Below are 57,473 nucleotides of genomic sequence, written 5' to 3' on the forward strand. Positions count from 1 at the left end.
ATATCGTGGCTCATCTCGTCAACATGACCAAGCGCGGCGCCGACCAGATCGGCGGTGCCGACTACACCTTCGACTGCACCGGCAACACGAAAGTCATGCGGCAAGCGCTTGAATCGTCCCACCGCGGCTGGGGCAAGTCGGTCGTCATCGGCGTTGCCGGCGCCGGCCAGGAGATCTCGACGCGGCCGTTCCAACTGGTCACCGGCCGCACCTGGATGGGCACCGCCTTCGGCGGCGCGCGCGGCCGCACCGACGTGCCGAAGATCGTCGACTGGTACATGGACGGCAAGATCGAGATCGATCCGATGATCACCCACACGCTGAAGCTCGAGGACATCAACAAGGGTTTCGACCTGATGCATGAGGGCAAGTCGATCCGCAGCGTCGTCGTTTACTGAGGAGAAGAAAGCCGCCGACCGAAGGGCCAGCGACTGAAGTTGCTTGAGGTTCAACAAGGGAGGAATGAAATGCCGGAAAAACTGCATCCGAAAATCGACAATGGACTGCCCAGGGTAAAGGCGGATTTTGCCGGTGGGACGCTGGTCTGCGCCTGCACCAGCAACCCGGTCAAGGTCAAGGTCAAGGGCCAGATCGCCCACAACCACGCCTGCGGCTGCACCAAATGCTGGAAACCGGAAGGCGCACTGTTCTCGGTCGTAGCGGTTGCCGGTACGGGCGACGTGACGGTGACCGAAAACGGCGACAAGCTGAAGGTGGTCGATCCGGGCGCGCTGATCCTGCGCCATGCCTGCACCGGCTGCGGCGTCCACATGCACGGCCCGGTCGAGCGCGACCACGCGTTCAAGGGGCTGTCCTTCATTCATCCGGAGCGCTTCCAGGAAGACGGCTGGTCGCCTCCGGGCTTCACCGCCTTTGTCTCGTCGATCATCGAATCCGGCATCGATCCGAGCCGCATGGACGGCATCCGTTCGCAGCTGAAGTCGATCGGCCTCGAACCCTATGACTGCCTCAATCCCGGCCTGATGGACTACATCGCCACCTGGACGGCGAAGAAGTCCGGCGCGTTGCCGGTTTAGCGACTGATCAGACACTATCCTTTGGGGCCGGACGAAATCGCCCGGCCCCATGCGTTGGAACGAACGCAGGCGAGCGCGTAGACGGAGCACGCTTCGTAAGTCATTGCCGACGTGTTGTCAGCCTCCCGGGGGCGTTGGGCTCAACGGGAATACGCTGACGGTTGCCCTTTTGAGCATGGCGCTGGTGATTAGAGCGCCTGTGGCGAAAGCCGCCAGCGGGAACCAGTAGTCGCCGTGACGGCGATAGCCGCGATGGTAGTCACGAGAGCCGCGATGGCCATTCCAGTAGGTGCCATCATTGCGCGAAAAATTGCGATTGCGGTTGACGCTCCGGTGTTTCAGCCACGGCTTGTGGTCGACCGCCTGCACATCGGAAGCGGAAGATAGGGCTAAGCTGGCATACTGAAGGACGATCGCAGGATTTTCGCCTCAAGTGAGCCCGTGCCGGACAAGATGGCGAACGACCGGGGAAAACATCTGCTGGCCGATATAAGATCCGGTGTTCGCATTCTCGAAAATCGTTTCGGCGATCGCATCGTCAACTATGGGAATACCTGCCTGGCGCGCTTGAGCCATTATATCGTCGGCCGCGCGGCCCTGACCCTTGCCGACAACCGTCGGCACAGGCGTTTCGCCCTTGACGTAGCGCAACGCCACGGCGCAGTCGCCGGACACGAAGACGATGACCGCATTTTTCACACCCAGCTTTGCAGGTTGGATCACTGCTTCGCGCCGCTGTCGCTGTTGTTCACGTCGGATCAATGGGTCACCTTCGAGATCTTTGTGTTCGCGCTTGTATTCGGTTGTCGTCATGCGCATGTCGCGAAGGAACAGCCAGCGCTGAACAGGAACATCGATCAAGCCGATGACCACAAAGGCCAGGGCGGCGGCAATTCCGAGGGGTGTTAGCACCGCCTTGATGATCGGCTCCAGGCATGTCTGACCACAGCCTGGCGCATCGAAGAGCGGCTGTAGCCAGGCGATCAGGATGAATACGAAAAGGCTTGCCAGCAACACCACCTTGACGAGGCCCTTGGCGAACTCGATGACGTTGCGGAGCGAGAGGATCTTCTGAAGGCCCTTCGCCGGGTTTATGTGATCGAATTGCGGCTTGAGCGGCTCGAACGAGAAGACCGGCCCGAACGTGCCCAGCATGCCGAAGGCTACGGTGAGAACCACAACGATCCCGACTAGCGGGAATGTGGCAAGCATCAGCAACGAGAACGAGTGGCGGATGGCCCGCAGGCTGACCTCCTCGAACGAGCCGCCGGGCACCGTCACCGTCTGCACGAGTTCCGAAAGATGCTTGAAGAGCAGCGGCCAGGAAAAATAGAGATACGCGAGCGCTGCGAAAAGAGTGAAGCCGGAGACCAGATCGCGGCTTTGCGAAACCTGGCCCTTGCGGCGGGCGTCACGAAGCTTCTTGTCGGACGCCGGTAATTTCTTTTCCTCAGCTTCTTCGGCCATGTTGCAATCTTACCGCACTATCGTGGTTCCAGTCGGCCGATGCCCTGTGTAAGGTGTGGCGGGCTTGAATACGGAGAGGTGGATTTGCGGTTGCATGTCGTATTCTTGCCAGTCGTCATCACACTGGCGCTGAGCGGTTGCCAGACGACCAAAACTGGCTCCGTGCAGGCCAAGGCGCCGGGCCCATCGTCCCAATCCGAGCGCCTGATCAAGCTTGCCGACGATATTGATGCGCGTGGAGAAAGTGATACCGCCATCGCGCTCTACCAGCGCGCCGCAGCAATGCCGGACGCCAAGGCGAGCGCGTTCGTCAAGACGGGCGACGCTTACATGCGGGCGGGCTATCCCGCCGACGCCGCCAAAGCCTATCAGGCCGCGCTCGCCAAAGCTCCCAATGACGGGGGAGCAATGCTCGGGCTTGGCGCGGCGATGATAGAGGCAGGCGATATCGATGCAGGCATGCGCGCGCTTGCTCAGGCAGCGCCGCTGGTCAACACCAGCAGCGCCTACAATCGGTTGGGCGTTGCGCAGACATTCGCCGGCCAGACAGGGCAGGCGCAGGCGACTTTCGCCCAGGCGTTGAAACTTGCGCCGGGCGATCTTGACGTCGAGACCAACATGGCATTGGCGGCAGCCCTCGAAGACAATTCCGCCACGGCGCTGCCGCTGGTGCAGAAGATTGCCGCTGCCCCCAACGCGCAATTGCACCACAAGCGCAATATCGTGGTGGTGTACGGGCTTCTTGGCCAGGCCGATCAGGTCAAGGCCTCGCCGCCAATCGGCCTGACGACCAAGGAGGTGGCCACCCTGCTTGCCCGCGCAAGAACCATCCGGCTGAAGGGCAGCACTCAGGCCAAAGCGAAAGCGCTCGGTTCCATCCTCGGCTAGCGCATCGGACCGGAAGGCCTGAAGCGGCTTTCCGCCAGGCGTGACGCGTAGAGTGGTGCTACGCGGGCGAATACCGCGCCGGCTCACTCGACTGGGAGCGTCGTTTGCGGCGCCGACGGCGCGCTGTTGGCGCCGCCTATCGGAGCCTCCTCGCCATCGAGGTAGCGACGGGCCGCGCGCGCAGTCGGTGCGGCGGCCGCCGGGCCTATGCGGCGGCCCTCTACGAGGTCACGCTGGCTTTCGGACATACGTTGAAGATTGAAGGCGTTGGCGCAGCCGGGCGGCAGGTGAGAGCCGACGCCGGAGACGATCGTCAGGTTCGTCTTGGCGGCAGAGTTGTCATCGTCGGCTGGCTCGGCCAGACAGGCATCGGGAGCAAGGACAGAGCCGCCGACACCCTTCTCGGAGCCGCCCGCATCTGTCGAAACATAGCTGTAGCCGGGCGAATAATCCTGCCGCTGTTGCGGGCCGTTCACGCAGCCGGCCAGAACCAGCGCTGGAATAACGCAGCAGAATGCGATGGGCGATGTCATATCCGGTCCTCGTTACTTGATGATCAGACCCGTCGCCGACGCGTCATTGGCGTGCTTGCGGCTGCGGTGCTTGGCTGCCGGACGGTCAAGCGGCGTGGCGAGGCTGTCGCGCACCGGTTCCACCAGATAGGGCGTGATCAAAATAACCAGTTCGGTCTCTTCGTGCTGGAAACGCTGCGATTGAAAAAGCGGGCCAAGCACGGGTACATCGCCGAGCACCGGAAACTTTTCCAGATTGCGCGAGGTCCGCTGCTGGAAAAGGCCCGCGATCGCAAATGTCTGACCGCTCGCCACTTCGACCGTGGTGTCGGCCTTGCGCACGACGAAACTCGGCATGGCGAAGCCGTTGGCGCTTACGGATCCGGTCTCCGACAAGGAACTGACTTCCGGCTGGACATGGAGCGCGATGCGGTTGCGCCCGATCAGCGTCGGGGTGAAGCCGAGGGACACGCCGAAGGGCTTGTATTGGACGGTGACGACATCGGTTCCTTGCGGGATCGGAACCGGAATTTCGCCACCCGCGAGAAAGCTTGCCGTTTGACCGGTCATGGCCGTCAGGTTCGGTTCGGCCAATATCTTGACGATGCCGTTGCGTTGCAGGGCTTCGATCAGAATGTCGAAGTTGAAGCCATGCGCCTGGTCCATGTTCAAACCGAAATTGCCGTTGCCAGAGGGCACGCCATTGTCCTGGAACATGTTGAATTCGAAGCCGCCGCTCCTGTAACCGACAGACCAGTCGACGCCGTATGACTGCAGCTCCGTGCGCGAGACTTCGGCGAAGCGAACCCGGATGTTGACTTGCTGTGAGCCCTGCACGGTCATGTTGTTCAGCGGCGGCTGTTCCGGCGGCGAGAAGGTCCGGGCGACATTGTCCAGATCCGTTGCCTCATCGACGCCTCGCGCCTCGCCTGTGGCAACGATGCGGGTTCCAAAAATGTGGAGATTTGTCGCCGAGCTCGGCTGCATTGCTTGCTTGGCTTCGGTAGCAGGCGTGACATCGGGGGTGACGCGGAACTGGGCTGTTGCCTCGATCCGCTCATCGGCCGTGACTGCAATGAGGTTGGTCAGGCCGGGTTTGAGGCCGAACACATAGACCATGCTCGGCGACACGACCTGAAGGTCCGCGATCGTGGTATCGGCGATCAGCACGGATTCGACCGGGTCATTGAATCGCAACAGGCGTCCTTGCCCGACCGGCAAGCCGATCGTTGGTTTGCTCGGCAAGGGCGATATGTTCTGTGCCGTCGCGTCGGCCCCTGTGAGCAATAACGCCAGCAGGACGCCAATCGTCGCGATAGCGAGCCGGCCTAAATCTGCCCGCCTGGCGAAAGCGGCTGATCCAACGCCTGCCGCGGTATTGTGGAATGTCATGCCGTTCCTCTCCTGAATCCCCGATGTCCCCGTCCGTCCGGCTGGCGTCAGGAGGGTGCCTCCTGCGCGGCTTTCGCCTGAGCCGACGGGAGCGACTGGGAGACGATGCGCGCGCTGGCTTTGCCGGAGCGGCCGGCGATCGTGGCCAGCGGCTGGACATTGAATTCCTGTGCGAGCTCCTGGAAGGACAGAACCGGAAGCTCGATGGCATTGTGTGTGAGCAGGCTGCGCATGTGACGGCGCACATCCATCGCGGCGAGGACGACCGGCGAGACGTCGGTGGCGTTCTGCGACAGGGCTCGCTCGATTTCGGTGACCAAAGCCTGCGCATCATCGTCCGAAAGGTTCAGGAAGGTGCCGGTCGATGTGCTTTGCACTGCGTTTCGCAGGATATCCTCGGCCGACCGCTGCAGCACATAGGCGGCGATGATGTTGTTGCGACCGGCGCAGCGGAAGCTGATCTGACGCTTCAAGGATGTGCGGACATATTCCGTCAGCAGGACGACGTCCTGTTCGCGTTGGCCCCATTCGATCAGGGCCTCGAGGATAAGGCGCAGATTGCGGATCGGCACGTTTTCGCCGACGAGCCGGCGAAGCACTTCCGCGATCTTCTGGAGCGGCACGATCTCCTGCGCCTGCCTGACCAGATCGGCATAGTCCGGTTCCATGTCCGAGAGCAGCCTGCGTGTCTCCTGAATCCCGACGAAATGGCCGGCATACAGACGAAGTGCATTGCCGGTCCATTTGGCCGCTGTTTGCACCGGCGTTGAGAAGACGAAGCCGGCCTGCTTCAGTGTCGACAGGTGGCTGTCATCGGCCCATACGAATTTGCGCTGGCCGGTAATCGGAGGACCTTTTTCGTAGGGTATTTCGAGCAGATCGAGATGCGTCGTGTCCGCTTCGACAAGAACACGGTTGGCAGGAATTTCGGCATCCAGGATGGGCGCACCTTCCAGATCGACGCGGACGCTTCGTGGCGAAAGCATCTCGTCGACCTGCATGCCGATGGCCGGAACGTCGACACCGAGATCACCGAAGAGGTCGCGGCGCACGCCGTCGGCGAGCGCGGCAAATTCGAGCTCCGGGACCAAGCGTCCGAGCTCGGTTCCGAAGCGCACGACGACGCGGTAGGTCGGAGACAGTGTTGCGGTGGAGATTGCCGAAAGCGACATGGAATTCCCCCGCTGTGCAGGCGCGGCGGTATGGCCGATGTCTTGAGGCTCGGACTCCTGGACGGTGCGGCGATTGATTGCATAGGCGCCGGCTCCGCAGCAGGCACCAAGGACCAGGAAGGCGATGGAGGGGAAGCCTGGCACCATGGCAAGGCCGACCATGATCACCGCGGCGAGCGCGAGCGCGCGGGAGTCGCGCAGCAGTTGGCTGGTTATTTGCCGGCCAAGATCGCCCGATCCGTCCGCGCTGCCGACGCGCGTCACCATTGTGCCGGCGGCCACAGCGACGAGCAGTGCAGGTATCTGCGCCACCAGGCCGTCGCCCACGGTGAGCAGCGTGTAGGTCGCAGCCGCGTCGCCGATCGACATATCGTGCTGCAGCGTACCGACTGCGAAACCACCGATCAGGTTGACCAGAATGATCACAATGCCTGCGATCACGTCCCCCTTGACGAATTTCATGGCGCCATCCATTGCGCCAAACAGCTGGCTCTCGCGCTCCAGCTGCTGGCGCAGGTGGCGTGCCTCCGCCTGATCGATGTCGCCGTTGCGCAACTCGGCATCGATGCTCATCTGCTTGCCGGGCAGCGCATCGAGCGTGAAGCGCGCGGCCACCTCGGCGACGCGTTCCGCACCCCGCGCAACAACGATGAACTGCGCAACAGTGATGATCAGGAAGATGACGAGGCCGACCGCAATGCTGCCACCGACGACGAAGGTGCCGAAGGCGGTAATGATCTCGCCTGCGTCGGCTTGGAGCAGGATGAGTCGCGTGGTCGTGATCGTGATCGCCAGCCGGAACAAAGTGGCGATGAGGATGACGGACGGCAGTGACGAAAACTGGAGTGGATGAGAAACGTAGAACGAGGCCAGCAGGATAAGCACGCTGATGGCGATGTTTGCGGTGATGAGAATGTCGACGAGAAACGTCGGCAATGGAATGAGCATCATCACCACCGCGACGAGCATCAGGATGGCAATGACCAGATCGCTGCGGCGTGACAGCCTGGCAAGGAATTGCATCAGTCGTTCCGAGACGGTCATCCGACGCCTCGTTGCGACAGGAAGCTAAGCAAGGCACTGCGCGCCTCCGTCTTGCGCCCGGCCACGAGCAAGGCGCGGCTCTTCAGCAATGTAAGCACGGGGTGATCCATTCCTTCCAAGGTCTCCAGCCTGGCAATCGTGGCAAGCGCCTTTTCCGCCTCGCCATCGAGTATGAGAAGGTGCGCCAACGTTCTGAGGACGCCGGCATTTCCCGGCGAGAGCTGTGCAGCAATAAGCAGGTAGGCCGCGCCCCGCTTTGCCTGCCCGTGACACCCGTAGAGATAGCCCAGGACATGCAAAAGATGCACGGTGTCACGCGGCTCGGTCAGAGTTCTATCCTTCCTGCATGCGACCAAGCAGATCGCGATGACGCTCGATTTCCTCCTCGATCAGCGTTCTGGCGAGGGTCTTGAGTTGCTCCCCGCCCTCCAGGCCTGGGACCAGGTGCGTTACAAGATGCTGGAGAATAGACACGGAGCGACGCAGGATGGCTGGTTCGGGAATATTGGGCATGACGAAATTGGCGAGTATCTCGTCGAGCGACTCGCCGGCCGCACCTTGAGAAGCCTGGAATTCCGCAGTTTCCGGCCTTTCTGCACCGGCGGCTGATTTCGTCCCCTGAGCACGGTTTGCTGCTTTGTCGACCCCATTCATCCGCCGCCGGCTGATGGCCTGGCCCCGCACACTTTCCGCCTGCCGCCCCTCGCGGCCCGCCGTGTCAACCCGTGCCGTGTCGAATCGTGCCGCTTCAAGCCGCCGGTTCACGGATATTTCAGCGCGACCGTGGCGCCGCCCTTGGTCAGGAGAAGTTCGGTTTCGCCGATGTGTTTGACGGCCCAGCCGTCGTCGGTGAATGCACCTTCGTGATAGCGCGCACCATCGGCTGCGATGACGTAGGGCCGCTCGCCATACCAGATCGCCTGCAGCCTCAGGCGCGGGGCCTGCTGCGCATTGCCAACCATGACGTTTGAGATGAGGGGAAGGTGAGCGCCGAACGACTGATCGAACCAGGATTGCGTTTGTGCCCAGACATCACTCTTGTCATTCGGGATCATACCCGAGACCACGAGGCGTCCCTCTGATTGCAGAACCGTTAATGTGCTTATGCCGGATCGCTCGAGGCGCAGCTTGAGCTGGCTTTCCGCTTCGGCGGCAGTGTGGATTTGCGCTGGCGATGAATCGTCCAGGATTTTTTCCCCTGCCTGGCCGGCGAAAGCCACTCTGACTGGTTGCCCGTCTTGAGAGGACGCCTTTGCGCCAATCTCTTGCTTGGCGAAAGAGAACCCGTTCGCGGCGACGGAAATTGCGAGAACCGCACAGAGAACGCTGCTCGCGACCAGCAGCGGGCGATTGGCAAAGGGCCATCGATTGGGTACGCGTTGCAGGCTGACCAGCTTGATGCGCGCCTCGCCAACACTTATGGTGAGCGGCAGCCTGCAGCGGCTGCCATGTCCCTCATGGATGGTCTCGCCCGTGGCCAACGTGACATCGCCGCCGACGGCTTCGATTTCAACTTGGCTGCCCTTGCGCCGCAGCCTTGCGTGAATCGGTGCGATGCCGGCATCGCGCAGGACAATGTCCGACTCAGTGCTGGAGCCGATCGTATATTGTGGCTCGACCAGACTGACTTCGGCGCCGGCGTGAAATCCGTGGGTCACGCTCAGCGCAATGGAATGTCCGGTGTCCGGGGAGGGGGCGATGATCGATCGGAGTCGGCGCGCCGGCGCTGCTGGTTCCAGATGTTTGCTGATAGGACGAGCGGTCATGCCACTTCATCTCCCGCCGATGACCATTTCAAATGCAGCCTGATGACGGCGCTGAAAAAATTGCGCCGTGCAAAGTACGCCGCCGGGTGCTTGCGGCGGCGCATGGTTCGGGAATCCGCCGCCTTAGGCCTTTTCAGCCGACTGGCCGAGCGTCCTGGCGGTGCTCATCAGCATGTCATGCTGGGATTTCGCGATCTCTTTCGTGATCTCCAGGCCAAACATGCGCTCCTGGTGCTTGATCATCTTGTCCAGGTTCTGTTCCGGCGACCCTGCAGAGCCGGAGGTAATGGGAGGGGTAGCAGCCATCATTGTCTCCTTGAGGGACTATCCAAGTTGCAAACTCCGGACTCACATCGCTGCAGTCCGGAGGATTGCGAAGGCAGCTTAAGGCAGCATGGCCGAAAATGAAAGTCCAGTTGGAATATTTGAGACACTTCGGTTCCAACTGTTGCGTCGCCTGCGTTCAAGGAGTACCTTGGCAGGTGGGTGAATGGGGTATTTCAGAATGGAAAAAGGTCCTTTGGCCGAGCTTTTGGTCGAACGGTTCGAGACTATGCCACCGCAGTTGCGGGTCGCCGCACGTTTCGTGCTGGATCATCCCAAGGATGTCGCACTGATGTCGATGCGCGAGCAGGCGCACCAGGCCGGCGTTTCGCACAGCACGATGATGCGGCTGGCGCGATGGATTGGCCTTGAAGGCTACGAAGATATGCGCAGCCTTTATGCGCGCGCGCTGCGCGAGACCATCGCGGGCGAGCCGGCGCGACAGGGTATCGGACAGCATGGCGATCCGGGATATTCGACTGCCGGCGTCGTTGCCGACACGCTCGCCGCCCAGATCTCAAGCCTTGGCGAATACGGCAACGCCATGCAGTTCATTGCGGCAGCCGGTCTGCTCGCCCGGTCACGCGATCTGTTCGCTGTCGGCTCGCGCGCCGCCTATCCGGTCGCGAGCCACTTCGTTCACATCATGTCCTTGCTGGCTGGCGGTGACTGCAAGGTGACGCTTGTCGGCGAGATGGCCGGACCGGGCCTGGATGCCCTCCAGCACGCGGGACGCGGCGCGGTGCTTCTTGCGGTGGGCATATCGCCCTACGAGCGCACGACGATCGACGTTGCGCGCCAGTCGGCTCGGCAGGGCATCGGCGTGGTGGCGATCACCGACAGCAGCGTGTCGCCGCTGACACAGATCGCGCGGGAAACAATTATCGTTACGTCAAATTCGCAGTCCTTCTTCCGAAGCATGGCGCCGGCGTTCGCCGCCGTCGAGATTCTGGCGGCACTGGCGGCAGCGCAGTCTGAAACGAACGCCGCAGAACGGGTAAAACAGTCGGAAGAGCAGCTTGCTGCTTTCGGCATTTATTGGAAGCCCCCTCGATAACATCCGAAAGGTTGCGATCGGGCGGGGCGTGACGGCAGCCAGGCTGCCGGCAACGTTAATTTCCGGAGGTCGTCCTCATGGTTCGCCCGATAACGCCCACCAAGCCGCCGGTCCAGCCGCAAAAGGTCAATGCCAAGGCAAACGCCGCGCAGATAGCGCGGCTGGAGGCCCAGGCTGCCAAGTTGCGGGAGCAGATCAGGCTTGCCAACAGGATGGGCGAGCGTGATTGGGCGGCACAGGCCCGCCAGGAACTGGCCCGTGTGAGCACGCAACTGGATTCGCTTCAGTCGCCGCCGGTTGCGGCTTCGGCAGCGCCGAGTGTCAACGTCGTCAACGCCAGCAACGGCACATCCGTCAATGGCAGGACGGTGACGCCGGCTCTCTACACGCAGACCAATCTCGCGGCACTGGCGGCGACACCGGTGAAACTGGATGGCAGCACGCCCGAAGACAACGCCGCCGAAGCGACGGCTGCGCGCAACATTGTCAGCGACGTTACCGGCGGCAAAAGCATCGACCAGATTGCATCTGCCCGGGGCATGACGCGCGAACAGGTTATCGCCGCGCTCAGGTCCGGCGGGATGACCGTTTCGACCGCTGACCCGAGCGGCAATGGCGACGTGCTGACGACGAAAATCACGGATGCCAGCGGCCGCACCGTCACGCAATATTACGACTACCAGCACGACAGCTATTACACGAGCGTGGAGCAACCGAACGGCACGGCAACCACCACGCCGATCCGGGATGGGCTCGGGCGCAAGGAAACCAGCAGCTATAATCCCGATACCGGTGCCATCACGACGCGTTATGAAGACGATCTGGGCACTGGAACCGTCACCGAGCGGACCACCTTGCCGAACGGCGCTTCGGTGGAAACCGTTACACCCGGGAACGGGCCGGCATTGCCGGTCACCACCGTCAACGGTCCAGATGGTCGCAAGACCGTCCTCGCCGCATCTCAGGATCCGGGCGGGGCAACCACCCAGGGCATCAAGGATGATCTCGCGGACGGCAAGAGCATCGAGCAAATCGCGCAGGAAAGGGGTCTGACCAACGAGCAGGTGATCGCCGAGCTGAACGCCGCCGGCTATCAGGTCACGACGCGCGAACCGACGAGCGACAATGGTGACGTGCAGTCGGTTGAAGTCGTCGATCCGCACACCGGCGTCAAGACCGTCTACTATCACGACTACCAGCATGATGAGCGCACCGTCGTGACGACGTCTGACGGCAAGGAAACGACGGTGTCAGAGGACGGGAACGGCAGGACGCGCAACAGCGTTCGCAACACCGAAACGGGCGAGACCACAACCACAATCGTCGATCCGAAGGCCGGAACGGAAACCACGATCGTCACCGACAAGGACGGTCGGGTGACGACAACGACCACCGAGGAGATCAATGGCGGCGAGCCCGTCGAGTACGAGGTCAAGCCAGGCGACAATCTGACCCTGATTGCGCAGCAATATGGCGTGTCGCTGGACGATCTGAGGAGGACGAACCCCGAGCTCTTCAATTCGTCTCGTGACCCCGACATCATTCACCCGGGCGAAAAGGTTACCATCGAAAACGGTACCCGCACGACCGTGGAAGTCACCTTCAACGGTTATACGCTGACCACGAGCCCTGATGGCAGCATGACGCTGCACAACAACACCACCGGGACCGACCTGAAGATCGAAGCAGGAAGTACGCAGGAGGCGTTGGCCAGGACGCTGTTGGCGGTGAACCCCAACAGCAGTGATGCCACGGAGGCAAAAGAGGGCGAGGTCGTAAAGACCCTCGTCGAAGGGCTGCTGGCGGGTGAAACCTTGCCCAGTCTCATCGACGCGGCAGAAGAAGCCGGACAAAACAAACAGGACCTGATCGAAAGATATGGTCTAGGTACCGTCGCCACGCCCAAGCTGGACGGCGAGAACAGGGTTGTCGATCCATTCGGCGATCCGCCGCAGGGTAATGCACCCTCCGGCGGAAAGTGGACGCCGATGAAGATCGATGGCGTCTGGACCTGGATCGATCCCGAGGTGGCCCGGGCCATCATTGCTGAGAACATCGCGCTGTCCCAAATTACAGAGACGCGAGCTCTGGCCGGTCAGCGGCAGGAACAGTTCAACGTCTATATGCTCGACCCCGCCTACAAGGATGCTGTTGATGGGGCGCAGACAGTTATAAACGAGGCGTTGGCACCCCATGGTCTGCAATGGACCCCGCAGAAACCGGAAGGCACGCTTGCCGATGCGCAGGAGCGGCTTACCAAGGCCAACACCTTGCTGCAGAACGCGCAGGATGCCCGTGGCGAATATGAGACTGCCGGGCGCATTCTCGCCGACGCCATCGCCCAGCAGAGCGAACTTGCGCCGCTGATTGATCCCAATGCAGACGTTGCATCCGCGCAAGGGCAGCCAGGTCCCAATCGGCAAACGCAGTACGCGCAAGGCCTCGCGGATCATGCGGCTGTCGATCAGCTGTTCTCCGAAGTCGGCCTGCATCTGAGCAAGGGCGACAAGCTCACCATCGACTTCCTGGTGGGGCAAGCCGAGCTTGACGGCATTCCGACCGACTCGAAGGAATATCAGGACCTCAAGGCGCTGCAGACGACAGCAGGCAATCAGCTCGAATTGGCGGAAGCCTATCAAAACTACTTCAACGCCCATGCCGACGCCACGCAAGTGGGTGCGCAGCAGACGGACCTCGAGCAGAGACTGCTCGCCGAATATAATAGCGAGCACCAGTTTCTGTTCGAACAGGGAAAGAAACATCAAAGGGTCAGTGGCGATTATCTGGGTCTCTTCCAATCGCAAAAACTTGAGGTCCGCGACGGCCAGCTGTGGGTGGTCAACCAGTTCGAAGAGGGCACGACCGAGCAGCAGCTCACCTACAATCTGAGCGAAACGAACGTCAGGGATGAGTACCGCGATCGGCAACTCAACAAGGACTGGCAGCAGCTTTTGGGCGGCAGCAGTTCCACCGGGCCGGTGTGCACGGCAAATGGGCTGCAAGCAGTGAGGGCCAGCGAGGCGCAGGCGGCGCAGAATCTCAATGATGTCCTGGATCGGCAGCTCGGCAACAGCATTGAAGACCTGAACTCCGAGCTATCGACGCTGCAGACCAACTTCAACAATGCGTTGACGGAGCACGGGCCAGGAACAGTCGATGCTCCTGAAGGCACGCTGCCCAATGGCGTGCAGCCTGTCGAGATCAACGTCGGCGGACAGACAATCAAGGTGGCGCCGGAGGTTGCGCAGACATACTACGAGATAGGGATCGATGCGTTGACCCAGAGCGGGAAGGCAGTCTGGATCGACCTGGACACAAAAGATGACGATGCCAGTGGACGCTGGGTTGATCCCGAACTGGCGGTCGCCAAACTCAAGCTGGACGCGACAACGCTTCAGATAGCGCAGGCCGAGGAACTGCGCGGCCTGGTGCAAGGCTTCAGCGACTATCATGAGCTTCGGTCCAGCGATCCCTCGTTGCTGGTTGACCGCAACAGCACGGTGGATAAGGCCTATCTAGACGAGCATGAGCAGCAGACGCTTGACGGCATCTATCAGCCGAAGTTCCAGCAACTGCTCGACAGCGGCTACGACAACGAGTTCCGTGAACAGCGCGGTACGGCCCTTGAGGAGACGGTCGCCAGAACGCTCGGCATAGATCGTTCGACCGAGGAAGGTCGCGAGGCGATCGAGAATGTGACGGAAGAGATCCGCGATATCGGCGGCGACAATCCTTACGTGCGCAGCGTGCCGATTTTCTATGTTGACGACGAGGTCGGGACACAGCAGGTCGCACTGTTTGCTGTGCGTGACGGAGACGGCAACACTCGCTATGTCGACGTGACCGGCAAAAAGTTCGACGACCTCCCAGATTTCCAGGACAACAACAACCAGTTCGGCGAAGACGGCAAGCTCGTCGTCCCCAAGGGTCTGGAGATGAAGGCCGGCGATGACGGCAGGATCGAACTGGAAGTCGTCAAGTCGCGCAATGTTTCTGCTTGGGACAAGGTCGTCGATCCGCTGGTTGGCATCGGGACGGGTATAGCCACCATTCTGTCGTTCACGCCGGCCGCGCCGATTGCAGCACCCTTGGCCTATACGGGCGCGGCCTATCTCGGCACCCGAGCGGTCATAAACCAGGTCAACCATCTGGAACATGGCGGCGAGTGGGACGATACCGAGTCGCTGATGAATGTCGCCAGCGTGGCAACCACGGTTCTGCCCATGGCTTCCAGCGGTCTGCGCACCATTGGATTAGCAGGAAGGGAAATGACGGCCGCCGGATTGGCGGGAAAGGAAATGACGGCCCTGCAGGCCTTCCGTGGCAGCATAGGCGCAACACGGTCCAGCTCGCCCCTGGCGCTCGAAACCCGAACCTACATGCAGTCGACCGCTGGCCTGAACAAGGCGGCGTGGGGAGCGGATGTCGGCTCCGTAATTGTCGGTGCACCTTTGCTGGCGACATCGGCCTACGATCTTGCTGTCAACGGGGACCAGATGAACGGTCTTCAGCTTGCCAACGCGCTTACGGGCCTTGGCACCGGTATTGCCGGCACGGGCCTCGGCATTCACGGTCTGCGGACACTGCGACCTGGAACGGGCACGCAGGCAAGCGCCAATGGTCCCGGCGCCAACCAGCCACCGAGCAGCGGCGGACCGCACCAGCCGCCGCCATGGTCCGCCGGCAAAGGACCACGGCAGCCGCCTCCGGCGCTGGAACCCGGCCCCTCCGGACGTCCGATGAATGTCTATGAAATTGGCGCCGACGGTGTCTACAGGCCGACCGGGGAGCAGGTATTTCAAGATCCTAACCATCCTGTGATACCCGGAGAAGTGATCAAGACCAGCGATGCCAGCGGTGACGGTCCGACGATGCTGCCGGGCCGCGATCCGCATGAATCGACCGGGCGCAATTCAGGGCATCCCGCTGATAGCGATCCCATCATTGTGCCGAACAAGCCGGCAGGAAAAGACGACTCGATGCGCCTCGTCTGGGATCCGGAGACGCGCAGCTTCACCGGCATGCCGGAACCCGACACAAGCGGGTACATCTACACCAGTGGCAAGGATGCCAAGACTCCCTCAGCCTATCTTGACGGGCTGAGCGTCGAGCAGCTTGTAGCGCGATACGAGGCAGAAAAGAGCTATTATTCGAACCGCGAGTTGGCCGAGCGCTACGGCCCGGATGGCGTTCAGATACCGCGCACGCCGCTCCGCGACATACTGCCCGACTTCCGCATCGGCGTCACATTCCGGACGCGCTTGAATACGGGCCAGGCCTTCGACATCGGCTCGCCGACGGTGGCGGCCGTCGGCTTCGGTGTTGGGACCAAGACCGATTTCGGCATGATCGGGTGGTCGATCGTCGACAGCATCAGCCAGCGCAGCCTGACACCATTCACGGATGCGCTCGGCACTCAAGGCGTCGTATCCTACCGGGCACGGGAATACAGGAACATCACCGGCCTTCAGGCCGGCGTCTGGCCGGTGTCAAATCAGACGGCTTTCCCGGTTCGCAGCAGCGATCTTTCGGTGGCGGCAACCAGGGCGATATTCAGCGATGCGACTGGCTACAACGCCAAGCCGCTGGATGCTGCCATCGTCGGTATGACGCCAGACGGCGAAGGCACCGTGATCGAGATGACCTATACGCCTTCGCTCAAGGGCGAGGAGGTCACGATCGCCCCCGGCCAGCACGATTTCTTTGGCGTGCCCGTGGAAAACAGCGCTGGTCACGTCAAGCTGGAAGGCGCGCTTCCCTTCGACCGTGTCATGACCGAAACAAAGGTCGGACTGCGGCTGCCGATCGTGGCCAATCATGTCGGGGCGGTCGACCAGATGCCGCGCGTCGGCTTCGAGAAGCGCCCGGAAGTGCCCGTCAAGGACACGCTCCAGCCGGGTGACATCGTGTCGAAGCAGACCTACGACCAGATCCAGTCCGCTCTCGGCTCGACAAGCCTGAAGATCCAGTTCGCGGTCAAGGATCCGGCGAAGGCGTCCGAACTCATCGCAGCGATCGGACAAGGTGATGGCATCCGGTCGATCCATGACCTCGTCAAGTCTGGTCAGATCGATCCGTCGAACACAGTTTCGTTTGTTGATGAACCGACGCTAAGCGGATTACGGCTTTCAGCGGTACCCGGCAAGGCGCCCACGGCAGACATCGTTTTGCTGACCGGTGAGAGGGTACGCGTCGTCAATCCCGAGGCGATGCTGGTCGACATCATCTTCAACGACCGCAACAGGCTTCCCGGTGTGCTGGGCTTCAATCCCGACCGGACGGTAACTTCCGCGGCCTACAAGGTGAAATCGACGGTACAGTCGTGGCTGCCGGCGCGCTTCAGTCCCGACGGGACGCCGCAGCCCCGTTATATGCCGAGCGCCGGCAACATCTATCAGAACCTGTATGGCGCTCATGGCACTCCGGCGACACGTTACACACTTTCGATGTCGACACCTCCTCTGCCAGCAGGGGCGGCGGCTTTCAGTGCTGAAGTGAGAATCCAGTACAAGTCCAAGGCTGCCAAGGTCGCTCCTTCAATCGCCAAGGATGAAACAGCGACGCTGACCTTCGATCGAGCCGATGGACAGAATGAAACGCTGACGGTCCCGGCCTGGCTTGCTCATGCCTTAGAAACCTCGCGTGACGGCGCGGCGACAGCCATTCCGAAGGGTGGCAAGGCCTCCCTGGAGCAGGTCCTCGGCGAACTGGAAAAGAAGGCGAGACCCGACCAGCGCGCGGCGATAGAGAAATTCCGGACGGAATTCGGCCCGTCGATCGTCGATGGCGGCTTCGTGCGCCAGAACGTTGCCGACGGCGTGCTGACGTTCCTCTCCTCGCAGGTGGGCAGCCGCCGAAGCGGACCGATCCAGATAAGGGACGAGAACGGGCAGTCCGTGACGGCAACCCGTTACGGACCGCTGCCAAAGAGCCCGCAGAATGTCTATGTGCCGCCGGCGGATGCTCCGACAGCGCGCGGCGACGAACTGGAGTTGATGCACAAGTCACATATCCTGTTCCGGGATCCGGAAACCGGAGAGCCCTATGTTCTACCCTGGATACGTGGTGCTTCTGACGACCATGTGCCGGGGAGTCTTGGGTATCCCGAGGAGGGCAATCAGCCTGTCGAAGGCGCGGGCGATCCTACAAGACCCTTGCGCGGCAATGTCGGCCCGTTTGTGTTCCGGGCCGATACCCGCTCGCCAACCGAGATTAGGGACGCGGGAGGCTTCTCGCCACCGCCCCCGACAGGAATCTGGGTGGACAATCCGCAAGGCATCGCCCTGAGCAGCTATGTCATGGGCAATACCCATGGCCGTTTCGTTGGCACGAGCCAGTCGATCTCGGGAGCCAAGGCTTTCGTTTCGCAAGAGTCACGAGCCGCGCGGCAGCAAGGTTACACTTATCTCTACACGCTGAATCCGAGCAGACCGCGCCTCCACGTCCCGACCGAATTCGAGGCAATGGGCCGACCCGTCGGCGACAGGATGGCCCGCGTCGACGAGACCGCAGTCGACGGCAGCATACCATGGAGCGAGGTCTATGGCTGGCGGATGATGGATCCGGACGGGAATTTCGTCGGTGAGTTCACGCGCAATGAGGATGCCGTCGCGCCCGGCACATCGACACAAAAACGCCCACAGGTCATCTTGCGGCCGGCCGACGAGTTCTGGGATGTCAATACGCCAGCACAGACCGAAGCGCCGCCGCCCCCAGTGGCCGAGGTGGTCAGCAACGAAGCCCCAGCTGTGACTGGCGAAACGCCGCAGGCGGTGAATATTGCTGCCGAAACGCCGACAGCCGCCACATGGCCGCCGGCGCCCGACCGGGGCAGGGCGGTTTTTGACCCTGCCAGCGGAAAGATCGTCAGCCTTGAGCTTCCGGTGAGCTCCGCCGCGGAACCAGGATATGCGGAACCGGTGCGGGCGCCGACCGGGCCGGAGGTCAGGGCGCTTTCAGCCGATCAGATTTCCGAACTGACCGGCACGCAATTGCACGCCATCAAGCCGGAGCACATCGCCAAGCTGGCGCCTGAGCAGGTTGCTGCACTGAGCCCCGAGCAGATCGGGCAGCTGACGTTTGATCAACTTGCGGCGCTTCGACCGAAGCAGTTGCGGGCGCTGAGTGCCGAACAGCTCCAGGCGATCAGGCCAAGCAGATTGCAGGCCGTTGCCCCTGGCCGTATCAGCGGTTTGCGACCGGATCAGGTCGCTGCCTTTTCACCCGAGCAGCTTGCTGCCTTGACCATTGAGCAAGTGCGCAAGCTGACACCCGACCAGATTGCCAAGCTCAGTGATGAGCAGCGCAATGCGCTTACGTCGGAACAAGTCGCCGCCATGAGACCTGCCCAATTCAGCCATCTCGATGCGACCCAGTTCGCGGCGTTGGACCCTGATCTCGTCGCAGCACGCGATCCCGCGACAACGGCAAAGCTGTCGCCGGACCACATCTCGGCGCTTACGCGGGAGCAGCTTGGCGCTCTGACCATTCATCAGATCGAGGCGCTGACGAAGCAACAGATAGCGGCGCTGACGCCGAAGCAGCTTGCCGAGTTGAGCCCCGGCCAGTTGCGCAAGTTCACGCCCAAGCAGTTTGCCTGGATGTCGACAGAGCAAACGAACGCGCTTTCCGTGCTGCAACTGACGACCTATCGGGCAACGCATAAAAAGGCGATGACGCCGGATCAGGCCACCAGCGTCGATCTGGCCCTCAGCCATGCCAGGATGCGGGAAAACGCTCAGGCGCTCGCCACCTTTGGCGGCATGTCGACCACCTCCTACATGTTGTGGAGTTCATTGCCGCCAACCTGGACCGCCACCGCCGGATCGGTGGCATTTGGCGTGCGAGGCATCATTTTCGGCGCGCAGGCGCTCTTCCCCAACGCAACCGCAGGTCACAAGCCGTTCGGGCGATTCCTCAACGCGCTCGGCGGAGCCACATTCATTGCCGCAGCACCAGGTGCCGCGACCGGGATGATCCAGGGTAAGGATCTTGTCGTCAACAGCACGTTCACGCTCGGCAACATCGTCTATGGCACGAAGTCGATGCTGCAGTCGTTCACCGGCAGACCGGTGATCCGAAACCTGGCCGAACATCTGGCTGGACCCGGCTATGTGCTTGGCTGCGCCGTCTATACGCTGCACTCCTGGCCGGCGCCGATCGCCACAGTCGCCGGCACCATGTTCACCTTCGGTTGCGCGGAATTCTGGGCGTCGGCCATAAGGACGGACCGGATGAATTGCGGTTCAGTGCCGCGAACCGATGCTGATATCGCGGCGGCGGAAAAGGCCGACAAGAGATGGGCCGCATGGGATCGGTGGACTCTGGGCATCACCTTCGGCGTTGGAATGCTTCTCTTCTCTTTGGACGCCCTGCTCGCGGAGCCTTGGGAGGGCGCGAAGACGCCCCCTCCACCCGATCCGAAAAAACCGGATGGCGATGCCTCGTCCCAGCAACCCGATGAGCCTTCGGATGGTCCAGGCGGACCGCAGATCCCGGGAGAGGATTTCCCGCAACTTGTCGTGGTCGCCGATGACGGCCTGAATTTGCGGACCCAGCCTGACGGGGATTCGACCGTGGGAACGGTTCTGCAACCCGGCACATTCGTCGAACAGACCGCGAAGCCATCGACCGATCCGTCAGGGGAGACCTGGATACCTGTCGAAGGTTTCGCACCGGATGGCGAAATGCATAGCGGCTGGGTTTCCGGCGACTATGTCGAGGCTCATGCCGAGGGCAGCAGCAACCCTGAGGGCCGCACGAACCCAACGCTGGAGAAAGACGGCTATCAGTGGGTCGAGGTCAAGGACGGCGACAGCATTCGCCTGATCGCCAAGACCCATTCTGCGGATGTGGCGGACACGGTTGTGCTCAACATGGATCATATCCTGAGCCCGGACCTGATCTTCTCAGGCGACCGTATCTATCTGCCGGTCACCTCGACCGGCTGAGAAACCGCGGGGCCAAGCCTGTCGTCCGTTGACTCCTGCGCCTTGCCGGTTCTCGCGGCATATGCGTTTGCAACGGAGGCGGCCAGCTTTGCCGCCCCTTCCGCTATCGGATTGGATGGTTCGGAAGAATAGCAAGCGGTAAACTGCAAGTCGGACGGGTGCCATTCGCATTCGACGATGCGCAGTTTACCGCTTGCGACATAGTCTTGGACGACTCCCTCAGGCAGGGAGGCAATTCCGATTCCGTTGAGTGCCATTTTGATGGAAGCGGCCAGCGAATTGGCCGGAAATATGCGCGGCGTCTCTTCGAATTCACCGGTGAGCTTGCGGTAGAGTTCGCTATAGGGGCGCGTGGTTCGCGCGTAGCTGATGATCGGAAACTGCATCAAGTCGTTCAGCGTCACCTTGCGTCGATTGGGCAATTCCAATTGCGGCGAGCAGACCCAAACAAGCGGAAAGGACGGCATCCCGATATTCTCGATGCTGTACTCCAGGACAGGGCCCATCAGCACCGCAAGATCGAGCCGGTGTGACATGAGTTCATTGCGAAGGGTCGTCGTCGCATCGACGACGATATCCGTCTCGACAAGCGGATAGTTTGCCTTCAGGGCCTTGAGGAAATCCGGGAGCCAGGTGTGCACGATCGTTTCGGCAACCCCAAGCCTCAGCACCCTCGTCGTCTCTGAAGTCTCTGAAAGAGAGCTGGCCATCAGTTGCAGCCGCTCCGCTACGCGCAGAACCCGTTGGGCAGGTGGTAGCAGCCGTTGTCCTTCGGCGGTCAGCCTGACTGTGCTGCTCTGCCGCTCGAACAGCTTGGCACCCAGCGCTTCCTCCAACCCGGCAATTCGTGTGGATACCGCCGGCTGCGTGGTATTCAGGCGTTCCGCCGCCTTTCGAAAGCTTCCGAAAGTCGCCACCAGGAGAAAGGTTTCGAGCTGCTTGATGTTGAAAGGTATCATTACGGTCGATCGCTCATCTGCGGCTTTCGGGGGGGCGTCGAACCATCAATGCCGTACAATAATCTGGGTGCCGATCTTCACTCGGTCGTAAAGATCGATGACATCTTCGTTGGTCATGCGAATGCAACCGGAGGAGTTGGCCTGTCCGACGGTCCATGGCTGGTTGGTGCCGTGGACGCGATAAAGCGTGTTGCCGATATATAATGCGCGCGCGCCCAATGGATTGTTCGGTCCTCCCTCGATATGCGCGGGCAGGAAGCGGCCCTTTGAGGCTTCTCTGGATCGCATTTCGGCCGGCGGCCGCCAATCTGGCCAGTCCTTCTTTCTCGAAATCGTGTCGCGACCGGACCACTCCAGCCCCTCCTTGCCAACCCCCACCGCGTATCGCAGCGCTTTGCCGCCCCCCAGGATGTAATAGAGGCGCCGCTCCGTGGTGTTGATCACGATCGACCCCTTCGGCTGAGCCTCGTTGAATGTCACGACCTGCCTGGGAATCACTGACCGCCCGGGCACGATTTCTCCGTCCGACGTCAGGCCGGAAGCGCTGGGGGAGACCAGTACATTTCTCGCCCGATCGTATGTCCAGCTTCTAGGGTCATAACCGCTGTTCGATTGGGCCTGCGCCGACGCGATGGCGGCAAGCGACGCCACGGCAACCAGAACCGATGCACTCAATCCCTCGACAAGACGCGTTGCCACAAACCTCTTGCTTCTAGGAACGCCTGCGGGCACATCCAAGTTCGCGAGCAGGCTGTTGTTTGCCGTCACCGAGACCACTCCCTTCCACATTGAACCGACGACCCCGAACCCGGTGGTAACCGATTCCAACGCGGCACCATATCGCGTTGCGGATCGTTCGCAACATTTGGCACAGATCGTTGATATGTAATCCAATTGGACTTCCTATTTTCGAGTGTGCGCGATAAGATGACATCGGCGGACAGGCTATGAAGTAAGCGAGGCGGGTCATCACTCGTGGGTCGCTTGCGATAGGACCAATGTGACGGGACGCGGTATCTACCATGCGGATCGGTTGTCGGGAGGCAGGGCTACCGTTGTCGCCTGCGGCCTTGCCGTCATCCTGGCGCTCGGCTTTGACTCGCAGCGTGCGTCCGCGGCCGAACCGCGCTGGCCCCCTGGCCCTTACAAATACATCACGATCGATCAGTCCGTGACAGACGCGCTGGTTGAGCTCGGCCGCAACATGCGGGTGCCCATGCGTGTCAGCAAGCTGGTAAAGGGGCGCCTGAGCGCCGGCATGCCGGTTGGAACGGCCCGCGAGTTCCTCGAAGAGATATGCAATCGATACGGGCTGGTCTGGCATTTCGACGGTATCGTCATGAACGTCGCGACCGAAGCGGAAGTCCAAACGGAAATGATCCCGCTTGATGCCAACATGGCTGCTGGCGCCGAAGACAGGCTTTCACGGCTGGGCGTCAGCGACCCGAAGTTTCCAATAAAGGTTTCCAAGCAAGACGATGTCATCTCGGTATCGGGGCCGCCATCCTACATCGAACTTGTCAGGAAAACGCTCGGGGTTCCTGCCACGGCGAGCACGAAGCAGGAAGCCGGCAAAGCTGTGTCGGTCCGCGTTTTCCGGGGAAAGCAGGCGGAGGCGCAGACTGTCCCCTCCGGCAAACCGAACTAAGAACTGGAGGGCACATTCATGCAAATCGCGCCGATTGGAGCCCTAGAGGCTACGCTTGCAAACTTGACCACCAGCATAAGTTCGCAACAGCAAATCACCGCCGGCGCGGCAGCGCAGCCCGGTAACCGAATGGTGGGCGCCAAGCAAGAAAAGCACGATGCCGCGAAGGTCAATATGCCTGAGCGCAGTGATGTCGCGATGCCGGCTGGTCAGCAGGTGGCGCAGACGCCCGGCGCCAATCCGGCAATCGGCGGACAGACTTCCAAACCGGAGAAGACCGAGCCGATCGTCGAACACAAACTCTTCGACTACATGGCCGAGACGGAGAAGGCTGCAGGTGGGGTGTTCACGGAACCATCGGCCCTTTTGGGTTCTGCCGTTGAGTCGCTGGAAGGAACCATGCAGCAGGTCCAGAAGGCTCTTGGCCAGGCTAACGCTTCCCCAAGTGCTGAAACGGCCGCCACGCAGGATGGCGCCGACAAGACGGCCCCGTCCGGCAAGGAAGGCGAAGACTCGCCAGCCAAGAACGCAGAGCAACTCCTGGAACGATCGATTTCGGTGATGTGGGCAGCCGCCAATCTCGAGGTGGTTACGAGCAGCGTGACGGCCGTCACGTCGTCCACCAGCACGCTGATCAAACAACAGTAAGCGCCGCGGAGTGTTCGTGCCCATGCCAACCTCGCTGCGGCGCTCAACGCGATTGAATCAATGCCGCATCCGGTGTCGCGTTGCGCTCGTTGTCATGGGTATGCTTGTGCTCCAGGCGTGTTCGGTGGAGTTGTATTCCAACCTCAACCAGCGGCAAGCCAACGAGATCGTGGCCACGCTCATGCGTCACGGGATCCCGGCCCAACGCGAGGTCGGCAAGGACGGCAAGATGACGGTTTCCGTACAGAAGGGCCGCTTCGCCGAAGCTATGGCCATTCTCGACGAGAGCGGCTTGCCCAAACAGGAATTCCAGACGCTCGGCGAGGTGTTCAAGAGGGATGGGCTTGTGTCCTCGCCGGTGGAAGAGCGGGCAACGATGATCTATGGCCTGAGCCAGGAGCTGTCGCAGACGATTTCGGACATCGACGGCGTACTTTCGGCGCGCGTTCATCTCGTACTGCCCGAAAACGATCCGCTGAGACAGCAACTGGTACCGTCCTCCGCCTCCGTGTTCATCCGGCATCGCGCATCCGTTCCGATGAATGAGCTCATCCCGCAGGTCAAGATGCTGGTGGCCAAGGGCATCGCCGGACTGACCTATGACAATGTTTCCGTCACCCTCATTCCGGTTGCAGCGACAGCCCCCGAGCAGGAAACCGGCGAGGCCGGGTTCACTAGCTTCCTCGGCCTGTGGCTACATCCCGACAGCGTCGCCGCCGCGATGTCGCTGTTTTACGGCATGGCGGCGGCGATACTCGCGCTGGCTGGTCGGTTGGCCTACATGCAGTGGTATCGACGGCCCGGCATCTATGCGCTCGATGCTTCCGCAATGCCGGTGAAGAAAACATGACCCAGCCCGGCTCGGAGCAAACTGCCAGCCCGGAATGGCAGGCATTCATGTCCAACCCCGCATCCTATGTGGATGCGGCTTGGCTCGCGGAGTGCTTTGACGGCGCCATCGGCGAGGCAGCCTGCGCGCGCATGCTGCGGTCGCAACGCCTGCAGGAGCGACTGTCGAAGCTTCTGCTCGACCGGCATAGGCTCTCTCCAGCAGTCGAAGAGCCGGCCGATGCGGTGGATCGAGCGATCGCCTTGTCGTCTGGCGAAGAGTTGGAGGAACTTGCGCTTCGCTCAGGCGCGATCTACTGGGCCGGGAGTCTGGCCGCTGTCATTGTTGGGCGCGAAGCGGCCGCGTTGCAGGCGGCGCTTGGCGCTGATCTGTGCGCTTTCGCCGTAGCCAACCGCGACCTGGCCGGCCCGATGCAGCGGTTGGGGCCGCTGGAAGACATTTCCGGTCGCGTCTATGCCGACGGCCTGAGTTGCCTTGGCGCCTGGTGTCAGACCATGCCGAGCGATACGAGCACGCGGGTGCGTCTCAAGCTGATGCCACAACAGCCTATCCACCAGCCGGTAGCCGAACCATTTGCCGAGGCCGGCCCCGCGATTGTTCGCCGAGCAATGAGCTAGACGAGATGATCGAATCGGGCAAAGCGGCGGAAGCTATCCCGAGGCGTCCTTACGCCCGAATCCTGCGGGCGGCCGAGGTACGCGCTTTGCAGGATGGGCATGCGTTTCTCGACGAAGCAAGGCGTGATGCGCAGCAGTTGCGCGACGCCGCACGGCGAGCCTATGCGGCCGAATACGCGCAGGGCTATGACGACGGCAAGGCGCAAGGCGATGCGGAGGCCACGCGGTTAATCAGCGAGACGGCGGTCAAAGTGGATCGCTATTTCGGTGGGCTGGAATCCGAAGTCGTTGGCCTTGCCGTCGATATCGTCAGGCGAATTCTGGGAGAATTCGACGTCGGCACGCTTGTCGCCAAGGCCGCAAGACAGGCGGTGACTGAAATTCGCCGCGCCAAATACCTGAAAGTCCGAGTTCATCCCGCGTCCATCGACAGGATTCGCGAGGAGCTGGACGCAGTCTTGCGCGAGAGTGATCTGGGGATGACGGTCGAGATCGACGCGGATGACGCGCTGGTTGCCGACGCCTGCATCGTTTCGACTGACTTTGCCGTCGTCGATGCGAGCATCGACGCGCAGCTCAAAGCCATGGCTGCCGCGATTGCGTCGAAGACGGAGGTCCTATGACCGCGTCCGCCGCTGATATCGAAAGCCGTCTGGCCTCCATCATTCCGAATCTGCGTTCGGGCCTGCGCGACGATACCAGCCGGCCCAGGAAGGGGCGTGTACGGCGGGTCGCCGGCACGGTCATTCATGCGACTGTGGAGGAGGCCCGTATTGGCGAGATATGCGAACTCGTCGACCCCAGGACAGGCAGGATGACCAAGGCGGAAGTCGTCGGCCTCATGGACGAAATGGCGGTCCTTGTTCCGCTTGGCGATTTGGCCGGTCTTTCAAACCTGACCGAGGTTGTGGCGACCGGAAAAGACCAGCAGGTGCCAGTCGGTCCCAGCCTTCTTGGTCGAGTGATCAGCGCGCTTGGCGAGCCATTGGACGGCAAGCCGCTTTCGCCGGACGGCATCATCGGCAGCTATCCGGTCAATGCCTATCCGCCATCTCCGCTGGAGCGCAGCTTGATTTCCGAGCCGATCCAGCTCGGCATACGCGCCCTCGACGGGCTGCTCACCTGCGCGCGCGGGCAGCGCGTCGGCATCTTTGGCGAACCTGGGGTGGGAAAGTCGCTCCTGCTTTCCGATATCGTCAGCGGCACCGATGCCGATGTCGCCGTGGTCGCTCTTGTTGGAGAGCGCGGACGTGAGGTGCGCGAATTCCTCGAACAACAGCTCGGGCCGGAGGGGCGGGCGAGGGCCATTGTCGTCGTTGCGACCTCCGACCGTCCTGCCATCGAGCGTGTCAAGGCCGCCTATGTGGCGACCAGCATTGCCGAATATTTTCGCAACCAGGGCAAGCATGTGTTGCTTGCAATGGACAACATAACGCGGTTTGCCCGTGCGCAGCGAGAGATTGGCCTGGCCGCGGGCGAGCCGCCGACGCGTCGCGGTTTTCCGTCTTCGCTGTTTGCGGTATTGCCCCGTCTGCTCGAGCGGTCAGGCCCCGGTCGCGTTGGATCCATCACAAGCCTCTACAGCGTTCTTCTTGAAGGCGACGGTACGCTGGATCCTGTCGCCGAGGAAGTTCAGGCGCTCCTTGATGGCCACGTCTTCTTGTCGAACGAGCTTGCGCAGCGCAACCATTTCCCGGCCATTGATGTCTTGCGCAGCCGAAGCCGCCTCATGGATGCGGTTGTGGAGCCCGCACATCGGTCCGACGCCAGCCACCTGCGCGAGCTGCTTGCCCGCTACGCCGACATCGAGCTTCTCCTGCGCGTCGGTGAATACGAAAAAGGCAGCGATCCGGTGGCGGACGAGGCGGTGGCGAAGATCGATGCCATCAACGCCTTCCTGCGTCAGGCGTCCGCCACACATGAGAGCTTCGAGAGGACACGCCAACTCATGCGGGAGATCGTCGGTGAAAGATCGTGAGATGATCGCTCGATTACGCGACCTCAGACGCCGGCGTGAAGACCGCGCAAGGGAAGAGGTGATCAGAAGGCACGCTGCTGTGGACCGGGCCGCGAGGAAGGGTCGGGAGGCGGCCGGTGCGGTCACGGAGCACCTCCAGCGCACGATCGATGCCGAAGACGCAGCGTTCGGCTCGCTTGTTGGGCATCCGACAAAGGCTGCCAGTCTTCACCGGCTACAGGCACGGTTCGAAATCGCCGCCAGAAAAACCGCGCAGTTGCGGGAAAACGAGAAGATGGCGGGCGTTGTCGAGCAGCAACGGAAAGCGGAGCTGTCGGAAGCCCGCAATGATTATCGTGCAACCATGAAAGCGGTGACGAAGCTGGACAGGCTGTTGGAGCATCTGACCAAACGCACCGCACGGCGTTGCCTGGCGCTTGCCGAGCTTTCCGAGGAAGAGGAGCGCGGTCCAACGCGCCTGCCCACAGAACGATAGCCCAGTTTGTGATCGTGAATATGGATGTGATGCCCCAAGCCTTCGCGTCGGGAAAAACGAGAGCGCAGGTAAAGCCGGCAAAACGCAAGACCTCACGGTCAAGCGTTGGCGAGCGGCTGATACTGGACTCTGTCGCGTCTGTCGACGTTGGGGCATTGAACGCCTTCTACCGCCGGCGCGCGCCCGCGGAAATCACGATCGCGGGCAAGGCCGTGGCGATTGCCGCCGTCTGGCCGGCGCCGAACCCTGCCGACCAGCGGTGGTGCACCATTGCGTTCTCCGTCGGAGACACGATGGGCAAATTGCGCCTGCCGCTTTCTGTGGTCGAACGGGGCTTCGCCACGGCAGACGAACTGGTCGACATGAAGCGGCTGGCCCCCGCTCACGCCGCACTGCTGCTGGAATCCGCGTTTGAAGAGGATCTCGAATGGGTCGAGGCCAAACTGGGCGTGAGCATCGCGCTCATCTCGGTCACACAAGCAGATGCCGTTTCCATTTCGGGCGAGACCCCGTTGGCTTTTGTCCTGACCGGCAGTCAGGAAACGATTGACTGCGTCTTGAACACGAATGACGCCGGCCTGGCGGTACGGATCGGCCGTCTTTTCGACGAGATCGCCAAGGCCAGACCGCCGATCCCGGCCGAATTTCCTCTGCCAATCTGCCTTCGGCGTGGCGCACTCAACCTAACTCTTGGCGAGCTTAAAAGCCTCCAGCCTGACGACGTGGTGCTTTTCAGGAATGAGGCGGAAGAACGCATGGCGGCACTCATCATTGCCGAGCGCCTTTATGCGCCGGTCGCCCTGACGGCCGCCGGGCCGCAATTGCTTGCCGCGCCGACGGCTATCGCCGGATCGAATTGGGAGTGGACCATGAACCAGAACACGTCGCCGCCAGCCGGCCAGACTTTGGAAGAATCGACCCTGGACGAGTTGCCGGTCGCGCTTGCCTTCGAGATCGGCCGCACGGCAATGCCTCTCGGGGAGGTGAAGCAGCTTGCGCCCGGCACTATTGTTCCGCTCGCCGATGTGACCGAGGCGATTGTCGACATCATCGCCAACGGCAAACGTGTCGGCCGCGGTGAGATCGTGCGGATCGGCGAAAGCCTGGGCGTGCGGATCGTGCGCATGTTCGATAATGCTTGAGAATTCGCCCAATCTGCTTGGGATTCTGATCGCCGTCGGCTTTGTCGGGTTGCTGCCTCTGGCGGTCGTCACAATGACGGGATTCTTGAAGATCTCGGTCGTGCTGTTTCTCATCCGCAACGCGCTCGGCGTCCAGCAGATGCCACCCAATCTGGTGCTATACGGCATAGCGCTTGTGCTCACGGTCTATGTCACGACCCCGTTGCTGAGCGAGATGTCGGGCCGACTTCAGGAAGGGCAGGTTCAGTTCCAGACAACGGACGACCTCGCCAGAGCGGCGCAACTGGTCAGGGAACCATTGCAGCGACACCTCATGAAGTTCACCCAGCCGCAAGAGCGGCAGTTCTTTCTCGATGGAACGAGCCGCCTGTGGCCGGAACAGGCGCGGCAGAACCTGAAGGACGACGATCTCTCGATCCTTGTTCCGGCCTTTGTCGCGTCCGAGCTAACCCGTGCCTTCGAGATCGGCTTCCTGCTTTATCTTCCTTTCCTCATCATCGATATCGTTGTTGCCAATATCCTGATGACGCTCGGCATGATCATGGTCTCGCCGGTCCTCATATCGATTCCTCTGAAACTGTTCCTTTTCGTTGCCATAGATGGCTGGTCGCGGCTGATGCATGGCCTCATTCTGAGTTACGGCTGACGCGGATGGGAGGGTTGCATGGGCAATGACTTCATCCTGGCAAAGGTCCAAAGCGCACTTCTCACGGTGCTGTTTGCGTCCAGCCCGGCGATCATTGCGGCGCTGGCGGTCGGCGTCCTCGTCGGCCTTGCCCAGGCGCTGACGCAAATTCAGGACCAGTCGCTGCCGCAGACCATCAAGCTGGTCGTGATCCTGCTGGTCATCATCGTCTTCGGTCCTTTGCTTGGACAACAGATCGCACAACAGGCCTCGACGGCGCTGGACGAATTTCCCGTCGTCACGCGTTGAGGCAGGCGGATGCCGGTCGAACCACTCTTCGCCTCCGTCAAAGAGCTTCAGGTCTATCTTCTGGCAGGCGCATTCGCGCTCGCTCGCATGACCGGTTTCATGCTTCTGATGCCGCTTTTTTCGCGTGTGCCGTTATCAGGTCTTCTGCGCAACGGCGTGGCGCTGGCGCTGGTGGTTCCGGTCTTTCCGATGATCGTGAGTACGCTGACGAACACCCCCATCACGACCACGATGATCGTGGTGTACATCCTCAAGGAGGTGGTGGTCGGCGTAACGCTCGGGCTTACGATGGGTATACCGTTCTGGGCAGCGGAGGCCGCTGGCGATGTCCTTGACCTGCAGCGCGGCTCCACGATGGGGACGCTGATTGACCCGATGATGACGCATGAGACGAGTGCCACCGGCACCTTACTCGCCGTCATCATGGTCACGGTCTACCTGGCCGCCGGAGGTCTGCAGCTTTCCCTGACCAGTCTCTACGAGAGCTACGGCCTGTGGCCGATCGACCAACTTCTGCCTGTATTCAGCAAGGATGCTGCGGGGATATTTCTCGGTCTGCTGAATCGCATCCTGGCGATGGCGCTGACCCTCGTCTTCCCGCTCATTATCAGCATGCTCTTGTCCGACATTGTGCTGGCTTTCCTGGCGCGGGCCTCTCCGCACCTGAATGTTTTTGCATTGTCGCTGGTCGTCAAGACGCTGGTCTTCAGCCTTGTCTTTGTACTCTATGCAGCTTTCCTGCTTTTCTACATGAACCAGGATCTTGGCTTCCTGCACGAGGCGAGCCGACAGATAGAAGCGATCGGCTGCCGCAGCTGTCAATGAGAACAAATATGAGCAAAAGCTAATAATAAGCGCCATCCTTCGCCTGCCAATAAATACGATTTATCGATGAGGAAAGATTCTGATGATTTGACAAGTGACCGACCCGCCGATGATCTTACGCGCTCTCGACGTGTCTCTGAAACGTGCATATCCGTTGGAAGCCATGGCTCGCCCGATCACTTCATTGATCTATGAGGATTTGCGAATGGTCGATGCGGACAGGCTACGCAGGCTCGTCAGGATGGGTGCCTATGAAGGGCATACAGGAGGGCTTGCGCGCGGCAAGCTCCAGGCCAACGTCGTGATTGTGCCCCGCAGCTTTGCCGCCGATTTCCATCAGTTTTGCGTCCGCAATCCGAAACCCTGCCCTTTGGTGGGCGTGAGCCGTGCGGGCAGCCCATTGCTGCCAGCGCTGGGCGATATCGATATCCGCACCGATGCGCCACAGTACAGCATCTATTATTTCGGCGAGATGATCCGGCAGACCACAGACATCATCGACCTATGGCGAGATGACTTTTCGGCTTTCGCGCTCGGCAGTTCGCTCACCGTCGAGGCCGCACTTGTCGAAAAGGGCGTGAAATTCCGGCGCATCGGCCGTGGAAAAACCGCCCCCAAGTTCCGCACCAAGATCGAGACGTCTCAAGTCGGACAGTTCGGTGGCGAAATGGTCGTCTCAATGCGCCCGATAAGGTATAGCGATGTCGACAAGGTTCGCGCGCTCACCGCGCGTTTTCCGCATGCGCACGGGTCGCCCATCCATGTCGGCGAGCCCACGACGATCGGGATCCGAGATTTGATGGCTCCCGACTGGGGCGATGCCGTCGAAGTCTTGGAAGGGGAGGTGCCTGTATTCTGGGCCAGCAGCCTGACCGCCCAAGACGCTCTTGCTCGTGCCGAACTCGCGATCTCGATCACAGTGTCGCCGGGCCATATGCTGATCACCGACGTGGATGCACGGGCGTTGCCTTGGCCTAATGTCGAGCTTGGCGCGAGCTTGCAATGATCATGCTCAAGTCAGAGCTTGCCTGGTCCAACGCTCCGAAGCACCTCGACAGCAGGGCGGACGGGATGGCCTCTGACCGTGGACCCCACCACGGCCTTTCCCGAGAGCCCTGACTGCGCCTCGAAGCTTGGTAGTCATAGTCGTGCATGACCCTCGCGAAGAGTAGGTCAGCGGTGATGATTTCGGACTGTACTTGATTGAGCTCATTCATTTTTATCTGCCGCTCTGGCTGGGCTTCTGGCTTATTCGCCGGCCCAGCTCGGTATATCAACCTTCGGTAGCGGTATAAGGTTCCGGAACTAATCTCGCCAGAGAGCTGGTGCGGGAACCTGTAACTGAGCGCCGGATCCAGGCCGACCGACCGCAGGACGGCTTCCACGTCTACCGAGTTCGTTGCGAACCCTTGGTTTCGGAGCGGCTCCTTGAGCTGTGAGCGGATCGTCTTGCGGGGATAGGGCCCCTTTGCCGTCGTTCGGTTTTCTGAGAGCATGACAAGTACGCACAATCCGCGAGCCGACATTCCATGCCAACAAGAATCGATGCCAGTGACGCGCGCCGGTGGTTTGCCGAAGACCTGCGTGTCTCATCACCTGTCTTGCACAATCCTGCGGTCATCGAGGCCTTCGCAAAGGTTCCGCGCGAACAATACCTCGGTGACGGGCCATGGCGTATCCATTCGAGATTGCAGATCGGGGCGGTCCATACGAGCCCTTCAGCCGCACTTCACGAGATTTATCACGACGTTCTGGTCTCGCTTGACGAACAGCGCGGATTAAACAGCGGCTTGCCGTCGCTTTGGGCATTGGTTTTCGACCATCTGAACATGGCTCCCGGTCAGACTGTCCTTCAGGTGGGCGCTGGTGTCGGCTATTTCACCGCCATCCTCGCTGAACTGACGGGTTCTGAAGGCCGCGTGATTGCATATGAGATCGACGAAGAACTCGCTCGGCGCGCGCAAAGCAATCTTGCTCATTATGCCCATGTAGAAGTGATATCCGGTGATGCAACGCAGGCAGTCGATCTGCCAAACCTCGATGTCGTGGCCGCCTTTGCCGGAGTGACGCACGTGCCGGAACGGTGGCTTTCAAATTTGTCCGACACGGGTCGGATGGCGCTGCCGTTCACAGGTGAAGACCAACGAGGCTTCATGATGCTTCTGGAAAGGGCTGGCTGTGCGTTTCCTGTAAGAATGCCATGCGGGTTTTACCCCTGCAGCGGGGCTAGGCGCAGTGACGAAGAAAAGGCGTTGATGGCCGCTCTAAAGGCTGCGCGAGGCAAGGTCACTGGTCTCGCGCAATACCATCGAGGACGACCAGCAAATGGCCTCGAGAACGCTTGGTTAGTTACCGACGCATACTGGGTTTCGAAAGCCTAGAGATCGATATCAATCTCGGGTGCACCGTCGTAGGGTGTGGCACGCATTGAAGGGCGTTCCACGAAGGATCTATACCATTGTGTCAGTCGTGGCCTCCCCTGCAAGAAGTCGGGCAATCTCCGGAATTCCAGCCAGCTTAGACAAGTGGCGAGCGCGATGTGGCCGACATGGAGCGGCGCGTCGAATTCGACCTCGCGTTCCACAAAGTTATAGAATTCGATGAGCGTCATCGTCATGCCTGCGCCCAAGGCAGGGTAACGCAGATGTTCAGGGCGGCGCTCGTTTTCCCAGCGGATGGAAATGCCTGCGTCGCACATGCCGCCGGCGAGCGCCTGGAGGTAGGCGGACCATTTTGCTCGCCCTCTTTCGGGGATGAGCCGACGACTGCTTTCGAGATCGTCGAGATAGCCGCAGATTACGCTCGAATCGAAGATCGTATAACCGTCATTGAGAACGAGAACGGGCACTTTGCCAAGCGGATTGATCGCAAACACATCCTCGTTGCGATTGATGGGGCTCGTCCTCCTCCAGAGCGTGACCTCCAGTATCTTGGAGGCTCTGGAGTGACCAGACAGAGCCGTTTTGAGCAGGGCAGCCTTTCGGGGTTTCAGACAACCCCCAGAGTAAATGAACGAAAGTTCCGTTCGTTCGAATGATGACAAGTAAGGAAATAGGAGACAGGCTTTACGCCTTATTCGGTGCCTTGGCGTTGCCGAGGGTGCTTCACTAGCATTGATCCAGCGCCGCGCGCGTAAGTGGAGAATACAATAGCGGTGAGGGCCGCGGTCGGTGAGGTTCAGTGATGAATCATCTGCAGATACGCGGCAGGGGGTGTAGCGCCATGCTATCCCTCGTTCCGTTATGCCTTGTTCTGCTGTCGGCATCTCCGGCAAATAGTCAGTTGGCGCCCGAAGCGTCAGCTGTTGCCGCAGCTAACTACAGCTCGTCGGTCGTGGTTTCGGAACACACCGAGGTCGACAAACAACCGGGCAAGCCGCAACCGAGCGCGCTCGGATCCTATATATCTGGAGAGCTGGTGCTCAGCGAAACACAGGCACTCAAGGAGGGCGCGCAAACGCCGCTCGGCGAGCATGTGGAGGCTTTGCGCCGCGAATTGGCCGCAGCACGAGCGGAGCTAGACGTTATGCAGCGCGGCGCACGTGACCTGAGCGCCCAGGCACACGTACTGGCAGACACGGTGGCTCAGCAAGCACAAGCCCTAAAAGAGCAGCAGCGAACAGACGAAGCGCTCGCGCTCGATCTGGAGACGGCGCAGCGCGTTATCGAAAGCTACAGGGCCGAAGCCAGTCTCTGGAACAGCGAGAAGGCTGCCACGCTTGGAGCGCACCCCTCTATGGAACTCTCTCAGCTTGCTGCCAAGCGAGCGCTTGATGACGAGCGGCACAAGGTTGAGCTCTTGGAACAAGAACTTACTACGGCTCGCCAAACGATCGATGCTCTTAAGACAGGCGCAAATCTGGCAGCCGTCGAGCAGGCCAACGCCATAAGGGACCGACAGGTGGCCGAGGCCGCTGTAAAGCAAGCTCGAGAAGCGCTCGAACTGGGACGCGAACGAGCAGATTCAGCTGTACGAGCCCTCGCCATCGTTCGCAAGGAACGCGATGCTTTAAAGCAGAACTCGATAGAATTGAGTGCGGCGCTGGACCAAGAGCGTGAAAGGGCTATCGGTCTAGCCCGCAGCCTCAGTGCCGCGCGTGAGGCAATTGATATTGTCAAGGGCAAGCGTCGCACTGCGGCTGTGGAGCGCGCGCCCAAAGCAAGTACCCCCGCGAGTGCACATGCAAGTAGCTTATCGCGTTCGGGCTCCCAACCAGTCCGCAAACCGGGCTTGCCGGAAAAACAGAAAGTGAAGGTCCAAAAGTCACCGCAACCTGTTCTGCTGTCAACCATCGCTCTTCCCGCCGCATTGCTCCCAACGCGACCACCGAAAAAGCTCGACCTAGGCCAGTGAAGAATAGTGAGCGAAATGTATGCCGCAGGGGAGTATGATAATGAAAAAATACGTCGCAACCGCGTTGACGATCGGGATCGCAATCGGGCCTGCCTCGGCTCTTGATGCAGGTATAGGCGGCAATGTTGGCGGTGTCGGGGTCGGTGCTGGAGTGAGCGCCGGTTCGCAAGGCGGATCTGTGGGGGTGGGCACGAGCGTCGACGGTGTAGGCGGAGCCAACGTTGGAGCTTCGGTCGGCTCAGATGACGGATCAGTCGACGCAGGCGTTAGTGCCAGCGGCACCGTAGGTGACACAGGCGGAGGGATTTCGACGGATGTCGGTGTGGGCGACGATCCAGCCGCCGAAAACGAATCGGTTACCGCTCCCGGTAGTCCGGCCGCAGCCACCACAGCCACTGCCTCTCCCAAGACCGCCAGGCAATCGATCGTCCTGCCACCCGTCCTCCTGCCCTCTAAACCTGGTGACGGTGGGTCCGAGCGGGTCACCAAGGGCTATCCCGCTGAGTTTCTGGCACCGCTGAAAGCGAAAACCGGTACGCCAGCCGCGGTGGTGCGCGCCTGCCGCGCGGCGATCGTGTCCGCTGCGACGCCGCTTGGCGCCGTCCGTGTCCACGCGGTAAGCGCAGGTGCCTTGCGTCAACGTCGAGGCGCACTCACGGCGCCGATCGAGGTGCGAATAGACTACGCTAGACAAGGTGGCATCGAAGTCCGGCAGGCGCAAGTCAGTTGTCGCCTCGATGCGTCGGGCAGGGTCACTGCAATAATATAGCAGCCAAGCCTGTAAGAGGGACACACGGCGCTTAGCCGAGGTCGCTCGTGTTGGCTCGGTGATCAACCAGTGCCCGCGAGTGTGAGTTTCCTAGCCTCGACCTGTGGCCCCGCGCGCGCGTACTGGTCGCAAGACCGATCAAGAAGCGGACTCGCTGATATCGGAACAATCCTGACGAAGCATCGGCAGCCTTTGTCCCTAGACGGTGCGCCTCCCGTGCCCAAGCCCTCTTGGCGCACCGCCCAGGTGATCGTCATGACCAATGACAACCATGCTGTCCCCCAGTCGTCGGGTTGGGCAGGAACGGCTTGCGAACGCCGCGACATCGTCCATCTCGCGCGTCCCTTCATGGCATGCCTTGCAGGTAGTCACTTCCCCGCCCTTCGGTCGCCACTTGCCATCGAACAGACCCTTGGCGGCACGTGGCCGATGTCGACGCCGCGAGCCGATCCGGCACAATAGATGCAGAACGGCTGCTGGCTGCGTAACTTCTGGCTCAGGCTCACGATGTTGGGTTCCCAACTTCTCTGACGGGGATTGTTAGGGCCTCGCCAGTGGGAAACGAAGGGCGCGCGGGGGGGCCTCGCGCGAGCCAGTTATCCGATCACCTGCCCAGATTTTTGTATCAAACATTCTGGCCCCCTTAAGGAATCCGCTCGAGGTGCAGTTCGGTCCTTTTAAGATGTAGGCCCGAATGTGGTTGAAATCGATAAAGCCAAACAGAAGGTTATTGCCGAAGTTGTGCGGCGGTGGATCACCTCAGAGGTAATCCGCAATTACCTTCGCAACATGCTAAATCTGCCTGTAGAACGGGAGCTGCCGGCTGAGCAAAGGTATTTGCTGGAGCAACTTGATAGGGCCGACAAAGAGTGACGTATGGCTCTCCACTGGTTCAACCCTCCGGTCCCTGTCAGGACCGAGCGTCCCGGGATCATCCGCAACGTCAACAACGCCGAGAAAGCCGGCGAGGAGCTGATGAAGTGGACCAAGCGTGGCCCTTGCTGGGACCTCGCGGTGCGCGTTTGCATGGCCGTGATATTCGACGAGATGGAAGCTGAGGAGGCCCGCAAGGCATTCCTGGCTGCCGCTAAGGAGGAGGGGACGTTACTTCCCCCCAACGGCAAATAGCTAAATTCGGATTGCAAAGTCAGTCTCTAGCCACGAGGGCCCGCCGCCCGTGAGAAAAGCGACGGACCCGACAGCGGGTGCATCCACGAAGAATCGACCGCTGCGAGTTCTAAACCCGCAAGGGCCTGCGTTGTTCCCTTATCAGCGGGGGCTGCAACTGGGTTGGTCAGCAGGCTCTTGCCGCTCTAAGTTCATCCTCATGGGTCCCTTCTGGTTCTCTCCACCGGTCTACGTGAAGACGAAACGTCCAGGCATTCGCCATGGGGTCAGCCACGTCGAGGGAGCCGCCGAGGAACTCATGGCGTGGGACACAAAGGGCCCGAAGTGGACCAAGGCTGTCCAATCCTGCGTCGATGCATTCGAGGGCAAATCCTCCCCCCAAGAGGTCCGTGAAGCCTTCGAGGCGGCTGCCAAGGAGGCCAACGTGTATCTCTCCCCTGAGTAGGAGGTATCATGGCAACCCATTGGTTCGTCCCTCCGGTGTTCGTGAAGACTGAAACCGGTGTCAGGCATGGCTGCAACAATGCCAGGGCAGCCCTTGAGCAGCTCAAAACGTGGACCCGGAGAGGACCCTGCTGGCATAAGGCGGTGACGCTGTGCCTGTCAGATCTGGAGGGCGATTCGATTGACCCTCAGGTGGTGCGAAAGGCCTTTGAGGCTGCCGCAAAGGAGGCCAAGATGTATCTCTCCCCTGAGTAGGAGGTGTCGTGGCAACCCATTGGTTCTCCCCTCCGGTGTACGTCAAGACCGACCGACCTGGGGTCACCTACGGGTGTAACAATGTCGAGGGTGCCGCCGAGGAACTCCTGAAGTGGACCAAGATGGGACCTAAGTGGAGGAAGGCTGTGCAACTATGCATCGACGCCGTCGAGGATCGGGCGACTCCGGAGGAGGCCCGTAAGGCCTTCGGGGCTGCTGCTAAGGAGGAGGGGATCTTCGTGCGAAACGTTGAATGTCGCGAACTGGCGCAAATTAGTTCCCACCTGAGCGTAGAAGAAGATCCATGTACGACGGGTACATCCCATGACATTGTATGGTAGCAACGCTGATCGCGTCTGTGCCGACCGGCGGACGGTTGCAGCACGTTTCGTATGCTGATTGTCGCGATGGCGAGCGGCATGGATTTTGGAAGGGATATGAGAGCCAGCACTTCAGGACCTCCCGGTGACGAGGCGTACTCCACCCGCAGCAGAATCAAAGAGGTCGCGGCCGAGTTCTATGTCCTGCGCGGCCACGACGGTTTCAGCTTCGGCGATATAGCGATCGCGATCGGCACGACGCGTGCCAACATCCACCATCACTTCGGCAACAAGCGTCAATTGATGGAGGAATTGATCGCGGACTTCGCCGCCAACGCCGAGGCCCGGATTAAGCGCTTCTGGACGACGCCCGACGCCCGGTTCTTCGACCGGCTCGATATGCAGCTCGAGGATCTGCGCCGCTTCTATGGACGTTTCAACGCTGAGACGGGAGCCCGCAATATGTGGAGCCCGCTTTCGCGCCTTCGCCACGACCTCCCAGTTCTCGGTGAACCGGCCGAACATGCGCTGGAGCGTGTCAACCGGGTCTATGAACGGAGCCTACGCCATGCGGTGGACCAGGCTGTGAAGGATGGAGAACTTTCTCCCGACACGCTCAGGGACGAACTCGTGCACATGCTGCGCATTACCCTTCTGTCCTGTCCACCGATGACGCAGGACACCGGAAGCTTCGACGAGGTCGCTAGGACCTTCGTGGCACTGGCGGCGATCATCCGCGCAGCTTGGCAGGATGCGGGGAAGGGCTCGCGTCGAGGCTAGACATCCAGTGGATCAAAGCGAGGGCGAGTTGACAGATGTTAGCCTTCAGGTTACTTACTTACAGGTAAGTCAGCCCCGGCGACGGGGCGCGTACAAGGGAGGATCACGTGCTACGCGATGACGAATTCACCCGTTTCCAGGTCAGCCCCTTCACTGGAGCGCTCGGTGCAGAAATCCGCGGGATCGATCTGGCGGGCGCCAGCGAGGATGCTTTCGAAGACGTTCGCCGCGCGCTCTACAAGTACCATGCGCTCGCCGTGCGCGATCAGGAGCTTGACGCCGCTGGCGTCCACAAGGTCGCGCGCCGGTTCGGGCCATTTAGCGGCAATCCGGTGCACACGCCGATCGACGGCTTCGACGATATCGTGCGCTTCGTGCGCGAGCCGGACGACACGGGCAAGGTGATCGGCGAGGACTGGCACATGGACCTCGCCTGGCTACCAAAGCCGCCGGGCATTACGATCCTCTTCGGTGAAGAGGTGCCGCCGGTCGGCGGCGACACATGCTTCTCAAGCCTCGAGAAGGCATATGACTCTCTTTCGCCGCGGCTGGTCGAAATCCTGCAAGGGCTGACGGGCGTCCATAGCGGCCGCGGGGTCTTCGCCATCAACGCGGCCCACAGTCGGCTGGGCGTCAAGGCCGATGTCGAGGCGATCGAGAATGCCGTCGTCGAGCACCCTGTGATCTGTCGGCACCCCGAGACTGGCCGGCGCTATGTCTTCGTCAGCAGCGTGATGACCAATTTTAAGGGGATGACGGAGGAAGAAAGCAAGCCGATGATCGACTTCCTGATGGCGCGGGCTGTCCGGCCCGAGTTCAACTGCAGGCTGCGTTGGGAACCGAAGACCCTCGGCATGTGGAACAATCCCCACGTCCTGCACACTGCCATCAACGATTATCCCGGATATCGCCGGGTGATGTACCGAACGACGGTGGAGGGCACCGTTCCACTTGCCGCCAGGGACGGCTGACGCGCAACCGCTCAGGGAGGAGCAATGGCATTTGGTTCCGAGGCGTCCGTCGGCCACAGGGGGAAGGGGCGGCGGAAGCGGCTGGCGAGACCAAGAGGCGGCGCTTCGCGTTTTCGCCTGCCTATCTCTATGCGACGCCCGTGCACCTACTGGTGCTTGGGATCATCGTGCTGCCCTCCATCTTCGTCCTGTGGCTGAGTTTCGAGGCCTCGTCATTCGGCCAATCGGCAACCTTCGTTGGGCTCGATAACTATATCCGCGTCCTCACCGATCCATATTTTTGGGGTTCGATCTGGAACACGGTCCTCGTCGTCGCCGTGGCGGTTCATATCGAACTGCTGCTCGGCCTCGGCCTGGCTCTGCTTTTCGCCTCCGGGCTTCCCTTCCAGCGTGTCATGCTCGTCGTGGTGCTCGCTCCCTACGCTATCAGCGAGGTGACGGCGGTCGCAATGTGGCGCTTCCTGTTCGATCCAGACGTCGGGCCGATCACGCTGATGCTGCGATACACCGGGCTGCCGACGCTCGACTGGACGTTCATCCCTTCCCATGGCCTCATCCTCGTCGGCCTGCTGACAATCTGGCTGCACCTGCCATTCACATTCATCATTCTCTATGCGGCACGGCTCGCGGTTCCGAAGGAGCTCTACGAGGCTGGGCGCACCGACGGGGCCAACGCGTTCCAGCTCTTCCGCAACATCACGCTACCGCTTCTGGCGCCAGCGATGCTGATTGCACTGCTCTTCCGCTATATCTTCGCCTTCCGCCTCTTTTCCGAGGTCTGGCTCCTGACCCAGGGCGGCCCGGCGCGCACGACCGAGGTCGTTTCCGTTTATCTCTATCAGGAAGGCTTCCGCTACAACTCGTTCGGCACGGCGGCCGCGACGGCGTGGATGATGGTCGTGATCTCGCTGCTGCTTGCGACTGGCTATGTATGGCGGCTGCGCAAGGAATCCGTGGCCAATGCGTTCTAAGCGTCTCGCCATCGGTGCCGGAAAGACGCTCGCTGTTGCGGCAATCGTTGTTTGGTCGCTGTTTCCGATCGGTTTCATCGTGCTCTCGTCGTTCAAACCCGGTCGCGAGATTTTCGCGGTTCCACCAGAGCTCTTCTTCGAACCGACCTTCGAGCACTACGCCTCGTTATGGCAGCGCTGGCCGGCCTTTTTCGACGGGCTCGTCAACAGCCTGATCGCACCGGGGCAACGGCGCTTGCAGTCATGGCAAGTTTGCTCGCTGGTTTCGCCTACTCACGCTATCGTGGCGTCCGTTTCCTGGAAGAATCGGTGATGTTTCTGATCGGATCGCGGCTGATCCCGCCGATCGTCGTGACGCTGCCACTGTTCCCGGTCGTCAATCGGCTCGGGCTCAACGACACCCATCTGGTGCTGATCCTGCTTTACGCGAGCTTCTTCGTCTCGCTCGGCACGGTTTTGATGCGGACGTTCATCGATCAGGTGCCGCGCGAACTCGACGAGGCGGCTGTCCTCGACGGCGCGCGGCCGCTGACGATCCTTGTGAAGATCATCTTGCCGCTCGTAGCGCCCGGCATGCTCGCCGTCGCCGTCTTCGTCGTCGTCTTCGCGTGGAACGAGTTTCTGTTCGCCTATATCTTCACCGCCAACCACGCCAAGACTGCGCCTTTGGTCCTTTCAGAGATGATCAGCTCGATCGATGGCGTCGACTGGGGCGTGCTCTTTGCGGCCTCTATCGTCCAATTGCTGCCGGTTCTCGTCTTCGTGGTCCTGATGAACCGGTTTCTTGTCGCCGGGTTGACCGCCGGCGCGACCAAGGGGTGACGACGTCACCGAGAAAGGGAGGAAGACAATGCCTTTGCACATGACACGCAGAGCCCTGCTGACGACCGCGATGGCCGCCGGCGCCACGGGCGTATTGGGTCGGTTGGCCCATGCTCAGGTAAAGACGCTGAACGTGCTTTGCCATCGCGTCCACCAGACCAACTTGACGACCGGCGTCGCCGGCAATGTCATCAAGCCGTGGGAGGACAAGAACAACGCCCAGATCTCCTGGACGACGCTCGACAGCAATCCGCTCCAGGACCGGCTATTCCGGGAGGCGAGCCTGAGCGAGACCGATTTCAACGTCGGCTATATCATCGACAACCGCATGACATCGCAGATCGCCTCGCTCTTCGAGCCGCTCGATGACCTCCGGAAAGCCGAGCCGATCGAGGATTTCGACGATATCGCCCAAGCCCTGCGCCAGTCGATGACCGTCGGCGGCAAGCTCGTCGGCATCCCGGTGCGCCATGCCACGCAGGGGCTTTTCTACAACGAGGAGCTGCTTCAGGAGGCCGGCATTTCGGCGCCACCGGACACGCTGGAGGAGCTGGTCGAGCAGGCGAAGAAGCTGACCTTCACCTCCAAGTCCGGTACGCCGGTCGTCGGCATGATCCTTGCGAGCGACCTCGCCGTCTTCCCGGTCATGTTCGCCCGCGCCTTTGGCGGCGATTTTATCGACAAGCAGTTCCAGGTGGTTCCCGATCCGGAGGCGATGGAAAAAGGCCTGTCCGTGCTCGCCGACCTCTTCAAGGCCGGGGCGCTCCCCCGCAGCTACGCCACGACGCGCAATGACGACATGGTGACTTGGATGCAGCAGGGACGCGCAGCCTTCGCGGTGCTGCCTTTCGCCCGCTACGCGCAGCTCAACAACAAGGAACAGTCGACCGCGCCGGGAAAGATCAAGGCGATCGAGTTCCCCGGCTCCAAGACCCTCGGCAGCGGTCAGGAAATGCACCCGGTCGTCGAATCCTGGGCGATGGCCATTCCCGCCAATTCGGCGGACAAGAAGCTCTCCTGGAGCTATATCCGCTTCGTAGCCAGCAAGGCGGCCACACTCGATATGGCGCGCAACGGCAATGGCCCCGTCCGCCCATCAACCTATGCCGAGCCGTCGTTTGCCGGGTCGCAGCCGCAGGCGAAGGTCGAGGCTGCCGCCCTTGCCAAGGCGAGACCAGCCTTCCCGGCTTTTCCCGAAGCCGCTCGCGCTCAGTCGACGTTTCTCGAGGAGGTTCAGCTCGCCGTCCTCGGTCGCAAGAGCCCGAAGGAAGCGGTCGCCGCCATTGTCGACCGCGTCAAACCGCTGATGCCAGCGTAATCGTATGGACCGACGTGGCCATGTCGCCTCGCACATACCAGGCGGCTCATCGGTGAGGATCAGGCGCGGTCGTAAAATTGTTGTCGGTGAGGCTCGGGTGAGGCGATGTCCATTGGCCGGGCCTTCGGTTGCGCGAGCTCTGGACTGCTTAGCAGCGTGCTGGTGGCAAGAGGATGAATCATCGGGCGCCACGGTCGGGCGGGGATGAGGACGCGGATATGCGGATATAATGTCGTTGTTATTCTTCCTGTGGAATGCAGCGAGACGATTCCCAGGTTGCTGATACCACCCGGTCGCGCTGCTTACAGCGCGATCGACCCGCGTAAGCAACGCACCATATCTTTGCGCGTTTTCAGGCATGATGAGGCGCGCGCATTAACTCGGCGGATTCTCTTCGAATGCCATCAAGATGACAAGCCATCGCCTGCCATCTCGATGGCCCAAAGCTGCCGCGCTATATCTGCGGAAAAGGAGACCCACATGGCAGAGCCTCAACTTTCCGTAAGAAGTGCCAGAGCGCGAGACCTTGCGCACCGGCTTGCCCGTCGCGAAAATCGTTCGATTGCAGACATCGTCGAACGTGCCCTTGAATCCTACGAAGCGCGGGAGGCAGGTCGCGAACCTGCGTCGACGTTTTACGCGCGCATCGCGACGGTTTACGGCACCGATATCGACCTTGAAGCAGCGATCCGAGACGATCGCCGGGTTCATGTAGGACCTGAGCTTTGATCTTTCTCGACACCATGTGGTTTCTGAAACTTTGAAGAAGGCGCCTAGCGCTGCCGTTATCGCATGGCTGGTTCGCCATGATGCTGAACTGGCGCTTCCGACTGTGACAATCGCCGAGATTTCCTTCGGCTTTCAAAAAATTCGACCCGATCAGCGTGCCGAGCGGCTGGAGCAGGGCTTGTCCGATTGGCGTCGTCGTTTCGCCGGCCGAATCTTCGGGCTGACTGAGGAAGCCGCATTGGCCTACGGGAAAATTATGGGAACTGCTGCACGCCAAGGTCTGGGTATGTCCGCGCTCGACGGCATGATCGCCGCGATAGCGCGTGTCAACGGAGGCCGCCTTGCGACGCGAAACTTGAGCGACTTCGATAAGACCGGCCTCGATCTGATCTCTCCTTGGGAGTTTTGACGCCTCGGAAATAGGCTTCGTTCAGCATCGGGGCAGGGAGGAGCATTTTCGACCCCTTAAGCCCTGATGCCTTGGTGAGATTGACCCGGAAACGGTCGCGCCGGCGCTGCTGAGGCATGGCCGAGCTGCGTTTGCACTTATCAACCCCATCAAGCGCTGATCCCAGCGGGTCTTGTTGGGGGTGCGTAGTATCCTTCGGCTCGTTTACTTCATTCTGTCCCACCATGTACCTGAGGTTTTTCCGATCGCTGGACGACGGTGTGATGCCGGCACTTGGACGGGACGACGAGCCACGCGCTTGGCGCACGAAGATCATCAACGGCTCCCAATCGCGCGACTTCCGCTCGACGAAAAAAGCTTGACGTTGCCATATCAGATGCGTTTACTTGATCCGTAACTAAGATATAAATTCCATTACTATGGAATACAAGCGAAGGGAACCAAGATGAAGCGTTTCTTGCAGATCGTCGCTTCGCTCGCCGCGCTTATGCTGCCGGCGACAGGCGCTGCCTGGGCCGAGCCCGCTAAAGGTGGAGTGATCGACGTGGCGACCATTGGGGAGCCGCCGACGCTCGATCCGATGGCCTCGACCGCCGATCTGGTTGGCATCGTCACGCAGCACATCTTCGAGACGCTCTATACCTTCGACAAGGATTGGGGCATCACGCCGCTGTTGGCCGCCGACATGCCACAGATTTCGCCGGACGGCCTTACCTACACCATCCCGCTCAGAGCCGGCGTAAAGTTCCACGACGGCAGCGATATGAATTCGGCCGACGTGGTCGCTTCGCTGCAACGCTGGATGAAGATTGCCACGCGCGGCAAGCAGGCAGCCGAAGTCATCGCCGCGGTCGACGCCGTTGACGACAATACCATCAAAATCACGCTGAAAAAGCCGTTCGCGCCGCTTCTGTCGCTGCTGTCGCTGAACAATGCCGCCGCGATCATCATCCCGTCGGAAAACGTGGGACAGGAGCCGCTGACCAGCTTCGTTGGTACCGGCCCCTATATGTTGAAGGAACGCAAACCCGACCAGTACATCCAGCTTGCCCGGTTCGACGGCTACAAGTCGCGCGACGGCGAACCCAACGGCTATGGTGGCGCCAGAAAACAGTATCTCGACGAAATCCGTTTCGTGCCGGTTCCCGATGCGAACACACGCGTCGAAGGCGCAGTCTCCGGCCAGTTCGCCTATGTTGACTCGCTGCCGGTCGAGTCCTTTGACAAGATCTCGGGTGGCAAGACCCAGCCGGTCATCTTGAAGCCGTTCGGCTGGCCGGTATTCGTCCTGAATACCAAGCAGGGGCTGAATTCCGACATTCGCATCCGCAAGGCGATACAAGCGGCGCTGGCGCCGAACGACATGCTGCTCGCCGCATTCGGATCGAAGGACTTCTTCGCAGCCGACGGCGACATGTATCCGCAAGGCTTTGCCTGGCACACGGACGCCGGCACCGAGCCCTACAAGCCCGATGGCGACACTGAAGCGGCTGCGGCGCTGCTGAAGGAAGCCGGCTATGACGGCAAGCCTTTGCGCATCCTCACCAGCCGCCAGTACGAGTTCCACTACAAGATGGCGCAGGTCGCGGCCGAGTATCTGAAAGCCGCCGGCTTCCAGGTCCAACTCGATGTGGTCGAATGGGCGACGCTGACCAAGAACCGCACCGACCCGGCGCTGTGGGACATCTACATTACCCACAGTCCGTTCCTGCCCGAGCCGTCGCTCACCGGCATAATGTCGGATTCCTCGCCGGGTTGGTGGGTTTCGAATCGCAAGCACCAGGTGCTTGAGGCGTTCAACGCTGAAGCCGATCCGGCCAAGCGCGTTGCGCTGTTCGCAGATGTCCAGAAGGCGATCTACGACGAGGTTCCAGCGTTCAAGGTCGGCGACTTCAACGCCTTGGCCGCCCAGGCCCCCAAGCTGAAAGGCGTGACGCCGGCGCCATGGCCCTATTTCTGGAACGCTTATCTGGAAGGCAACTGAGACGGCTCCTCCCACCTTCCGCCTCAACCCAAGGATAGGCGGCCGGGTGCCGGCCGACAAAGCCGGCACCGGCAAACCGTTCGATGATTGCTCAGAGATGGCCGATGCTGCGCTCAATCCTCAACAGACTTCTCGGCATGATCGTCGTCATGGCGCTGGTCGTCACGATCGTGTTCGTCATCGTACGGGTGACGCCCGGCGATCCGGCGGCGGTCATGCTGGGTCCAGACGCCACGGCCGCCGATATAGCCGCGCTGCGGTCCAAGCTCGGCCTCGACGGCTCCATCCTCGAACAGTTCGGGCGCTACGTTCTCGATGTCGTCCGAGGCGACTTCGGCCAGTCGATCTTCCTGGGCGAGCCGGTCACGACCGCGCTCGCCCAACGCGCCGAACCGACATTTTTTCTCACCGTCTTCTCCCTGGCGATCGCGACGCTCATCGCGCTGCCGGTCGGAATCCTGTCGGCCTACAAGCGCGGCTCTATCTTCGACCAGGCGGCAACCACCATTGCCATGTTCGCGGCCAGCGTGCCGAGCTTCTGGCTCGGCCTTTTGTTCATTCAGTTCTTCGCCGTGAAGCTCGGCTGGTTCGACACATCTGGCTATGGCGGGCCGGGAGCTTCGTTTGCCGACCGGTTTGACCATCTGGTGCTGCCGGCGCTGGCGCTCGGTCTCATAAGCTCGGCACTGATCACCCGCTTCACTCGCGCCTCGATGCTCGACGTGCTCAACGACGACTATGTGCGGACCGCCCGGTCCAAAGGCATGAGCGAATGGCGTGTGGTGCTGAAGCATGCCTTCAGAAATGCCTTGATCCCCATCCTCACCGTCATCGGCCTGACCGCGGCACTGCTCATCTCCGGTGCGGTGGTGACCGAGACGGTGTTCGGCCTGCCCGGCGTCGGCAGCTTGGTCGTCTCGGCGGTGTTGCGGCGCGACTATCCGGTTATTCAAGGCGCGCTGCTGGTCATTGCCGGGCTGTACGTCTTGGTCAATTTCGCCATCGACATGCTCTATCTGGCTGTCGATCCAAGGGTTCGCTACTGATGGCCGCTATCTCGGTGCCGCTCCAGGCGGAGCCAAATATCCTCTCGCGGCTGATGACCCGGCCGACGGCGGCGGTGGGCATCGCCGTGATGATGGTCATCGTGCTCGCCGCAATCCTCGCGCCGGTCATCGCCCCCTACGCACCGACCAAGCTCTCCATTGCCAGCCGGCTGCATCCGCCGAGCCTCGACCACCTGTTCGGCACCGACGATCTTGGGCGCGATATCTTCACCCGCATGCTCTACGCCGCGCGCACTTCGCTGGCGGTCGGCTTTGCTGTCGTGATCTTCGCCTCGATCATCGGCGTCGTTTTGGGACTGACTTCCGGCTTCTTCAGAAAGCTCGACGCGCCGGTGTCGCGGTTGATCGACGCCATGATGGCTTTTCCCGACATATTGCTCGCAATTGCGCTCGTGGCGGCACTAGGCGCCACCGCTTTCAATGTTGTGGTCGCCCTCGGCGTGGTTTATGCGCCGCGGCTCGCACGCGTGGTGCGGGCCTCGACGCTGGTCATTCGCGAACTCCCCTATGTCGAGGCGGCCCGCGCACTCGGCGTGCCGACGCCGGTTATCCTGGTGCGGCACGTCCTGCGCAACGTCACCTCTCCATTGCTGGTGCAGGCAACCTTCATCTTCGCCAACGCCATCCTGGCCGAGGCCGGTCTGTCCTTCCTCGGCGTTGGCATATCGCCCGACATCCCGACCTGGGGCACAATGATCGCCACCGGCCGTCAATACATGGATCAGGCCGGCTGGATCATGATGTTTCCCGGCAGCGCCATCGTCATCACCGTGCTGTCGCTGCAGCTCGTCGGCGACGGTTTGCGCGACCTTCTCGACCCTCGTCTGGCAAAGGACATCTGATGTTCGGCAATCGCTCTTCGCAAACCGAAAGGCCGCTGTTGATCAGGGGCGCAAAACCAGTCGGTTTCGGCGGCGGGTTTGGCCAGACAATCGACGTGCTGATCGGCAAGGATGGCCGTATCGCCGAAACCGGTTCGACGATTGCCGCCGGCGAGGATGTGAAGATGCTTGACGCCAATGGCGCGTTCCTGTCGCCCGGCTGGACCGACCTCCACGTGCATGTCTGGTACGGCGGCACCGACATTTCGCTGCGGCCGCAGCAATGTGGCGCCGCCCGAGGCGTCACCACGATGGTCGATGCCGGCTCGGCCGGCGAAGCCAATTTCCACGGCTTTCGCGAGTTTATCATAGAGCCGGCGCGAGAGAACATATACGCGTTCCTGAACATCGGTTCGATCGGTCTCGTCGCCTGCAACCGTGTCAGTGAGCTGATCGACATGCGCTCGATCGATATCGACCGCACCATTGCCACCGTCGAGGCCAACCGCGACATCATCGTCGGACTGAAGGTGCGTGCCAGCCACGTCATCACCGGCGGCTGGGATCTGACGCCGGTCCGGCTGGCGAAGAAGCTCGGCCGCATCCTCAAGCTGCCGCTGATGGTGCACGTTGGTGAGCCGCCGCCACTCTATGACGATGTTCTAGGCCTGCTGAGCGAAGGCGACATCGTCACTCATTGCTTCAATGGCAAGGCCGGCGGCTCGATCATCGAGGACGACGATCTTTATCGGCTCGCCGAGGATGCGGCGCAGCGCGGCATTGTGCTTGATGTCGGCCACGGCGGCGCCTCGTTCTCCTTCGATGTCGCCAAGGCGGCGCTCGAGCGCGGTCTGCCACCGAAGACGATCTCGACCGATCTGCACAACCGTTCGCTCGACGGCGCTGTGTGGGATATGGCAACCACCATGTCGAAGCTGTTGTCGCTCGGCATGGCATTCGAGGATGTGGTGACGGCCTCGACGACGGCGCCGCGCCGCGCCATCCGGTTGCCCGCCGACGGCCTGCTGGAAAAGGGCAGGCCAGCGGAATTCACTTTGTTCGACCTCGTCGAGGCCGAGCTCACTGTGAAGGATTCGCAAGGGGCGACAAGCATGCTGCACCGGCTATTCGAGCCGCGCTACGCTGTCCTCGGTGCCGAGGCGATCGTTGCCCACCGCCACATGCCGCCGGAAGGGTCTGCGGGCAGTGTGCCCGTCTGTCCGCATTGCGGGTGGAAATCATGAGCGACGCAATGGCCGGCGACGTCATCCTGTCGGTTCGGGACTTGCGGACCTGGTTTCAGACCCGCCGTCTTACCGCCAAGGCGGTCGATGGCGTCACCTTCGACCTGAAGCACGGCAAGACGCTGGCCGTGGTTGGAGAATCCGGTTCCGGCAAGTCGGTGACCAGCCTGTCGATCATGGGCCTGCTGTCACGGCCCGGAAGAATCGCCGGCGGCCAGATATTGTTCCGCGACCGGCAGGAGCATGTCCACGACCTCGCCGGATTTACCCAGAAGGAATTCCGCAAGCTACGCGGCCGGGAAATTGCAATGATTTTTCAGGAGCCGATGACTAGCCTGAACCCGCTCTTCACGGTCGGCGACCAGATCAGTGAGATGATCGTGCTGCACGAGCCGGTGAACCGGCAGGAAGCGCGCAGCCGTGCGCTCGCCATGCTGAAGCATGTCGAGATTCCGGACGCCGTCTCGCGGCTCGACGACTATCCACATCAGATGTCCGGCGGCATGCGTCAGCGCATCATGATCGCCATGGCACTCGCCTGCAATCCGTCGCTGCTGATCGCCGACGAACCGACTACGGCCCTCGACGTCACCATCCAGGCGCAGATCCTCGATCTCTTGCGTCGCCTGCAGGTCGAGATGGGGATGTCGATCCTTTTCATCACCCACAATCTCGGTGTGGTCGCCGAGATCGCCCATGATGTCGTCGTCATGTATGGCGGCCGAGTCGTCGAGCAGGCGCCGGTCAACGATCTGTTTGCGCACCAGCGCCATCCTTACACAAGGGGGCTGCTGGCCTGCACGCCCAATGCCGCGCGCGATATCGGTGACGACGGCGAGCGCCGGGCGCTCTATTCCATTCCCGGCAGCGTGCCGCCGATCACCGCGCTGCCGCCCGGTTGCGCCTTCGAGCCGCGCTGTGACTTCGCCATTGCGCCCTGTCGGGCGGCACCCCCGCCATTAATGCCGGCAGGGCCGCACGGCGCTTCCCGATGCATCAGGAGTGCAGAGCTGTGAGCGCCGCGGTGATCGCCGGTCGTGCGGAGGCTGCGCCATTGCTTAGCGTGCAGGGTCTGACAAAGCATTTTCCCGCCCGCAATGGCCGCATCATTCATGCTGTCGAGGATGTCAGCTTCGATGTCGGACGCGGCTCGACGGTCGGGCTGGTCGGCGAGTCCGGCTCCGGCAAGACCACCGCCGGGCGCGCCATCCTCAGGCTGGTAGAGCCGACCAGAGGCAAGGCGCTGTTCGACGGCGTCGATCTGTTTTCGCTGTCCGCACGTGAAATGCGCGGCTACCGGCAAAAGCTGCAGATCGTTTTCCAGGATCCATTCTCCAGCCTCAACCCGCGCATGCGCATCGCCGCCATCATCGGCGAGGCACTCGACGCGCGTGGCTTTCCGCGAGGCAAGCGGCGTGCCGACAGGGTCGCTGAACTGCTGACCCTGGTCGGCCTGTCGCCCGATCACGCCACGCGCTACCCGCACGAATTCTCCGGCGGCCAGCGCCAGCGCATCGGCATTGCGCGCGCGCTCGCCGTCGAGCCGGAATTCGTCGTCGCCGACGAGCCGGTCTCGGCGCTTGATGTGTCGGTGCAGGCGCAGGTGCTCAACTTGCTCGGTGAGTTGCAAAAGCGGCTCGGCCTGACGCTGCTGTTCATCGCGCATGATCTCTCGGTGGTCGAATACCTTTGCGACGAAGTGGTGGTGATGTATCTCGGCCGCGTCATGGAGCGTGGTCCGAGCCGTCTTCTCTACGCCGCGCCGCGGCACCCATACACCAGGGCATTGCTGGCGACGGCACCCGTGCCCGACCCGACCCGCCGGCGCACCCACGTCGCCTTGCACGGTGACATTCCAAGCCCGATTGACCCGCCTTCCGGCTGCGTCTTCCGCACCCGCTGTCCGGAGGCAATTGCCGCCTGCGCCGGGATCATTCCGCCCCTCGACGATATCGGCGGCGGGCACCACGTGGCCTGCATCCGGCACAACGAAAAAACGATCTGATTGGAGTTTGTGTATGACTTTTTCCGAGCTCATGAAGCGACCGGAAAGCACGCCCTACGACCGGCTTTTGGCGCTTGGAATAACGCTGCCCGAGGCGCCGCCGCCGATCGCCAATTTTGTCACACACGTGCAGGAGGGCAAGCTGCTGTTCCTGTCCGGCCAGGGGCCGAGCGAGGCCGACGGCCGGGTCCATACGGGCAAGGTTGGTGCCGACGTCACGGTCGATCAGGCCTATGCCCATGCGCGGCTGACCGGTGTCAACCTCATTGCCGTCATGCACGCAGCGCTCGGCGATCTGCGCCGCGTGCGGCGTGTGGTGAAGTTGTTCGGCATGGTCAACGCCACGCCGGATTTCGCCGACCACCCCGCGGTGATCAACGGCTGCTCGGACCTGCTCATCGATGTTTTCGGCGAGCGCGGCACGCATGCCCGCTCTGCGGTCGGCCACGGATCACTGCCGGGAAGAATCAGCGTCGAAATCGAAGCCGTCATCGCCATTGATTGATCGGATCACGAATAGCCGGAGCACAAGACCATGCCTGTCGACGATATCCGCAGCCATCTGGGCCTCAGGCCCGTCATCAACGTCTCTGGCACGATGACCTCGCTCGGCGCCTCCATTGTCGTTCCCGCGGCTGTCGAGGCTGTGTCCGGCATTCTCACCGAGTTTGTCGAAATGGCCGATCTGCATCGCAAGGCCAGTGCCGTGATCGCCGAATTGACGGGCGCGGAGGCCGGCTTCATCACCGCGTCGTGTTCCGCGGCAATCACCCTGGCGGTGGCGGCCAGCATGACCGGCCCGGACCTTGCCGCGATCGAACGGCTGCCGGATGCCGCGGGACTGAAAGACGAGGTCGTCATCCAGTCCGGCCACATGGTCAGCTACGGCGCACCGATCGAACAGGCGATCCGTCTCGCCGGCGCCAAGGTCGTGCCGGTCGGTCAGGCGACCAGCGCCTCGGCATATCAGCTCTCAGGCGCCATCACCGAGCGCACTGCTGCAGCAGTCTACGTCGTGTCGCACCATGTCGTCGAGTATGGGCAAATCCCGCTGAAGATGTTCGTCGAAGCCGCCCATGCACGCGGGGTCCCGGTCATCGTCGACGCAGCGTCCGAATACGACCTGGCGGGCTTTCTCGCCAGCGGAGCCGATCTGGTGCTGTATTCGGGTCACAAATTCCTGGGCGGCCCGACATCCGGCATCGTCGCAGGCACGAAAGCGCGGGTGCGCGACGTCTATCTGCAGAACCGAGGCATCGGGCGCGGTATGAAGGTCGGCAAGGAAGGCATCGTCGGTGCGCTCGCTGCTCTCCAGGCCTGGAAAACGCGTGACCATGACGGTATCCGCGCTCGCGAACGCCGAGCGCTCGATTGCTGGGCGCAAGCGCTCGAGGGGCGGCCCGGCATCACCGCCGCCATCGTACCCGACCCGACCAGCAATCCGCTCGATCGCTTGAAGGTGTGGGTGAATGCCGCCGAAGCCCGCATTACGGCGTGGGATCTGGTCGACCGGCTGGCAGCCGGCAATCCGCCGGTGGTCGTCCGCGATCATGAAGTCGAGCACGGCTATTTCTTCCTCGATCCATGCAATTTGCATCCCGACGAAGAATTCGTGGTGGCGGCACGGCTTGCCGAGGAGCTTGATGGCGCGCGCAAGTCGAATGCGATCATCGCCACACCATGGAACGAGCGTCTCATGGCCCGCGAGGCCACGATCCTCAACTGGCCGGATTGAGGGTGGCTGTGGTAAATGCCCCGGCTGCCTTACAGTGCACGCAAAACCGAGAATGCCATGCCCACGATAGCGCCCGACCTGCACCTGAACCCTGCCGAAGGCGCACGCGAACCCCGCCGCTCGCGCACCAGCGGTATCGACCGTGCGCTGCAAATACTCGATTATCTGCAAAAGCAGGGTCGGCCAGCAACGGCGTATGAGATAGCACACGACATCGGCGCCCCCCTGTCGACGATCTACGTCATCGTCGACGATCTGGTCGAAAAGGAACTGCTGGACCGCAAGGACGGCGGCCTGCTCTGGTTAGGCCCGCGGCTTTATCAATACGGCCTGACCTACGCTCGCACATTGGATCTGCTCAACGTGGCAACGCAGGAGATGCACGAACTGGCTCAGAGTTCGAAAGAGACGATCCAGCTATGCGGCCGTGACGGTGACCATATGGTTGTGCTTGCGATGGAAGAGGGCAAAGATCATTTCCAGGTCACATCTCGCGTCGGGACCCGGACGCCGCTGAACTGGACTGCGTCGGGCCGGCTGCTCGTCGGCCATTTGCCGGAAGCCGAACGCCGCGCAATTTTCGCCCGATCCGCGATCGCCTCTCCGACCGGACGCGCCGAGACGGACAAGGATGTGCTCGCTCGCGCGGCCGCCGCAGCACTGGAGCAGGGCCTGTCGATCCAGGCTGGTGAATCCGACTTTTCAGTTGCCTGCATTGCGGCTCCCATCCTCGATAACCAAGGAGCCTGCCGTGCCACGATCTCGATCGTCGTCCCGGATGTGAAGCTGAAGCAAAAGAACCCGGATTTGATTACGATGGTCAAGACCAGTGCGCGCCGCATCGAGTCGCGGCTCGGTTGGCGAGCCGACCGGCCATAACGAACGCCCGGCGCTAGTTGGCAAAATCGCGGGATGGTGCGCTTCTGCACATCCCGAAACGACGGGCGCCGAGTCTCCAGGCGTTCCAATCAAGCCTGCGCTCGCATCTTCAAGCTGGACGATCTGGTGGTTTTCTGTGCCTCACAGGCTTGAGCAGTGAAACGAGAATGTCCTCTTTGGCCTGTTGATCAGACGCTCCCGTCATCAGGCAACCGAATACAGCGTCATCGCCGCATCGAAGCCGCGCTGACCTCTCGGGTCGAGGGCTGCCCTGATCCCCAGGGATCCGGGGCCCCGTGCGGTGTGGCCGCGCGCGCCGAGCCTCGCGTCGCCGAAGAGGCCCGAGGCGATGTCGAAGCCCAGAGTGTACATGCCGGGCGGCTCTGCAGCGCGGGCAGCCTTAAAGGCATCCGTCGAGGTCTGCTCCGCGATCTTCGCGCCGACGGTCGCGAGGCCGAGTTGCGCATTCCGGGCGACAATGAAGAACGCCGAATCCTCGCAGCCAACGCGCTCGTCAGCATCAAGGCCATCCATGAAAAGCTGCTTTCCAGGGCCCCATAGCGTGTCTGCGCCGGGCATCGCGACGCCAATATCAAACCCGGTCTTGGCGGGACCGTCTGGCTCTAGTTCTCGCATCTCGCTCAACAACGCGTCGCGGCTGACCATCATTTTTCCCTTGTCCGCATAAACGCTTTTCAGCCCCTTGGCGCCTTCCGGCAATGGATCGGGCGTCAGCCCTTGCGGGAAACGCCGGGCCGGCGTCTGCTTCGCGGCGAAATCAACCGGCAGGCACGCTGTTTTAGGATCGTTGATCGCCGCGGCGGCGGCTTGCGCGATGATGTCTATGTCGACTTGGAAACCACGGAATGCCTCCTGAACCGTCTGCAGGGTTGTCGGTGCCGTGAAGGTGAACTTGCCTGGATTGAGCGTAATGAAGTCCATCAGGTTCATCTGGTCTAGCCGGCTGCTGCGGTCCTTCGCGCACTCAACCAGAACATCCTGAGCTTGCCGGACCTGCGCTGCGTTCGGCGGGATCGGTCCATCTGCGATGGAGATTGGAGCCAGGGTGACGAAATAAGGAACGGCATTGGCGTTCGGATCGGTCTGGAACGCGTTCAGCCATTGCTGGAGAAGCCCATACATCTGGCTGGGATCCGTTACGTCCCCCATGATCAGATTGATTGGGCCGCCTTCGTGGTAGACGGTCGTGCGTACGTCTTCATGGAAATGCCTCTGCATGCTCTCCATTTTCATCTTGGCGTCGGCAGAAAACAGCCCGTAGGACCCCGACAACTCCATCGAAACGGCTTGGGCCTCCTCGGAACTGGCTGTATCCATCTGCAGGACGGCTAGGAACATCCCGCCGCGGCCTACCCCGTTCACGAACATGTTTCCGTAGCGTGATTGGAAGAGTTCGGGATTGCTCGATATCGCCGCCGCCGAGCCGCTCAGCTTTGGTTCGTCGATGCCGTGAAAGGGCAGCGTTACCTTGGCGGAGATGAGCAGGAACAGCGAACTGCTCTGGATCCTTGAGCTTTGGGCGAAGTCAAACCTTCCTGACGCGGAGAAGCACCCGCACCCGCCGCTCGCTTCGACATTGATGCTCAGCGACTTTTCGAGTTCGGCGGTGGTGTGAATGCGGCGTATGTCGAATGAAGATATGGACCCCATTGCATCGTCGACGCCGGAAAATGCGCCATCGACGACATGACCCATCGGACTACCCGTCGCAAGATCGACACCTTTTCCATAGTCGTAGCCGGGAGAGTAAGGTACGGTTACTTGAGTAAGCATTTCAATCTCCTGATGCGCCCATTGGCATTACTCTTAAATAAACCAGTTCAGCAGAGTATAATCTGGCACGATTGTGGCTCGCCAGAGTGCAGTCTAACGGGTCAGTTGGCGGCGTCCTCCGCACTATTTCTAGCAGGAAGGCTCAAGCGTCGTGGGGAGGCGCTATCCCAAGCCATCTGTCGAGTTCCCTTTCGGAACCAAAATTACAGGGCCGGGCGCTCCGCCCCGGAACAACTCCCAGACGTCTTTGATGTCCATGACCTTCTCTGCAAGTCTTCAAAGAACGTTCCGACCGGAATCGATCCATGCGTGTCAGGAAGCTCGATCGGAACCGGATCGCTCGCCGAGCTTGAGTTCGGAGCAGTTCCTGGCGCGGAGAAGCCACCACCTCACCGGAGGCACCAGACATCCAAAGCGGAGCAGGCGCGATCCCGCTTCGAGTGTGGATCGCGCATGCTAGAGCTAGTCTGATACGGATTGGACAAGGATGGTGATGTCGTAACTGGCATCCGCGCCCTGCACGTTTTTCACGGTTTGGAAATCCATGATCGCGGACAGGTCGATCATCCCTATCTCGTCATCGCCTGAAAGGTCGGTCTCGATAATATTGAGGTAGAATTCACCGGCTGGAACGACCTGGTTGATGTCGAGATTATAGTCGTTTCCCGGAGTGAAGGATCCAATCGGGAAGCGAACAGGACCCATCACTCCAACAAGGTCGTCGGAGCCTGTATAATCATTCGTCGAATGACATTTGATGCGGCTTATGTTCAGAGAGTAGGGACGCATGGTCATTGCTCCATCAACTTGTGCGAGATGGAATGCTCACCTGCCCGAGCTTACGAATGGCTTACGAGGTCGTCACAGCCCGCCGCTTTCTGCTCGCTGAGGTGTTGTCGGCGACCGGGACATCACCTGATGCCTGTCGCGCGGTCAGTCGACCCGGTAAATGATGTAGTAGGCCGACCCCTCGATCGCCGAGCGGGCGATTTTGGCGATTGGACCCAAGCCTTGTTCTTCCTTCTCCATGGTGACGGAGCCGAGTGGATCATTGCCATTAAGAGGGCCGTCTTCATCCCAAAGAGAGAGATTCTGGCTATACTCGAACGGCAGCACGAGGCCGGGTTCGAACGACTGGTCCGCATTGACTTCCCTGGTGGTTCCGGGAGAGGGCCAGACAGCGTCATCGACATTGCCTTCAGTCCCGGTTGTGATGAACAGATTGTCCGGATCGGCCCGTATGGCGTCGATCACTCCAAGAACGCTTGGCAGTGACTTGATCCCTTGCAGCAGGCTGCCGGCGAAGTCGTTCTGGATGAATCGCGGCGTCAGGCCCATGATGGCGTCGACCAGCGCCTGGTTGGCCGCGAAGTCGGTTCCGGTGGCGGGCTGGACACAATAGATGGTTTGAACGGTTGCGGTCGGCACGGGTTTTCTCCTTGAGTTGGAACGATGCCGACAGTGACGGAGCCGCGCTTACGTTTGGCTTACATGCTGAAATGACGCGCACTCGGCCCATCATCTGCTATAAGAGTGCAGCCTGGCGGATCTGGATGCGGCGGTGCACGGCGGCCCGATAGCAAAGCTTTCAATGCCAAGACCCGCGGGAATCTCGCGGCGGCCGCGTATTGCTGCACTGGTCGACAGGTGCCTGGAATCCGGCATGTGCTGGATTGCTGCCCCTGGCGGATACGGGAAGACCACCGCGGTCATCGATTACCTCCAGGAAAAGCGGGCTCCGCATGTCTGGTATCGCGTCGATGACGAGGACCAGGATATCGCCCGCCTGTTCTACTATCTGGCGATGTCGCCTGGGGCGCAGGAACTCAGTCTTCCTGTTTTCGGAACCGAATATGCGGAGGATGCTGCTGCATTCGCGCGTCTGTTCTTCCGCGCTTACTTGGCGCAGATGGCGCCGGACACGGTCATCGTCCTTGACGATATTCACCGTGCCGATACACCAGAATTCCGCGAAGTTCTGGCTGTCCTG

General features: G+C 61.2%; 56 protein-coding genes and 1 pseudogene (1 of these 57 running past the window's edge). 43 read left to right on the forward strand and 14 right to left on the reverse strand.

Features of this window, described 5'->3' with window-relative positions:
- Positions 1-398, forward strand: a 398-nt coding sequence (locus tag NKJ94_RS13055) for a zinc-binding dehydrogenase (RefSeq protein WP_352525479.1), incomplete at its 5' end; no start/stop codon positions are given.
- Positions 399-467: 69 nt separating this feature from the next.
- Positions 468-1,037, forward strand: coding sequence for an S-(hydroxymethyl)glutathione synthase (gfa, locus tag NKJ94_RS13060; protein ID WP_352525481.1), 570 nt, complete (start codon positions 468-470; stop codon positions 1,035-1,037).
- 429 nt (positions 1,038-1,466) lie between these two features.
- On the opposite strand, the gene NKJ94_RS13070 is transcribed toward gfa, so the two are convergent.
- Positions 1,467-2,504 carry an EscU/YscU/HrcU family type III secretion system export apparatus switch protein gene (locus tag NKJ94_RS13070; RefSeq protein ID WP_352525483.1) on the reverse strand — a complete coding sequence of 346 codons (1,038 nt, stop codon included), beginning with the start codon at positions 2,502-2,504 and terminating at the stop codon, positions 1,467-1,469.
- Positions 2,505-2,594: 90 nt separating this feature from the next.
- On the opposite strand from NKJ94_RS13070, the gene NKJ94_RS13075 reads away from it, so the two are divergent.
- On the forward strand, positions 2,595-3,392 hold the full coding sequence (locus NKJ94_RS13075) for a tetratricopeptide repeat protein (RefSeq protein WP_352525485.1): 798 nt from the start codon (positions 2,595-2,597) through the stop codon (positions 3,390-3,392).
- 83 nt (positions 3,393-3,475) lie between these two features.
- Here NKJ94_RS13075 and NKJ94_RS13080 read toward each other — a convergent pair whose 3' ends face one another.
- The 7 genes from NKJ94_RS13080 to NKJ94_RS13110 form a co-directional block, all read right to left on the reverse strand.
- Positions 3,476-3,925 (reverse strand): hypothetical protein, encoded by a 450-nt coding sequence (locus tag NKJ94_RS13080; protein ID WP_352525486.1) that lies wholly within the window; start codon positions 3,923-3,925, stop codon positions 3,476-3,478.
- A gap of 12 nt (positions 3,926-3,937) precedes the next feature.
- The gene (locus NKJ94_RS13085) at positions 3,938-5,296 is read right to left on the reverse strand and encodes a type II and III secretion system protein family protein (protein WP_352525488.1); all 1,359 of its coding nucleotides are present in this window, start codon (positions 5,294-5,296) and stop codon (positions 3,938-3,940) included.
- 47 nt (positions 5,297-5,343) lie between these two features.
- On the reverse strand, positions 5,344-7,512 hold the full coding sequence (sctV, locus tag NKJ94_RS13090) for a type III secretion system export apparatus subunit SctV (protein ID WP_352525489.1): 2,169 nt from the start codon (positions 7,510-7,512) through the stop codon (positions 5,344-5,346).
- Positions 7,509-7,820 carry a tetratricopeptide repeat protein gene (locus tag NKJ94_RS13095; protein WP_352525491.1) on the reverse strand — a complete coding sequence of 104 codons (312 nt, stop codon included), beginning with the start codon at positions 7,818-7,820 and terminating at the stop codon, positions 7,509-7,511. The genes sctV and NKJ94_RS13095 overlap by 4 nt, the downstream gene beginning before the upstream one ends.
- Positions 7,821-7,845: 25 nt before the next feature.
- A complete protein-coding gene (locus tag NKJ94_RS13100) occupies positions 7,846-8,277 on the reverse strand; it encodes a hypothetical protein (protein ID WP_352525493.1) in 432 nt (143 codons plus the stop codon).
- Complete coding sequence (locus tag NKJ94_RS13105) at positions 8,274-9,278, reverse strand: SctD/MshK family protein (protein ID WP_352525495.1); 1,005 nt, start codon at positions 9,276-9,278, stop codon at positions 8,274-8,276. The genes NKJ94_RS13100 and NKJ94_RS13105 overlap by 4 nt, the downstream gene beginning before the upstream one ends.
- Positions 9,279-9,401: 123 nt before the next feature.
- Positions 9,402-9,587: a hypothetical protein gene (locus NKJ94_RS13110; protein WP_126056235.1), complete on the reverse strand. Its 186-nt coding sequence runs from the start codon at positions 9,585-9,587 to the stop codon at positions 9,402-9,404.
- Between the two features lie 181 nt (positions 9,588-9,768).
- Between NKJ94_RS13110 and NKJ94_RS13115 the strand changes: the two genes are divergently transcribed.
- Together NKJ94_RS13115 and NKJ94_RS13120 are read left to right on the forward strand one after the other, a co-directional pair.
- Positions 9,769-10,659, forward strand: a complete 891-nt coding sequence (locus NKJ94_RS13115; protein ID WP_352525497.1) for a MurR/RpiR family transcriptional regulator — start codon at positions 9,769-9,771, stop codon at positions 10,657-10,659.
- A gap of 77 nt (positions 10,660-10,736) precedes the next feature.
- A complete protein-coding gene (locus NKJ94_RS13120; RefSeq protein WP_352525499.1) occupies positions 10,737-20,609 on the forward strand; it encodes a LysM peptidoglycan-binding domain-containing protein in 9,873 nt (3,290 codons plus the stop codon).
- On the opposite strand, the gene NKJ94_RS13125 is transcribed toward NKJ94_RS13120, so the two are convergent.
- Both NKJ94_RS13125 and NKJ94_RS13130 read right to left on the reverse strand, forming a co-directional pair.
- Complete coding sequence (locus NKJ94_RS13125; protein ID WP_352525501.1) at positions 20,582-21,568, reverse strand: LysR family transcriptional regulator; 987 nt, start codon at positions 21,566-21,568, stop codon at positions 20,582-20,584. The two genes, NKJ94_RS13120 and NKJ94_RS13125, sit on opposite strands and share 28 nt — an antisense overlap.
- A gap of 45 nt (positions 21,569-21,613) precedes the next feature.
- Positions 21,614-22,336 carry a L,D-transpeptidase gene (locus tag NKJ94_RS13130; protein ID WP_352525502.1) on the reverse strand — a complete coding sequence of 241 codons (723 nt, stop codon included), beginning with the start codon at positions 22,334-22,336 and terminating at the stop codon, positions 21,614-21,616.
- Between the two features lie 232 nt (positions 22,337-22,568).
- On the opposite strand from NKJ94_RS13130, the gene NKJ94_RS13135 reads away from it, so the two are divergent.
- From NKJ94_RS13135 to NKJ94_RS13200, 13 genes are all read left to right on the forward strand, one after another.
- Positions 22,569-23,216: a type III secretion protein gene (locus tag NKJ94_RS13135; RefSeq protein ID WP_352525503.1), complete on the forward strand. Its 648-nt coding sequence runs from the start codon at positions 22,569-22,571 to the stop codon at positions 23,214-23,216.
- Positions 23,217-23,234: 18 nt separating this feature from the next.
- A complete protein-coding gene (locus NKJ94_RS13140) occupies positions 23,235-23,864 on the forward strand; it encodes a hypothetical protein (RefSeq protein WP_352525505.1) in 630 nt (209 codons plus the stop codon).
- Positions 23,865-23,886: 22 nt separating this feature from the next.
- A complete protein-coding gene (sctJ, locus tag NKJ94_RS13145; protein WP_352525673.1) occupies positions 23,887-24,714 on the forward strand; it encodes a type III secretion system inner membrane ring lipoprotein SctJ in 828 nt (275 codons plus the stop codon).
- A gap of 47 nt (positions 24,715-24,761) precedes the next feature.
- Positions 24,762-25,331: a SctK family type III secretion system sorting platform protein gene (locus tag NKJ94_RS13150; RefSeq protein ID WP_352525507.1), complete on the forward strand. Its 570-nt coding sequence runs from the start codon at positions 24,762-24,764 to the stop codon at positions 25,329-25,331.
- 5 nt (positions 25,332-25,336) lie between these two features.
- Complete coding sequence (gene sctL, locus NKJ94_RS13155) at positions 25,337-25,954, forward strand: type III secretion system stator protein SctL (protein WP_352525509.1); 618 nt, start codon at positions 25,337-25,339, stop codon at positions 25,952-25,954.
- On the forward strand, positions 25,951-27,309 hold the full coding sequence (locus tag NKJ94_RS13160) for a FliI/YscN family ATPase (RefSeq protein WP_352525511.1): 1,359 nt from the start codon (positions 25,951-25,953) through the stop codon (positions 27,307-27,309). Before sctL ends, NKJ94_RS13160 begins: the two co-directional genes overlap by 4 nt.
- Positions 27,296-27,784 (forward strand): hypothetical protein, encoded by a 489-nt coding sequence (locus tag NKJ94_RS13165; protein ID WP_352525513.1) that lies wholly within the window; start codon positions 27,296-27,298, stop codon positions 27,782-27,784. Before NKJ94_RS13160 ends, NKJ94_RS13165 begins: the two co-directional genes overlap by 14 nt.
- Before the next feature lie 29 nt (positions 27,785-27,813).
- Positions 27,814-28,926: a type III secretion system cytoplasmic ring protein SctQ gene (sctQ, locus tag NKJ94_RS13170; protein WP_352525514.1), complete on the forward strand. Its 1,113-nt coding sequence runs from the start codon at positions 27,814-27,816 to the stop codon at positions 28,924-28,926.
- Complete coding sequence (sctR, locus tag NKJ94_RS13175; RefSeq protein WP_352454246.1) at positions 28,919-29,572, forward strand: type III secretion system export apparatus subunit SctR; 654 nt, start codon at positions 28,919-28,921, stop codon at positions 29,570-29,572. Before sctQ ends, sctR begins: the two co-directional genes overlap by 8 nt.
- An 18-nt stretch (positions 29,573-29,590) precedes the next feature.
- Positions 29,591-29,860, forward strand: a complete 270-nt coding sequence (locus NKJ94_RS13180; RefSeq protein ID WP_352449127.1) for an EscS/YscS/HrcS family type III secretion system export apparatus protein — start codon at positions 29,591-29,593, stop codon at positions 29,858-29,860.
- Positions 29,861-29,869: 9 nt separating this feature from the next.
- Positions 29,870-30,685, forward strand: a complete 816-nt coding sequence (sctT, locus tag NKJ94_RS13185; RefSeq protein ID WP_352525516.1) for a type III secretion system export apparatus subunit SctT — start codon at positions 29,870-29,872, stop codon at positions 30,683-30,685.
- Positions 30,686-30,779: 94 nt separating this feature from the next.
- The gene (locus NKJ94_RS13190; protein ID WP_352525517.1) at positions 30,780-31,691 is read left to right on the forward strand and encodes a D-glutamate cyclase family protein; all 912 of its coding nucleotides are present in this window, start codon (positions 30,780-30,782) and stop codon (positions 31,689-31,691) included.
- 523 nt (positions 31,692-32,214) lie between these two features.
- Positions 32,215-33,066 carry a protein-L-isoaspartate O-methyltransferase family protein gene (locus tag NKJ94_RS13200; RefSeq protein WP_352525518.1) on the forward strand — a complete coding sequence of 284 codons (852 nt, stop codon included), beginning with the start codon at positions 32,215-32,217 and terminating at the stop codon, positions 33,064-33,066.
- Here NKJ94_RS13200 and NKJ94_RS13205 read toward each other — a convergent pair.
- Entirely contained in the window at positions 33,063-33,656 is a 594-nt protein-coding gene (locus NKJ94_RS13205; protein ID WP_352525675.1) for a glutathione S-transferase family protein, read from the reverse strand. The two genes, NKJ94_RS13200 and NKJ94_RS13205, sit on opposite strands and share 4 nt — an antisense overlap.
- Before the next feature lie 212 nt (positions 33,657-33,868).
- Here NKJ94_RS13205 and NKJ94_RS13210 point away from each other — a divergent pair, with 212 nt between their 5' ends.
- The 24 genes and pseudogenes from NKJ94_RS13210 (at position 33,869) to NKJ94_RS13325 (ending at position 53,689) form a co-directional block, all read left to right on the forward strand.
- Positions 33,869-35,038, forward strand: coding sequence for a coiled-coil domain-containing protein (locus tag NKJ94_RS13210; protein ID WP_352525519.1), 1,170 nt, complete (start codon positions 33,869-33,871; stop codon positions 35,036-35,038).
- 40 nt (positions 35,039-35,078) lie between these two features.
- The gene (locus NKJ94_RS13215) at positions 35,079-35,807 is read left to right on the forward strand and encodes a hypothetical protein (protein ID WP_352525520.1); all 729 of its coding nucleotides are present in this window, start codon (positions 35,079-35,081) and stop codon (positions 35,805-35,807) included.
- Positions 35,808-36,503: 696 nt separating this feature from the next.
- Entirely contained in the window at positions 36,504-36,680 is a 177-nt protein-coding gene (locus NKJ94_RS13220) for a hypothetical protein (RefSeq protein WP_352525521.1), read from the forward strand.
- Positions 36,681-36,683: 3 nt separating this feature from the next.
- Complete coding sequence (locus tag NKJ94_RS13225; protein WP_352525522.1) at positions 36,684-36,935, forward strand: DUF982 domain-containing protein; 252 nt, start codon at positions 36,684-36,686, stop codon at positions 36,933-36,935.
- 199 nt (positions 36,936-37,134) lie between these two features.
- Positions 37,135-37,380, forward strand: coding sequence for a DUF982 domain-containing protein (locus NKJ94_RS13230; RefSeq protein WP_352525677.1), 246 nt, complete (start codon positions 37,135-37,137; stop codon positions 37,378-37,380).
- 8 nt (positions 37,381-37,388) lie between these two features.
- Positions 37,389-37,634 (forward strand): DUF982 domain-containing protein, encoded by a 246-nt coding sequence (locus NKJ94_RS13235; RefSeq protein ID WP_352496211.1) that lies wholly within the window; start codon positions 37,389-37,391, stop codon positions 37,632-37,634.
- Positions 37,635-37,669: 35 nt separating this feature from the next.
- Positions 37,670-37,975, forward strand: coding sequence for a DUF982 domain-containing protein (locus tag NKJ94_RS13240; RefSeq protein WP_352525679.1), 306 nt, complete (start codon positions 37,670-37,672; stop codon positions 37,973-37,975).
- A 51-nt stretch (positions 37,976-38,026) separates the two neighbouring features.
- Positions 38,027-38,734 carry a TetR/AcrR family transcriptional regulator gene (locus tag NKJ94_RS13245; protein ID WP_352525524.1) on the forward strand — a complete coding sequence of 236 codons (708 nt, stop codon included), beginning with the start codon at positions 38,027-38,029 and terminating at the stop codon, positions 38,732-38,734.
- A 107-nt stretch (positions 38,735-38,841) separates the two neighbouring features.
- Positions 38,842-39,705 carry a TauD/TfdA dioxygenase family protein gene (locus tag NKJ94_RS13250; RefSeq protein WP_352525525.1) on the forward strand — a complete coding sequence of 288 codons (864 nt, stop codon included), beginning with the start codon at positions 38,842-38,844 and terminating at the stop codon, positions 39,703-39,705.
- A gap of 140 nt (positions 39,706-39,845) precedes the next feature.
- Positions 39,846-40,676 carry a carbohydrate ABC transporter permease gene (locus tag NKJ94_RS13255; RefSeq protein WP_352525527.1) on the forward strand — a complete coding sequence of 277 codons (831 nt, stop codon included), beginning with the start codon at positions 39,846-39,848 and terminating at the stop codon, positions 40,674-40,676.
- Entirely contained in the window at positions 40,666-40,989 is a 324-nt protein-coding gene (locus NKJ94_RS13260; RefSeq protein WP_352525528.1) for an ABC transporter permease family protein, read from the forward strand. The genes NKJ94_RS13255 and NKJ94_RS13260 overlap by 11 nt, the downstream gene beginning before the upstream one ends.
- The gene (locus NKJ94_RS13265) at positions 40,920-41,498 is read left to right on the forward strand and encodes a carbohydrate ABC transporter permease (protein WP_352525529.1); all 579 of its coding nucleotides are present in this window, start codon (positions 40,920-40,922) and stop codon (positions 41,496-41,498) included. Before NKJ94_RS13260 ends, NKJ94_RS13265 begins: the two co-directional genes overlap by 70 nt.
- A gap of 28 nt (positions 41,499-41,526) precedes the next feature.
- On the forward strand, positions 41,527-42,816 hold the full coding sequence (locus NKJ94_RS13270; RefSeq protein WP_352525530.1) for an ABC transporter substrate-binding protein: 1,290 nt from the start codon (positions 41,527-41,529) through the stop codon (positions 42,814-42,816).
- Between the two features lie 480 nt (positions 42,817-43,296).
- Positions 43,297-43,545 carry a type II toxin-antitoxin system VapB family antitoxin gene (locus tag NKJ94_RS13275; protein WP_352525681.1) on the forward strand — a complete coding sequence of 83 codons (249 nt, stop codon included), beginning with the start codon at positions 43,297-43,299 and terminating at the stop codon, positions 43,543-43,545.
- Positions 43,542-43,954: pseudogene (locus tag NKJ94_RS13280) on the forward strand (type II toxin-antitoxin system VapC family toxin). Before NKJ94_RS13275 ends, NKJ94_RS13280 begins: the two are co-directional and overlap by 4 nt.
- A 445-nt stretch (positions 43,955-44,399) precedes the next feature.
- Entirely contained in the window at positions 44,400-45,938 is a 1,539-nt protein-coding gene (locus NKJ94_RS13285; protein ID WP_502896005.1) for an ABC transporter substrate-binding protein, read from the forward strand.
- Between the two features lie 104 nt (positions 45,939-46,042).
- Complete coding sequence (locus NKJ94_RS13290; RefSeq protein ID WP_352525531.1) at positions 46,043-46,984, forward strand: ABC transporter permease; 942 nt, start codon at positions 46,043-46,045, stop codon at positions 46,982-46,984.
- Positions 46,984-47,847: an ABC transporter permease gene (locus tag NKJ94_RS13295; protein WP_352525532.1), complete on the forward strand. Its 864-nt coding sequence runs from the start codon at positions 46,984-46,986 to the stop codon at positions 47,845-47,847. The genes NKJ94_RS13290 and NKJ94_RS13295 overlap by 1 nt, the downstream gene beginning before the upstream one ends.
- Positions 47,847-49,070, forward strand: a complete 1,224-nt coding sequence (locus tag NKJ94_RS13300) for an amidohydrolase/deacetylase family metallohydrolase (protein WP_352525533.1) — start codon at positions 47,847-47,849, stop codon at positions 49,068-49,070. Before NKJ94_RS13295 ends, NKJ94_RS13300 begins: the two co-directional genes overlap by 1 nt.
- A complete protein-coding gene (locus NKJ94_RS13305) occupies positions 49,067-50,086 on the forward strand; it encodes an ABC transporter ATP-binding protein (RefSeq protein ID WP_352525534.1) in 1,020 nt (339 codons plus the stop codon). The genes NKJ94_RS13300 and NKJ94_RS13305 overlap by 4 nt, the downstream gene beginning before the upstream one ends.
- Positions 50,062-51,075, forward strand: coding sequence for an ABC transporter ATP-binding protein (locus NKJ94_RS13310; protein ID WP_502896004.1), 1,014 nt, complete (start codon positions 50,062-50,064; stop codon positions 51,073-51,075). The genes NKJ94_RS13305 and NKJ94_RS13310 overlap by 25 nt, the downstream gene beginning before the upstream one ends.
- Positions 51,076-51,088: 13 nt before the next feature.
- Positions 51,089-51,580: a RidA family protein gene (locus NKJ94_RS13315; protein ID WP_352525537.1), complete on the forward strand. Its 492-nt coding sequence runs from the start codon at positions 51,089-51,091 to the stop codon at positions 51,578-51,580.
- Between the two features lie 30 nt (positions 51,581-51,610).
- The gene (locus NKJ94_RS13320; RefSeq protein WP_352525539.1) at positions 51,611-52,810 is read left to right on the forward strand and encodes an aminotransferase class V-fold PLP-dependent enzyme; all 1,200 of its coding nucleotides are present in this window, start codon (positions 51,611-51,613) and stop codon (positions 52,808-52,810) included.
- 57 nt (positions 52,811-52,867) lie between these two features.
- Complete coding sequence (locus tag NKJ94_RS13325; protein ID WP_352525541.1) at positions 52,868-53,689, forward strand: IclR family transcriptional regulator; 822 nt, start codon at positions 52,868-52,870, stop codon at positions 53,687-53,689.
- A 204-nt stretch (positions 53,690-53,893) separates the two neighbouring features.
- Here NKJ94_RS13325 and NKJ94_RS13330 read toward each other — a convergent pair whose 3' ends face one another.
- The 3 genes from NKJ94_RS13330 to NKJ94_RS13340 form a co-directional block, all read right to left on the reverse strand.
- Positions 53,894-55,483, reverse strand: a complete 1,590-nt coding sequence (locus NKJ94_RS13330; RefSeq protein ID WP_352525542.1) for a hypothetical protein — start codon at positions 55,481-55,483, stop codon at positions 53,894-53,896.
- Between the two features lie 462 nt (positions 55,484-55,945).
- Entirely contained in the window at positions 55,946-56,278 is a 333-nt protein-coding gene (locus tag NKJ94_RS13335; RefSeq protein ID WP_352525544.1) for a hypothetical protein, read from the reverse strand.
- 138 nt (positions 56,279-56,416) lie between these two features.
- Positions 56,417-56,911, reverse strand: coding sequence for a hypothetical protein (locus tag NKJ94_RS13340; RefSeq protein ID WP_352525546.1), 495 nt, complete (start codon positions 56,909-56,911; stop codon positions 56,417-56,419).
- A gap of 481 nt (positions 56,912-57,392) precedes the next feature.
- Here NKJ94_RS13340 and NKJ94_RS13345 point away from each other — a divergent pair, with 481 nt between their 5' ends.
- On the forward strand, positions 57,393-57,473 hold the start of the coding sequence (locus NKJ94_RS13345; RefSeq protein WP_352525548.1) for an AfsR/SARP family transcriptional regulator. It continues 2,748 nt past the right edge of the window; the window shows 81 of its 2,829 coding nt (coding positions 1-81); the start codon lies at positions 57,393-57,395; its stop codon lies beyond the right edge, outside the window.

The organism is Mesorhizobium sp. M0060 (assembly GCF_040323155.1).
Classification (GTDB): domain Bacteria; phylum Pseudomonadota; class Alphaproteobacteria; order Rhizobiales; family Rhizobiaceae; genus Mesorhizobium.

Bases quoted from the DNA above. Each gene is read 5' to 3' on its own strand.
- NKJ94_RS13110 (WP_126056235.1), bottom strand. From the start codon at position 9,587: ATGATGGCTGCTACCCCTCCCATTACCTCCGGCTCTGCAGGGTCGCCG.
- NKJ94_RS13295 (WP_352525532.1), top strand. From the start codon at position 46,984: ATGGCCGCTATCTCGGTGCCGCTCCAGGCGGAGCCAAATATCCTCTCG.
- NKJ94_RS13305 (WP_352525534.1), top strand. From the start codon at position 49,067: ATGAGCGACGCAATGGCCGGCGACGTCATCCTGTCGGTTCGGGACTTG.
- NKJ94_RS13265 (WP_352525529.1), top strand. From the start codon at position 40,920: ATGGCAAGTTTGCTCGCTGGTTTCGCCTACTCACGCTATCGTGGCGTC.
- NKJ94_RS13105 (WP_352525495.1), bottom strand. From the start codon at position 9,278: ATGACCGCTCGTCCTATCAGCAAACATCTGGAACCAGCAGCGCCGGCG.
- sctL (WP_352525509.1), top strand. From the start codon at position 25,337: ATGATCGAATCGGGCAAAGCGGCGGAAGCTATCCCGAGGCGTCCTTAC.
- NKJ94_RS13200 (WP_352525518.1), top strand. From the start codon at position 32,215: ATGCCAACAAGAATCGATGCCAGTGACGCGCGCCGGTGGTTTGCCGAA.
- NKJ94_RS13300 (WP_352525533.1), top strand. From the start codon at position 47,847: ATGTTCGGCAATCGCTCTTCGCAAACCGAAAGGCCGCTGTTGATCAGG.
- NKJ94_RS13140 (WP_352525505.1), top strand. From the start codon at position 23,235: ATGCAAATCGCGCCGATTGGAGCCCTAGAGGCTACGCTTGCAAACTTG.
- gfa (WP_352525481.1), top strand. From the start codon at position 468: ATGCCGGAAAAACTGCATCCGAAAATCGACAATGGACTGCCCAGGGTA.
- NKJ94_RS13325 (WP_352525541.1), top strand. From the start codon at position 52,868: ATGCCCACGATAGCGCCCGACCTGCACCTGAACCCTGCCGAAGGCGCA.
- NKJ94_RS13270 (WP_352525530.1), top strand. From the start codon at position 41,527: ATGCCTTTGCACATGACACGCAGAGCCCTGCTGACGACCGCGATGGCC.
- NKJ94_RS13215 (WP_352525520.1), top strand. From the start codon at position 35,079: ATGAAAAAATACGTCGCAACCGCGTTGACGATCGGGATCGCAATCGGG.
- NKJ94_RS13150 (WP_352525507.1), top strand. From the start codon at position 24,762: ATGTCCAACCCCGCATCCTATGTGGATGCGGCTTGGCTCGCGGAGTGC.
- NKJ94_RS13085 (WP_352525488.1), bottom strand. From the start codon at position 5,296: ATGACATTCCACAATACCGCGGCAGGCGTTGGATCAGCCGCTTTCGCC.
- NKJ94_RS13180 (WP_352449127.1), top strand. From the start codon at position 29,591: ATGGGCAATGACTTCATCCTGGCAAAGGTCCAAAGCGCACTTCTCACG.
- NKJ94_RS13125 (WP_352525501.1), bottom strand. From the start codon at position 21,568: ATGATACCTTTCAACATCAAGCAGCTCGAAACCTTTCTCCTGGTGGCG.
- NKJ94_RS13225 (WP_352525522.1), top strand. From the start codon at position 36,684: ATGGCTCTCCACTGGTTCAACCCTCCGGTCCCTGTCAGGACCGAGCGT.
- sctT (WP_352525516.1), top strand. From the start codon at position 29,870: ATGCCGGTCGAACCACTCTTCGCCTCCGTCAAAGAGCTTCAGGTCTAT.
- NKJ94_RS13080 (WP_352525486.1), bottom strand. From the start codon at position 3,925: ATGACATCGCCCATCGCATTCTGCTGCGTTATTCCAGCGCTGGTTCTG.
- NKJ94_RS13275 (WP_352525681.1), top strand. From the start codon at position 43,297: ATGGCAGAGCCTCAACTTTCCGTAAGAAGTGCCAGAGCGCGAGACCTT.
- NKJ94_RS13210 (WP_352525519.1), top strand. From the start codon at position 33,869: ATGAATCATCTGCAGATACGCGGCAGGGGGTGTAGCGCCATGCTATCC.
- sctJ (WP_352525673.1), top strand. From the start codon at position 23,887: ATGCCAACCTCGCTGCGGCGCTCAACGCGATTGAATCAATGCCGCATC.
- sctV (WP_352525489.1), bottom strand. From the start codon at position 7,512: ATGACCGTCTCGGAACGACTGATGCAATTCCTTGCCAGGCTGTCACGC.
- NKJ94_RS13260 (WP_352525528.1), top strand. From the start codon at position 40,666: ATGCGTTCTAAGCGTCTCGCCATCGGTGCCGGAAAGACGCTCGCTGTT.
- NKJ94_RS13160 (WP_352525511.1), top strand. From the start codon at position 25,951: ATGACCGCGTCCGCCGCTGATATCGAAAGCCGTCTGGCCTCCATCATT.
- NKJ94_RS13120 (WP_352525499.1), top strand. From the start codon at position 10,737: ATGGTTCGCCCGATAACGCCCACCAAGCCGCCGGTCCAGCCGCAAAAG.
- NKJ94_RS13335 (WP_352525544.1), bottom strand. From the start codon at position 56,278: ATGACCATGCGTCCCTACTCTCTGAACATAAGCCGCATCAAATGTCAT.
- NKJ94_RS13285 (WP_502896005.1), top strand. From the start codon at position 44,400: ATGAAGCGTTTCTTGCAGATCGTCGCTTCGCTCGCCGCGCTTATGCTG.
- NKJ94_RS13320 (WP_352525539.1), top strand. From the start codon at position 51,611: ATGCCTGTCGACGATATCCGCAGCCATCTGGGCCTCAGGCCCGTCATC.
- NKJ94_RS13235 (WP_352496211.1), top strand. From the start codon at position 37,389: ATGGCAACCCATTGGTTCGTCCCTCCGGTGTTCGTGAAGACTGAAACC.
- NKJ94_RS13245 (WP_352525524.1), top strand. From the start codon at position 38,027: ATGCTGATTGTCGCGATGGCGAGCGGCATGGATTTTGGAAGGGATATG.
- NKJ94_RS13330 (WP_352525542.1), bottom strand. From the start codon at position 55,483: ATGCTTACTCAAGTAACCGTACCTTACTCTCCCGGCTACGACTATGGA.
- NKJ94_RS13115 (WP_352525497.1), top strand. From the start codon at position 9,769: ATGGGGTATTTCAGAATGGAAAAAGGTCCTTTGGCCGAGCTTTTGGTC.
- NKJ94_RS13070 (WP_352525483.1), bottom strand. From the start codon at position 2,504: ATGGCCGAAGAAGCTGAGGAAAAGAAATTACCGGCGTCCGACAAGAAG.
- sctQ (WP_352525514.1), top strand. From the start codon at position 27,814: ATGCCCCAAGCCTTCGCGTCGGGAAAAACGAGAGCGCAGGTAAAGCCG.
- NKJ94_RS13230 (WP_352525677.1), top strand. From the start codon at position 37,135: ATGGGTCCCTTCTGGTTCTCTCCACCGGTCTACGTGAAGACGAAACGT.
- NKJ94_RS13290 (WP_352525531.1), top strand. From the start codon at position 46,043: ATGCTGCGCTCAATCCTCAACAGACTTCTCGGCATGATCGTCGTCATG.
- sctR (WP_352454246.1), top strand. From the start codon at position 28,919: ATGCTTGAGAATTCGCCCAATCTGCTTGGGATTCTGATCGCCGTCGGC.
- NKJ94_RS13310 (WP_502896004.1), top strand. From the start codon at position 50,062: ATGCATCAGGAGTGCAGAGCTGTGAGCGCCGCGGTGATCGCCGGTCGT.
- NKJ94_RS13315 (WP_352525537.1), top strand. From the start codon at position 51,089: ATGACTTTTTCCGAGCTCATGAAGCGACCGGAAAGCACGCCCTACGAC.